At 74.1% G+C, this 55,059-nt stretch carries 55 protein-coding genes (2 of these 55 cut by a window edge); 41 read left to right on the forward strand and 14 right to left on the reverse strand.

The genetic code is table 11. From position 1 onward, the window contains the following. Window positions 1–2,686: the 3' portion of a DNA polymerase III subunit alpha gene (gene dnaE, locus ACIQBJ_RS17585; protein WP_400710381.1), read on the forward strand. 848 nt of this gene lie to the left of the window's left edge; only the last 2,686 of its 3,534 coding nucleotides appear in the window; its start codon lies beyond the left edge, outside the window; the stop codon is at window positions 2,684–2,686. A 79-nt stretch (window positions 2,687–2,765) separates the two neighbouring features. Here dnaE and ACIQBJ_RS17590 read toward each other — a convergent pair whose 3' ends face one another. The 3 genes from ACIQBJ_RS17590 to ACIQBJ_RS17600 form a co-directional block, all read right to left on the reverse strand. After that, window positions 2,766–3,494, reverse strand: coding sequence for an RDD family protein (locus ACIQBJ_RS17590; RefSeq protein WP_400710384.1), 729 nt, complete (start codon window positions 3,492–3,494; stop codon window positions 2,766–2,768). Window positions 3,495–3,583: 89 nt separating this feature from the next. Next, complete coding sequence (locus ACIQBJ_RS17595; RefSeq protein WP_400710387.1) at window positions 3,584–4,033, reverse strand: type II toxin-antitoxin system PemK/MazF family toxin; 450 nt, start codon at window positions 4,031–4,033, stop codon at window positions 3,584–3,586. 55 nt (window positions 4,034–4,088) lie between these two features. After that, window positions 4,089–4,973: a LysR substrate-binding domain-containing protein gene (locus tag ACIQBJ_RS17600; protein ID WP_400710390.1), complete on the reverse strand. Its 885-nt coding sequence runs from the start codon at window positions 4,971–4,973 to the stop codon at window positions 4,089–4,091. A 29-nt stretch (window positions 4,974–5,002) separates the two neighbouring features. On the opposite strand from ACIQBJ_RS17600, the gene ACIQBJ_RS17605 reads away from it, so the two are divergent. The 7 genes from ACIQBJ_RS17605 (at window position 5,003) to ACIQBJ_RS17635 (ending at window position 11,565) form a co-directional block, all read left to right on the forward strand. Continuing rightward, the gene (locus tag ACIQBJ_RS17605) at window positions 5,003–5,872 is read left to right on the forward strand and encodes a dihydrodipicolinate synthase family protein (RefSeq protein WP_400710393.1); all 870 of its coding nucleotides are present in this window, start codon (window positions 5,003–5,005) and stop codon (window positions 5,870–5,872) included. Between the two features lie 148 nt (window positions 5,873–6,020). Beyond that, window positions 6,021–7,049, forward strand: coding sequence for an aspartate-semialdehyde dehydrogenase (locus ACIQBJ_RS17610; RefSeq protein WP_400710396.1), 1,029 nt, complete (start codon window positions 6,021–6,023; stop codon window positions 7,047–7,049). A 208-nt stretch (window positions 7,050–7,257) separates the two neighbouring features. Continuing rightward, the gene (locus ACIQBJ_RS17615; protein ID WP_400710399.1) at window positions 7,258–7,677 is read left to right on the forward strand and encodes a hypothetical protein; all 420 of its coding nucleotides are present in this window, start codon (window positions 7,258–7,260) and stop codon (window positions 7,675–7,677) included. Between the two features lie 137 nt (window positions 7,678–7,814). Next, entirely contained in the window at window positions 7,815–9,020 is a 1,206-nt protein-coding gene (locus ACIQBJ_RS17620; RefSeq protein ID WP_400710402.1) for an NYN domain-containing protein, read from the forward strand. A 54-nt stretch (window positions 9,021–9,074) separates the two neighbouring features. Continuing rightward, window positions 9,075–10,040, forward strand: coding sequence for an ABC transporter ATP-binding protein (locus ACIQBJ_RS17625; RefSeq protein ID WP_400710405.1), 966 nt, complete (start codon window positions 9,075–9,077; stop codon window positions 10,038–10,040). Continuing rightward, window positions 10,037–10,831 (forward strand): ABC transporter permease, encoded by a 795-nt coding sequence (locus ACIQBJ_RS17630; protein WP_400710408.1) that lies wholly within the window; start codon window positions 10,037–10,039, stop codon window positions 10,829–10,831. Before ACIQBJ_RS17625 ends, ACIQBJ_RS17630 begins: the two co-directional genes overlap by 4 nt. A gap of 71 nt (window positions 10,832–10,902) precedes the next feature. Next, complete coding sequence (locus ACIQBJ_RS17635; protein ID WP_400710411.1) at window positions 10,903–11,565, forward strand: hypothetical protein; 663 nt, start codon at window positions 10,903–10,905, stop codon at window positions 11,563–11,565. 23 nt (window positions 11,566–11,588) lie between these two features. Here ACIQBJ_RS17635 and ybaK read toward each other — a convergent pair whose 3' ends face one another. From ybaK to ACIQBJ_RS17650, 3 genes are all read right to left on the reverse strand, one after another. Further along, window positions 11,589–12,080: a Cys-tRNA(Pro) deacylase gene (gene ybaK, locus ACIQBJ_RS17640; protein WP_400710414.1), complete on the reverse strand. Its 492-nt coding sequence runs from the start codon at window positions 12,078–12,080 to the stop codon at window positions 11,589–11,591. Between the two features lie 13 nt (window positions 12,081–12,093). Continuing rightward, window positions 12,094–12,822: an LON peptidase substrate-binding domain-containing protein gene (locus ACIQBJ_RS17645; RefSeq protein WP_400710417.1), complete on the reverse strand. Its 729-nt coding sequence runs from the start codon at window positions 12,820–12,822 to the stop codon at window positions 12,094–12,096. Between the two features lie 72 nt (window positions 12,823–12,894). Further along, a complete protein-coding gene (locus tag ACIQBJ_RS17650; RefSeq protein WP_400710420.1) occupies window positions 12,895–14,553 on the reverse strand; it encodes an oxidoreductase in 1,659 nt (552 codons plus the stop codon). 95 nt (window positions 14,554–14,648) lie between these two features. On the opposite strand from ACIQBJ_RS17650, the gene hisD reads away from it, so the two are divergent. The 8 genes from hisD to hisF are packed head-to-tail and all read left to right on the forward strand — an operon-like array spanning window position 14,649 to window position 20,394. Further along, a complete protein-coding gene (hisD, locus tag ACIQBJ_RS17655; protein WP_400710423.1) occupies window positions 14,649–15,956 on the forward strand; it encodes a histidinol dehydrogenase in 1,308 nt (435 codons plus the stop codon). Next, window positions 15,953–17,053, forward strand: coding sequence for a histidinol-phosphate transaminase (locus ACIQBJ_RS17660; RefSeq protein ID WP_400710426.1), 1,101 nt, complete (start codon window positions 15,953–15,955; stop codon window positions 17,051–17,053). Before hisD ends, ACIQBJ_RS17660 begins: the two co-directional genes overlap by 4 nt. Window positions 17,054–17,059: 6 nt before the next feature. After that, entirely contained in the window at window positions 17,060–17,653 is a 594-nt protein-coding gene (hisB, locus tag ACIQBJ_RS17665) for an imidazoleglycerol-phosphate dehydratase HisB (protein ID WP_400710429.1), read from the forward strand. After that, window positions 17,653–17,796 carry a hypothetical protein gene (locus tag ACIQBJ_RS17670; RefSeq protein ID WP_400688326.1) on the forward strand — a complete coding sequence of 48 codons (144 nt, stop codon included), beginning with the start codon at window positions 17,653–17,655 and terminating at the stop codon, window positions 17,794–17,796. Before hisB ends, ACIQBJ_RS17670 begins: the two co-directional genes overlap by 1 nt. A gap of 10 nt (window positions 17,797–17,806) precedes the next feature. After that, window positions 17,807–18,442 (forward strand): imidazole glycerol phosphate synthase subunit HisH, encoded by a 636-nt coding sequence (gene hisH / locus ACIQBJ_RS17675; RefSeq protein WP_400710432.1) that lies wholly within the window; start codon window positions 17,807–17,809, stop codon window positions 18,440–18,442. 22 nt (window positions 18,443–18,464) lie between these two features. Further along, window positions 18,465–19,193: a bifunctional 1-(5-phosphoribosyl)-5-((5-phosphoribosylamino)methylideneamino)imidazole-4-carboxamide isomerase/phosphoribosylanthranilate isomerase PriA gene (priA, locus tag ACIQBJ_RS17680; protein ID WP_400710435.1), complete on the forward strand. Its 729-nt coding sequence runs from the start codon at window positions 18,465–18,467 to the stop codon at window positions 19,191–19,193. After that, the gene (locus ACIQBJ_RS17685; protein ID WP_400710438.1) at window positions 19,190–19,627 is read left to right on the forward strand and encodes a Rid family hydrolase; all 438 of its coding nucleotides are present in this window, start codon (window positions 19,190–19,192) and stop codon (window positions 19,625–19,627) included. Before priA ends, ACIQBJ_RS17685 begins: the two co-directional genes overlap by 4 nt. Continuing rightward, window positions 19,624–20,394: an imidazole glycerol phosphate synthase subunit HisF gene (gene hisF, locus ACIQBJ_RS17690; protein WP_400710441.1), complete on the forward strand. Its 771-nt coding sequence runs from the start codon at window positions 19,624–19,626 to the stop codon at window positions 20,392–20,394. Before ACIQBJ_RS17685 ends, hisF begins: the two co-directional genes overlap by 4 nt. 46 nt (window positions 20,395–20,440) lie before the next feature. Here the strand turns inward: hisF and ACIQBJ_RS17695 are convergent, their stop codons facing one another. From ACIQBJ_RS17695 to ACIQBJ_RS17705, 3 genes are all read right to left on the reverse strand, one after another. Continuing rightward, window positions 20,441–21,226 carry a VOC family protein gene (locus ACIQBJ_RS17695; RefSeq protein ID WP_400710444.1) on the reverse strand — a complete coding sequence of 262 codons (786 nt, stop codon included), beginning with the start codon at window positions 21,224–21,226 and terminating at the stop codon, window positions 20,441–20,443. A gap of 86 nt (window positions 21,227–21,312) precedes the next feature. Then, window positions 21,313–21,951, reverse strand: a complete 639-nt coding sequence (locus tag ACIQBJ_RS17700; protein ID WP_400710447.1) for a TIGR03085 family metal-binding protein — start codon at window positions 21,949–21,951, stop codon at window positions 21,313–21,315. A gap of 27 nt (window positions 21,952–21,978) precedes the next feature. Next, window positions 21,979–22,488 (reverse strand): hypothetical protein, encoded by a 510-nt coding sequence (locus ACIQBJ_RS17705; protein WP_400710450.1) that lies wholly within the window; start codon window positions 22,486–22,488, stop codon window positions 21,979–21,981. Window positions 22,489–22,664: 176 nt separating this feature from the next. Between ACIQBJ_RS17705 and ACIQBJ_RS17710 the strand changes: the two genes are divergently transcribed. From ACIQBJ_RS17710 to trpA, 11 genes are all read left to right on the forward strand, one after another. After that, window positions 22,665–22,958 carry a hypothetical protein gene (locus ACIQBJ_RS17710; protein ID WP_400710452.1) on the forward strand — a complete coding sequence of 98 codons (294 nt, stop codon included), beginning with the start codon at window positions 22,665–22,667 and terminating at the stop codon, window positions 22,956–22,958. Then, window positions 22,958–24,580 carry a hypothetical protein gene (locus ACIQBJ_RS17715; RefSeq protein WP_400710455.1) on the forward strand — a complete coding sequence of 541 codons (1,623 nt, stop codon included), beginning with the start codon at window positions 22,958–22,960 and terminating at the stop codon, window positions 24,578–24,580. Before ACIQBJ_RS17710 ends, ACIQBJ_RS17715 begins: the two co-directional genes overlap by 1 nt. A gap of 146 nt (window positions 24,581–24,726) precedes the next feature. Next, the gene (gene hisI, locus ACIQBJ_RS17720; protein ID WP_400710462.1) at window positions 24,727–25,101 is read left to right on the forward strand and encodes a phosphoribosyl-AMP cyclohydrolase; all 375 of its coding nucleotides are present in this window, start codon (window positions 24,727–24,729) and stop codon (window positions 25,099–25,101) included. 53 nt (window positions 25,102–25,154) lie between these two features. Next, a complete protein-coding gene (locus ACIQBJ_RS17725; RefSeq protein ID WP_400710465.1) occupies window positions 25,155–26,660 on the forward strand; it encodes an anthranilate synthase component I in 1,506 nt (501 codons plus the stop codon). A gap of 408 nt (window positions 26,661–27,068) precedes the next feature. Then, window positions 27,069–27,659 (forward strand): TIGR02234 family membrane protein, encoded by a 591-nt coding sequence (locus tag ACIQBJ_RS17730; protein ID WP_400710468.1) that lies wholly within the window; start codon window positions 27,069–27,071, stop codon window positions 27,657–27,659. A gap of 131 nt (window positions 27,660–27,790) precedes the next feature. Then, the gene (locus tag ACIQBJ_RS17735) at window positions 27,791–28,039 is read left to right on the forward strand and encodes an HGxxPAAW family protein (RefSeq protein WP_400710471.1); all 249 of its coding nucleotides are present in this window, start codon (window positions 27,791–27,793) and stop codon (window positions 28,037–28,039) included. A 162-nt stretch (window positions 28,040–28,201) separates the two neighbouring features. Then, a complete protein-coding gene (locus ACIQBJ_RS17740) occupies window positions 28,202–28,672 on the forward strand; it encodes a DUF2752 domain-containing protein (RefSeq protein ID WP_400710474.1) in 471 nt (156 codons plus the stop codon). Window positions 28,673–28,851: 179 nt separating this feature from the next. Continuing rightward, window positions 28,852–29,664: an indole-3-glycerol phosphate synthase TrpC gene (gene trpC, locus ACIQBJ_RS17745; RefSeq protein WP_400710477.1), complete on the forward strand. Its 813-nt coding sequence runs from the start codon at window positions 28,852–28,854 to the stop codon at window positions 29,662–29,664. Window positions 29,665–29,673: 9 nt separating this feature from the next. Continuing rightward, a complete protein-coding gene (gene trpM, locus ACIQBJ_RS17750) occupies window positions 29,674–29,823 on the forward strand; it encodes a tryptophan biosynthesis modulator TrpM (RefSeq protein ID WP_400710480.1) in 150 nt (49 codons plus the stop codon). Window positions 29,824–29,878: 55 nt separating this feature from the next. Beyond that, window positions 29,879–31,108: a tryptophan synthase subunit beta gene (gene trpB / locus ACIQBJ_RS17755; RefSeq protein ID WP_400710483.1), complete on the forward strand. Its 1,230-nt coding sequence runs from the start codon at window positions 29,879–29,881 to the stop codon at window positions 31,106–31,108. A 1-nt stretch (window position 31,109) separates the two neighbouring features. Then, window positions 31,110–31,919 (forward strand): tryptophan synthase subunit alpha, encoded by an 810-nt coding sequence (gene trpA / locus ACIQBJ_RS17760; protein WP_400710486.1) that lies wholly within the window; start codon window positions 31,110–31,112, stop codon window positions 31,917–31,919. A gap of 247 nt (window positions 31,920–32,166) precedes the next feature. Here the strand turns inward: trpA and ACIQBJ_RS17765 are convergent, their stop codons facing one another. Continuing rightward, complete coding sequence (locus ACIQBJ_RS17765) at window positions 32,167–32,532, reverse strand: hypothetical protein (RefSeq protein ID WP_400710489.1); 366 nt, start codon at window positions 32,530–32,532, stop codon at window positions 32,167–32,169. A gap of 143 nt (window positions 32,533–32,675) precedes the next feature. On the opposite strand from ACIQBJ_RS17765, the gene ACIQBJ_RS17770 reads away from it, so the two are divergent. The 10 genes from ACIQBJ_RS17770 to ACIQBJ_RS17815 all read left to right on the forward strand — a co-directional run bounded on the left by ACIQBJ_RS17770 (window position 32,676) and on the right by ACIQBJ_RS17815 (window position 44,825). After that, complete coding sequence (locus tag ACIQBJ_RS17770; RefSeq protein WP_400710492.1) at window positions 32,676–33,035, forward strand: hypothetical protein; 360 nt, start codon at window positions 32,676–32,678, stop codon at window positions 33,033–33,035. Continuing rightward, window positions 33,032–33,982, forward strand: coding sequence for a hypothetical protein (locus tag ACIQBJ_RS17775; protein ID WP_400710495.1), 951 nt, complete (start codon window positions 33,032–33,034; stop codon window positions 33,980–33,982). Before ACIQBJ_RS17770 ends, ACIQBJ_RS17775 begins: the two co-directional genes overlap by 4 nt. Beyond that, complete coding sequence (locus ACIQBJ_RS17780) at window positions 33,979–34,368, forward strand: roadblock/LC7 domain-containing protein (RefSeq protein WP_400710498.1); 390 nt, start codon at window positions 33,979–33,981, stop codon at window positions 34,366–34,368. Before ACIQBJ_RS17775 ends, ACIQBJ_RS17780 begins: the two co-directional genes overlap by 4 nt. Window positions 34,369–34,578: 210 nt before the next feature. Further along, complete coding sequence (locus tag ACIQBJ_RS17785; protein ID WP_400710501.1) at window positions 34,579–34,779, forward strand: hypothetical protein; 201 nt, start codon at window positions 34,579–34,581, stop codon at window positions 34,777–34,779. Window positions 34,780–34,910: 131 nt separating this feature from the next. Continuing rightward, window positions 34,911–35,423, forward strand: a complete 513-nt coding sequence (locus ACIQBJ_RS17790; protein WP_400710504.1) for a MauE/DoxX family redox-associated membrane protein — start codon at window positions 34,911–34,913, stop codon at window positions 35,421–35,423. Between the two features lie 82 nt (window positions 35,424–35,505). After that, window positions 35,506–36,363, forward strand: a complete 858-nt coding sequence (locus ACIQBJ_RS17795) for a DsbA family protein (protein ID WP_400710507.1) — start codon at window positions 35,506–35,508, stop codon at window positions 36,361–36,363. A gap of 80 nt (window positions 36,364–36,443) precedes the next feature. Then, entirely contained in the window at window positions 36,444–37,424 is a 981-nt protein-coding gene (gene lgt / locus ACIQBJ_RS17800; RefSeq protein ID WP_400710510.1) for a prolipoprotein diacylglyceryl transferase, read from the forward strand. 188 nt (window positions 37,425–37,612) lie between these two features. Then, the gene (locus ACIQBJ_RS17805) at window positions 37,613–38,353 is read left to right on the forward strand and encodes a VIT1/CCC1 transporter family protein (RefSeq protein ID WP_400710513.1); all 741 of its coding nucleotides are present in this window, start codon (window positions 37,613–37,615) and stop codon (window positions 38,351–38,353) included. 423 nt (window positions 38,354–38,776) lie between these two features. Further along, on the forward strand, window positions 38,777–43,372 hold the full coding sequence (gene gltB / locus ACIQBJ_RS17810) for a glutamate synthase large subunit (protein ID WP_400710516.1): 4,596 nt from the start codon (window positions 38,777–38,779) through the stop codon (window positions 43,370–43,372). Beyond that, window positions 43,365–44,825, forward strand: coding sequence for a glutamate synthase subunit beta (locus ACIQBJ_RS17815; RefSeq protein WP_400710519.1), 1,461 nt, complete (start codon window positions 43,365–43,367; stop codon window positions 44,823–44,825). The genes gltB and ACIQBJ_RS17815 overlap by 8 nt, the downstream gene beginning before the upstream one ends. A 155-nt stretch (window positions 44,826–44,980) precedes the next feature. On the opposite strand, the gene ACIQBJ_RS17820 is transcribed toward ACIQBJ_RS17815, so the two are convergent. Beyond that, window positions 44,981–45,343, reverse strand: a complete 363-nt coding sequence (locus ACIQBJ_RS17820; protein WP_400710522.1) for a nuclear transport factor 2 family protein — start codon at window positions 45,341–45,343, stop codon at window positions 44,981–44,983. A gap of 96 nt (window positions 45,344–45,439) precedes the next feature. Between ACIQBJ_RS17820 and ACIQBJ_RS17825 the strand changes: the two genes are divergently transcribed. From ACIQBJ_RS17825 to ACIQBJ_RS17835, 3 genes are all read left to right on the forward strand, one after another. After that, window positions 45,440–48,151, forward strand: coding sequence for an AAA family ATPase (locus tag ACIQBJ_RS17825; protein ID WP_400710525.1), 2,712 nt, complete (start codon window positions 45,440–45,442; stop codon window positions 48,149–48,151). 127 nt (window positions 48,152–48,278) lie between these two features. Further along, on the forward strand, window positions 48,279–49,148 hold the full coding sequence (locus ACIQBJ_RS17830; protein WP_400710528.1) for a helix-turn-helix domain-containing protein: 870 nt from the start codon (window positions 48,279–48,281) through the stop codon (window positions 49,146–49,148). A gap of 59 nt (window positions 49,149–49,207) precedes the next feature. Further along, window positions 49,208–50,665, forward strand: a complete 1,458-nt coding sequence (locus ACIQBJ_RS17835; protein WP_400710531.1) for an aldehyde dehydrogenase family protein — start codon at window positions 49,208–49,210, stop codon at window positions 50,663–50,665. Window positions 50,666–50,717: 52 nt separating this feature from the next. Here the strand turns inward: ACIQBJ_RS17835 and ACIQBJ_RS17840 are convergent, their stop codons facing one another. From ACIQBJ_RS17840 to ACIQBJ_RS17850, 3 genes are all read right to left on the reverse strand, one after another. After that, entirely contained in the window at window positions 50,718–51,227 is a 510-nt protein-coding gene (locus ACIQBJ_RS17840) for a GNAT family N-acetyltransferase (RefSeq protein ID WP_400710534.1), read from the reverse strand. Between the two features lie 9 nt (window positions 51,228–51,236). Next, on the reverse strand, window positions 51,237–52,190 hold the full coding sequence (locus ACIQBJ_RS17845) for a hypothetical protein (protein WP_400710537.1): 954 nt from the start codon (window positions 52,188–52,190) through the stop codon (window positions 51,237–51,239). A 116-nt stretch (window positions 52,191–52,306) separates the two neighbouring features. Continuing rightward, window positions 52,307–54,142 carry a bifunctional metallophosphatase/5'-nucleotidase gene (locus tag ACIQBJ_RS17850; RefSeq protein WP_400710540.1) on the reverse strand — a complete coding sequence of 612 codons (1,836 nt, stop codon included), beginning with the start codon at window positions 54,140–54,142 and terminating at the stop codon, window positions 52,307–52,309. A gap of 358 nt (window positions 54,143–54,500) precedes the next feature. Here ACIQBJ_RS17850 and pyk point away from each other — a divergent pair, with 358 nt between their 5' ends. Further along, a protein-coding gene (pyk, locus tag ACIQBJ_RS17855) for a pyruvate kinase (RefSeq protein WP_400710543.1) crosses the window boundary here: on the forward strand, window positions 54,501–55,059 show its 5' portion. The gene runs 869 nt beyond the window's last position; 559 of the gene's 1,428 nt are visible here — the first part of the coding sequence; its start codon is at window positions 54,501–54,503; its stop codon lies beyond the right edge, outside the window.

Below are 55,059 nucleotides of genomic sequence, written 5' to 3' on the forward strand. Positions count from 1 at the left end.
CCAGCTGCTGGTTGCCGAGCGGGTCGACACCACCGGCATGTTCGAGTTCAAGAACCTGATGCCGCGCTTCCCGATCCCCGAGGGGTACGCCTCCGAGGCGGAGTTCTTCCGGGCCAAGGTCTGGGAGGGCATGGACCGGCGCTTCCCCGGCGGCTACGACGAGGAGCACCGCAAGCTCGCCGAGTACGAGATGGACACCATCATCCAGATGGGGTTCCCGGCGTACTTCCTGGTGGTCGCCGACTTCATCATGTGGGCGAAGAGCCAGGACATCGCGGTCGGCCCCGGCCGCGGCTCGGCGGCCGGCTCGCTGGTCGCCTACGCGATGGGCATCACCGACCTCGACCCGATCCCGCACGGCCTGATCTTCGAGCGCTTCCTCAACCCCGAGCGCGTCTCGATGCCCGACGTCGACATCGACTTCGACGAGCGCCGGCGCGCCGACGTGATCCGCTACGTGACCGACAAGTGGGGCGCCGACAAGGTCGCCATGATCGTCACGTACGGCACCATCAAGGCGAAGGCCGCGATCAAGGACTCCTCCCGGGTCCTCGGCTACCCGTACGCGATGGGCGACCGGATCACCAAGGCGATGCCGCCGGACGTGATGGGCAAGGGCATCCCGCTGTCCGGCATCACCGACTCCGCGCACCCCCGCTACGGCGAGGCGGGCGAGATCCGCGGCCTGTACGAGAACGACCCGGACGTCCGCAAGGTGATCGACACCGCGCGCGGCATCGAGGGCCTGATCCGGCAGCCCGGCGTGCACGCGGCCGGCGTCATCATGTCCGCCGAGCCGCTCACCGACCACATCCCGGTCTGGACCCGGCACTCCGACGGCGTCACCATCACCCAGTTCGACTACCCCACCTGCGAGGGCCTCGGCCTTCTCAAGATGGACTTCCTCGGCCTGCGGAACCTGACGATCATGGACGACGCGGTCAAGGCGATCGAGAAGAACAAGGGCGTCAGGATCGAGCTGCTCCAGCTGCCGCTGGACGACAAGCCCGCCTACGAACTCCTCGCCCGCGGCGACACGCTGGGCGTCTTCCAGCTCGACGGCGGCCCGATGCGCTCGCTGCTGCGCCTGATGAAGCCCGACAACTTCGAGGACATCTCCGCCGTCCTGGCGCTGTACCGACCCGGCCCGATGGGCGTCAACTCGCACACCAACTACGCGCTGCGGAAGAACGGCCAGCAGGAGATCACCCCGATCCACCCGGAGCTGGCCGAGCCGCTCAAGGAGATCCTCGAACCCACCTACGGCCTGATCGTCTACCAGGAGCAGGTGCAGAAGGCCGCGCAGATCCTGGCCGGCTACTCGCTCGGCCAGGCCGACCTGCTGCGCCGGGCGATGGGCAAGAAGAAGAAGGAGATCCTGGAGGCCGAGTTCGTCCCGTTCCGGCGCGGCTGCCGGGAGCGCGGCTACTCCGACGCGGCGATCCAGGCGGTCTGGGACGTGCTGGTCCCGTTCTCCGGCTACGCCTTCAACAAGGCGCACACCGCCGGCTACGGGCTGGTCTCCTACTGGACGGCCTACCTGAAGGCCAACTACCCGGCCGAGTACATGTCGGCGCTGCTCACCTCGGTCAAGGACGACAAGGACAAGTCCGCGGTCTACCTCAACGAGTGCCGCAAGATGGGCATCCAGGTGCTGCCGCCGGACGTCAACGAGTCGGACGCCGACTTCACCCCGCACGGCAGCGAGACCGTCCGGTTCGGGCTGACCGCGATCCGCAACGTCGGCGGGCCGGTGGTGGAGTCGATGATCCGGACCAGGAAGGCCAAGGGGAAGTACACCTCGTTCCCGGACTTCCTGGAGAAGGTCGAGTCGGTGGTCTGCAACAAGCGCACCGTCGAGTCGCTGATCAAGGCCGGCTCCTTCGACTCGCTCGGGCACACCCGGCGCGGCCTGAGCGCCCAGTTCGAGCCGATGATCGACAACGTGGTCGGGATCAAGCGCAAGGAGGCCGAGGGGCAGTTCGACCTGTTCGGCGGCGACTCCGTCTCGGACGAGCCGTCCTTCGGGCTGGACGTGGTGTTCTCCGACGAGGAGTGGGAGAAGTCCTTCCTGCTCACCCAGGAGCGCGAGATGCTCGGCCTGTACGTCTCCTCGCACCCGCTGCACGGCATCGAGCACCTCCTCGCCGACCGGGCGGACTGCGCGGTCGCCGACCTGGCCGAGCGGCCGGACGGCGCGATGGTGACCATCGGCGGCATCATCTCGGGCCTGCAGCGCAAGATGACCAAGCAGGGCAACGCCTGGGCGATCGCCACCGTCGAGGACCTGGCCGGCTCGATCGACTGCATGTTCTTCCCCGCCAGCTACCAGCTGGTCGCCTCGCAACTCGTCGAGGACTCCGTGGTGTTCGTCCGCGGCAAGCTCGACCGGCGGGAGGACGTGCCCCGGCTGATGGGCATGGAGCTCGCGGTGCCGGACCTGAGCAACATCGGGGCGCAGCTGCCGATCGTGATCACCGTGCCGGAGGACAAGCTGACCCCGCCGATCGTCGGCCGGCTCCGCGAGGTGCTCGTCCACCACAAGGGCAGCACCGAGGTGCACGTCCACCTGCGCGGCGAGAGCAAGACCGTGGTGCTGCGGCTGGACCGGCACCGGGTGAAGACCGACCCGGCGCTGTTCGGCGACCTCAAGCAGCTGCTCGGCCCGAGCTGCCTGGCGGGCTGACGGCCCGTCACCCCGGCGCACGGCGAGGGGCCCCGGCGGAGCGTGGTGACTCCGCCGGGGCCCCTCGGTGTGCGCCGGCTCAGTTCTCCTTGACCACGACGGTCTTGGCGGCCTTGTCGTGGAAGGTCTGCTGGAGCGGCTTGTCCCACAGCTGGGAGAGGCCGTTGACCAGCACGATCAGACCGCCGACGACCGGGATGATGTACGGGCCGCCCCAGACGCCGGCCCGGGTCCACAGCTCGTTGTCGGTCGGGCGGGCGCCGGTGGCGACGCTGACCACCCGCAGCTTCATGGCCTTCTTGCCCACGGTCTGGCAGTGCTGGGTGCTCATCATGACGCCGTCGTACACGACGTAGGCGGCGGCGAACAGCACCCAGTACATGATGCTGAACGGGGTGAACAGCAGGTTGGCCAGGATGGTGATGACCACGCCGATGATCAGGCCGTCGATCAGGCGGGCCACGAAGCGGTCGACCGGGGTGGCCAGGGTCCGGGTGCCCGGGGTCGGCGGCACGCCGGGCGGCGGGGGCGGGGCGATCCAGCCCGGCAGCTGGCCCTGCGGGGCCGCGTAGCCCGGCTGGCCGTAGGGCTGCTGGCCGTAGCCCGGCTGCTGCTGGTCGTACCCGGGCTGGCCGTAGCCCGGCTGCTGACCAGGGCCCTGCTGACCGTAACCGGGCTGCTCACCGTATCCGGGCTGCGGCTGGCCGTAGCCCGAGGCCGGCGGCTGCTGGCCGTACGGGTTGGGGTCCTGCGGCTTCTGGTACGGATCCTGCGACGGCCCGTAGCCAGGAGGGGTGTTGCTGCTCATGCTGCCGACTCCAGGTCAACTGTTGGGAATGCTGCTGCCGTTGTACCCGGAATCGGGTGAACTACGGAAGATGATCCGACAATCGTTACTCAGTGCCATTGGTAACGGCGCTTCAACGAGTCGATCACCAGCTGGAAACGGGCCCGGTCCAGGGCGCACGCCTCGCGCCGCATCCCGCCGTCGTGCACCCGGAACACCCGGTCCAGGGCGACCCAGGAGTCCCGTCCGCTGCGGTCCCACGGGCCCGCGCCCAGCGGCACCCAGTCCGCGTCGTGGTCGTGGCCCTTGCTGGACAGCATCACCGTCAGCAGCGAACCGCCCGACTCCCGGGCCACCACCAGCACCGGCCGGTCCTTGCCGCGCCCGTCGTTCTCCTCGTACGGCACCCAGGTCCAGACGATCTCGCCCGGGTCCGGGTCGCCGTCGTGGTCCGGCGCGTACTCCGTGCGCACCCCGCCCATCCGCTCGGCGCGCACCTCCACCGTGGCGTCCGTCCCGAACCGGCCGGGCTGTTCCGTCTGCTCGTTCGACTCATGCATGGCGGAAGGCTACCGACCGTCCCCGACGCCGTCCCCGGGGGTGCGGGAAAGCCGTTCAGGACGCCCGCAGCCCGGCCGGCACCACCGCGTGCAGGGCCGCCGCGAACGCCGCCACCGCCGGATGCGCCGCGCCGCCCGCCCGGAACGCCGTCCTGGTCCGGCGGTGCACCGGCAGCCTGGTCAGCACCACCCCCGGCGGGCACGGCTCGGCCCCCAACTGCGGGACCAGCGCCACCCCCTGACCCACCGCCACCAGGGCCAGCTGGGCCGCGAAGTCGTCCACCCGGTGCCGGACCCGCGGGGCGAAACCGGCCGCCTGGCAGACCCGCAGCGTCATCGCGTGGCAGAGCGTCCCGACCGGGGCGGTGATCCACGGGCCGTCCCGGTGGTCGGCCGGCGAGCCCGCGCCCCGGGCCGCCAGGTACATCGGCTCGGCGAACACCGGGCCGGTCAGCGCGACCCCCTCCTCCGGCTCGGCCGGCACCAGGTCGTACTCGTGCACCAGCGCCACGTCCAACTCGCCCGCGCGCAGCGCCCCCGCCACCGCCGCCGGGTCCACCTCGCTCACCATCGCCTCCAGCCCCGGGTGCCGGGACGCCAGCTCGGCCAGCGCCGCGGGCACCAGCGCCCGCACCGCCGACGGGTAGGCGCCGATCCGCAGCGGGCCCGCCAACCCCCGCCGGGCGTGCGCGAGTTCGGCGTCCGCCCGCTCCAGCAGCTCCAGCACCGCCTCGGTGTGCCGGACCAGGTTCCGCCCCGCCGGGGTCAGTGCCACCCGCCGCCCGGTCCGCTCCAGCAGCGGCACCCCCGCCTCCCGCTCCAGCACCGACAGCTGCTGGGACACCGCCGAAGGACTGAACGCCAGGGCCTCCGCCACCGCCGCGATCGTCCCGTGGTGGGCCAGTTCGCGCAGCAGCCGCAGTCGTCGCACATCGAGCATCGGCCCAGCTTACGAGAAGCATCGGAAACGTGAACTGGACCCGCACGGTCACCGCCCGGCAGGCTTCCCGCATGGAACTCCACGGCATCCACGTCCCGCTGGTCACGCCCTTCACCGCCGACGGCGGCCTCGCCCTCGACGCGCTGGAACAGCTCGCCCGCGACAGCCTGGAGGCCGGCGCGGCCGGCCTGGTCGCCCTCGGCACCACCGGCGAACCCGGCTCGCTGAGCACCGCCGAACAGGACGCCGTGATCGAGGTCTGCCGCCGCGTCACCACCGAGCACGGCGCCGTGCTGACGGTCGGCGCCGGCCACGGCGGCACCGCCCGCACCGCCGAGGCGCTGGCCGCCCTCGGCGGCCGCACCGACGCCGCGCTGGTCGCCGTCCCCGCCTTCGTCCGCCCCGGCGAGGCCGGCGTCCTCGCCCACTTCCGGACCCTCGCCGCGCACTCGCCCGTGCCGCTGGTGATCTACCACATCCCGTACCGCACCGGGCAGCCGCTCGGCGCCGCCACCCTGCTCGACCTGCTGGCCACCCCCGGCGTCGCGGGCGTCAAGTACGCGCCCGGCGGCATCGACGAGGAGACCGTCGCCCTGCTGGCCGCCGAGCCGCGCGGCGTCCTGGCCGGCGACGACCTGTTCCTCTCCCCGCTGCTCGCGCTGGGCGCCGACGGCGGCATCCTCGCCTCCGCCCACCTGGAGACCGCCCGCTTCGTCGCCCTGCACCGGGCCTGGCAGGACGGGGACGCCGCGCTCGCCCGCAAGCTCGGCGCCGAACTCGCCGAGGTCTCCCGGGCCGCCTTCGCCGGCCCCAACCCCACCGCGCTCAAGGCCCTGCTGCACCGCGACGGCCGGATCCCCACCCCCGCGGTCCGGCTGCCACTGCTCGCGCACGCCTGACCCGCACGCAGATTTTCCCGTTCCGGAGCGCCCCGGCAGGAGGGCTTGTCGAGCTGGACGGCGAGCGTTCACGCTTTGGGACGGCTCCGCGAAAACCCGCTCTGACAAGGCATGATGAGTGGGCAGAACCGCTAGGAGGAGGAGACTGATGAGGATCGGCATCGTAGGAGCCACCGGCCAGGTCGGCGGCGTGGTCCGCGAGATCCTGGCGCAGCGCCAGTTCCCGGTCGAGCAGCTGCGGCTGTTCGCCTCGGCCCGCTCGGCGGGGCGCACCCTGCCCTGGAAGGACACCGAGGTCGCCGTCGAGGACGCCGCCACGGCCGACTACAGCGGCCTCGACATCGTGATCTTCTCGGCGGGCGGCAGCACCTCCAAGGCCCTCGCCCCCGAGGTCGCCGCCGCCGGAGCCGTCGTCATCGACAACTCCTCCGCCTGGCGCCGCGACCCCGAGGTCCCGCTGGTCGTCGCCGAGGTCAACCCCGACGCGATCGCCGACCGCCCCAAGGGCATCATCGCCAACCCGAACTGCACCACCATGGCCGCGATGCCCGTGCTGCGCCCGCTGCACGAGGAGTCCGAGCTGGTCGCCCTGGTGGTCTCCACCTACCAGGCGGTCTCCGGCTCCGGCCTGGCCGGCGTCTCCGAACTGCACGAGCAGGCCCGCAAGGTCGTCGACGGGGCCGCCGCGCTCGTCCACGACGGCGCCGCCGTCGAGTACCCCGCCCCCGGCGTGTACCGGCGCCCGATCGCCTTCAACGTGATCCCGCTGGCCGGGTCGGTCGTCGACGACGGCAGCAACGAGACCGACGAGGAGCAGAAGCTCCGCCACGAGAGCCGCAAGATCCTCGGCATCCCCGAGCTCAAGGTCTCCGGCACCTGCGTCCGCGTCCCGGTCTTCACCGGCCACTCGCTCCAGGTCAACGCCCGCTTCGCCCGCCCGCTCGCCCCCGAGCGCGCCGCCGAACTGCTCGCCGACGCCCCCGGCGTCGTCCTCACCGACATTCCCACCCCGCTCCAGGCCGCCGGCCAGGACCCGAGCTACGTCGGCCGCATCCGCGCCGACGAGACGGTCGACCACGGGCTGTCGCTGTTCCTCTCCAACGACAACCTGCGCAAGGGCGCGGCCCTCAACGCCGTCCAGATCGCCGAGCTGGTCGCGGCCGAACTGCGCGGCTGACACCCGGCCGACACGCGGCCGCGCGCGGAACACAGGGGCGCGGGGAACCGCGCGAAGCGGAGGAGGGCCGTCGGCAGGACCGCGGCACGGGCAGTGACCTGCCCGTGCGGGCGACCACGCCGACGGCCGCCGCTCGCGCCGGACCCCGCGCCCCGCTGTGCTCTACGCTCCGTCACAGCACGTGGAACGAAGCCGAGTTGGGGGCAGCATGAGCACCGAAATCGTCCAGCTGGTCGAACAGGCCGGCCCGTACCTCACCGCCGCCGTCGGCAGCTACGGCGCGGCCGTCCTCACCCGGGCGGAGGACGCCGCCGCCGACGCCACCGCCAACCTGGGCCGCCGCCTGCTGCAGACCGTGCTGGGCCGCCGCCCCGACCGGGCCGCCGCCCTGGAGACCGCCGTCGGCCACGCCGTCCAGCTCCCCGGCGACCAGGACGCGGCCGCCGCGCTCCGCCTCCAGTTCAAGCTGGCCCTGCTGGAGGACCCCGAACTGCGGCGCGCCATCACCGAGTTGCTGCCCGCCCAGGCTCCCGGGTCGATCACCGTCACCGCCTCCGGCGAGCGCTCCGTCGCCGCCTACCACATCGGCACCGCGATCACCGGCGACGGACACCCCACCGCCCGCTGAGCCACCGGGGCCCCGCCGCGGCGGGGCCCCGGGCGCGGTTCGCCGGGCGAACGAGGGGGAAAGGTGTGCCCAACGGTCGCCGGACCGCCGCGCGGCGCCCCCACCGCCGGGGCCGGGCCGAGGAGGAGGTTCCGGAGATGGACCGCTGCGTCGTCCTGGTCGACGCGGGCTACCTGCTGGGAGCGGCCGCCAGCCTGCTCGCGGGCGAACCCGGCCGGTCCCGGATCGCCGTGGACCACCCGGTGCTGATCAACGCGCTGCGCGACCGCGCCGAGGAGGAGACCGGCCTGCCGCTGCTGCGGATCTACTGGTTCGACGCCGCCGTCGACCGCCGCCCCGCCCCCGAGCACCGCCGCCTGCGGGTCCTGCCCCGGGTCACCGTCCGGCTCGGCGCGCTCACCCGGGCCGAGGGCCGCTGGGTGCAGAAGGGCGTCGACGCCGCCATGCACGCCGAACTCAGCGAACTCGCCCGCAACCACGCCTGCGCCGACGTCGTGCTGGTCACCGGCGACGGCGACCTGCTGCCCGGCGTCGCCTCCGCCAAGGAGCACGGGGTGGCCCTGCACCTGTGGGCGCTGGAGGCCGCCGACGGGGACTTCAACCAGTCCGAGGAACTGGTCGGCGAGGCCGACGAGCGCCGGGTGCTGGACCGCGCCTGGATCGAGCGCTGGGCCCGCCCGCGCGAACCCGCCGCCGCGCCCGCCGCCCTGCCGGTCGCCCCCGTCGCCGTGCTGGCCCCGACCCCCGCCGCGGTCGCCGTCGCCGTGCTCCCGGTCGCCGCGCCGCGCCCCCGCCCGGCGCCCGCCCCGCCCGCGCCCGCCGCCCGCCCCGCCCCGCTCCGGGTCATCCCCACCCCCAAGGACCTGGCCGGCCGGGCCGCCACCGCGCCCCCCGGCCCCGCCGGCGCCACCGGCGGCCCGGTGCTGCGCTGGTCCTCCGACCGCGGCTGGGTCGACCACCGGGCCGACACCGCCACCGCCGCCGACGCGCTGCCCACCCTGGACCGGCTCACCACCTCCGCCCAGCGCTGGGCCGACCGCGAGGAGGACATCACCAGCGTCGGCGGCGACCCGCAGGAGGTCGGCCAGGTGTTCGCCCGCCGCTGGCTCGACCGCCTCCCCGCCGACGGCCACCCCGCCCTGCTGTGGACCGACCACCCGCGCATCCCGCACCGCCTGGACGGCGAACTGCTGCGCTACGCCGCCCGGTTCGGCCTGCTCGCGCACAAGGAGGACCAGATCGACGAGCAGGACAGGTACGCCATCCGGGAGGGCTTCTGGAAGGAGCTGGCCGCCCGGGTCCCCGACACCCGGCAGCCCGCCGCCGTCCCGGAGGACAGCTGACCGCCGCACCCCGCGTGCCCGGAACGCCCGTTGCGGCGCGTAGAGTCTTCCGTCGTGAGCAAGGCACCTCAGGGCTGCTGCACGGTCAGCGGCCTGGTCAAGACCTACCGGACGGGCGCCGCGGTGGTCCGGGCCAACGACGGCATCGACCTCGCCGTCCGGCGCGGCGAGGTGTTCGGGCTGCTCGGGCCCAACGGCGCCGGCAAGTCCACCCTGGTCCGCCAGCTCACCGGGCTGCTCCGGCCCGACGCCGGGCGGATCGAGCTGCTCGGCCACGACATCGTCCGGCACCCCGAACGGGCCGCCCGGCTGCTCGGCTACCTCGGCCAGGAGTCCACCGCCCTCGACGAGCTCACCGTCGCCCTCGCCGCCGAGACCACCGGACGGCTGCGCGGCCTCACCCGGGCCGCCGCCCGCGCCGAGACCGCCGAGGTGATCACCGAACTCGGCCTGGAGCCGCTCGCCCACCGCCCGCTCGCCAAGCTCTCCGGCGGCCAGCGCCGCCTCGCCTGCTTCGCCGCCGTCCTGGTCGGCGAACGCCCGCTGCTGGTCCTGGACGAGCCCACCACCGGCATGGACCCGGTCGCCCGGCGCGCCGTCTGGGACGCCGTCGACCGTCGCCGGGCCGAACGCGGCACCACCGTGCTGCTGGTCACCCACAACGTCATCGAGGCCGAGACCGTCCTCGACCGGGTCGCCGTCGTCGACAACGGCAAGGTGATCGCCTGCGACACGCCCGGCGGGCTGAAGGCCCTGGTCGACGGCCACGTCCGGCTCGACCTGGTGTGGCGCGCCGACGCCCCGCTCGGCGTCCCCGCCGTCGCCGCGCTCGCCGAACGCGCCGAGCGCACCGGCCGCCGCTGGACCCTGCGCACCACCCCCGACGAGGCCCGCGACCTGGTCGCCGCCGTCACCACCGGACCGGCCTTCGCCGCGCTCGACGACTTCACCCTCGCCACCCCCACCCTGGAGGACGCCTACCTCCGGCTCGGCGGCCGGCACGGAGGACTCGCCCGATGACCCTGCTCGACACCCCGGCGCTCACCACCGGCCCCGCCCCGCTGGCGCCCGCCGCCCGGCTGCTGCCCGCACTGGCCGCCGTCTACCGGGCCCAGCTGGCCCGGGCCAAGGTCTCCCGGATCCCGCTGCTGTTCGTCGCGACCTTCCAGTCCGTCGGCATCCTGGTGATGATGCGCGGCGTCGTCGACCCCGGCGACAACCCGTCCGCGCACGCCGTGGTGGCGGGCTCCGCCGTCCTGGTGGTCGCCTTCGTCGCGCTCAACCTGCTCGCCCAGTACTTCGGCCGGCTCCGCGCCACCGGCGGCCTCGACCACTACGCCACGCTGCCGGTGCCGCCCGCCTCGGTGGTGCTCGGCACCGCCGCCGCGTACGCCTCCTTCACCGTGCCCGGCGCCCTGGTCACGGCCGGCCTCGGCGGCTGGATGTTCGACCTGCCGCTCGGCCGGCTCTGGGTGCTGCTCCTCGTCGTCCCGCCGGCCGGCGCCGCGCTGGCCGGGCTCGGCGCCGCCCTCGGGCTGCTCGCCCCCCGGCAGGAACTCGCCACCCTCGCCGGACAGCTCGGCATGTCCGCGGCCCTGCTGCTCGGCGTCCTGCCCGCCTCCCGGCTCCCCGAGCCCGTCCAGTGGCTGCGCGACCTGCTGCCCTCCAGCTACGGCGTCGACGCCTTCGCCCGCACCTTCGCCCCCCGCCCCGACTGGGGCCTGGTCGCCCTCGACCTCGGCGTCTGCGCGGCCGTCGGCCTGGTCTCCCTCACCCTCGCCACCTGGGCCTACCGGCGGGCCGCCCGCTGAGGCGCTCCTGCTCCGGGGCACTTCGGTGACGGCATCGACAGGTGCGGGTTCGGTCGTGAAACGATGGGGACGTGACCGTACCGAACACACCTGCGGGTAGCACGCCCGGGCCGGACCCGTTCGCGGCCCCGCCGCACCCGTCGCAGCAGCCTCCCCACGCCGAGCGGCCGCAGCTCGGGCCCGAGTTGCGGATCGGCGCGGTCATCACCGTGGTCGGGGCGGTCCTCGGCGGTGTGCTCGGCCTGCTGTGGCTCTGGCTCGCCCCCCGGATCGGCTACCAGGTCTCGGGCAACCGGATCCTCTACCGCGACCCCGAGGGCGAGGAGCTGATCGGCGCCGTCGGCGTCTTCTCCACCCTGGGCCTGGCCTTCGGTCTCGCCACCGCCCTCGCCGCCTTCCTCTGGACCCGGTCCCGCGGCGGCGGCATCGCCGTCGCCGTCGGCCTCGCCCTGGGCGGCCTGCTCGGCTCGCTGGGGGCCTGGCAGCTCGGCGTCCGGCTCGGCCCGACCTCCGACCTGCGGGCGCACGCCCTCGCGGTCGGCGACGGCGGCCGCTTCGACGGGCCGCTGGAGCTCTCCGCGCACGGCGCGCTGCTGGTCTGGCCGATGACGGCGATGATCGCGCTGCTCGCCCTCTCCGCGACCTTCGGCAAGCGCGAGCCCGACCGCCCGCCGTACTGGGCGATGCCCCCGCAGGCGCCGCAGGTGCCGCAGCCCCCGGCGGACCACGCCTGAGTGCAGGCCCTGCTCAGTCCCGGTCAGTCCCGGGAGATCGGGGCGGTGACGGCCGCCGTGAGCCGGACCAGGTCGGCGGGGGAGAGCTCCACCTCCAGGCCGCGGCGGCCGGCCGAGACGTAGACGGTGGGCCAGTCGTGCAGGGTGCGGTCGACGACCGTGCGCAGCCGCTTGCGCTGGCCGAGCGGCGAGATGCCGCCCAGCACGTAGCCGGTGGAACGCTCGGCGGCGGCCGGGTCGGCCATCGCGGCGCGCTTCGCGCCGAGCGCGCCGGCCAGCGCCTTGAGGTCGAGCCGGCCGGAGACCGGGACGACGGCGACGGCGAGCACGCCGTCGGCCTCGGCGAGCAGGGTCTTGAACACCCGGCCCGGGTCGACGCCCAGCACCTCGGCGGCCTCGGCGCCGTAGGAGGCGGCGGCCGGGTCGTGGGTGTACTCGTGGACGGTGAACGGGACGCCGGCGGTGTCGAGGGCGACGGTGGCGGGCGTGCCGCCGGCGGTCTTCTTCCTGGCCATGGGCAGTGGGTCCTCAGTTCGGGCTGAATGCCTGGCGGGTGAGGTCGGCGGCGGGCAGCGAGGGCAGCCGGGCGATGACGGCGCTCTCGTGCCGCAGCAGTTCGAGTTCGCGGGCCAGCCGGTGCGCGGTGTCGGGGCTGGCGAGCAGCTCCTGCTTGACGTGGGTGGGCAGCGCGGTGGCGGCCGCGACCAGGTAGGAGAGCACCTGCGGGTCGTCGGGCAGGTCCGGCTCGGCGGCGAGGGTGGCCTCGCGGGCGCCGACCAGCCGCTTCTGGTAGGTGCGGAAGGCCCGTTCGACCCCGGCCGAGAGCGCGCCGGAGCCCTCGCCGGGCTGCTCGGCGAGGGCGGAGACCTCGCCCACCAGGTAGGCGCCGGTGGCGTCCAGCGAGCGCAGCCGGAACCGGGTGGTGCCGGTGACCAGCAGCTCGTAGTGGCCCTCGGGCTGCTCCTGGACGGAGGCGATGTCGGCGACGCAGCCGACCGGGTGCAGGGCGTCGAGCGGGTCGCCGCCGGGCGCGCCGAGGCCGTCCAGCGGGCCGGCCGGCTCCTCGCTCTCGCGGACCGGCGCGATCTCGCGCCCGTCCCGGATCGCGACCACGCCGAAGCGGCGCGGCGCGTCCTCGGGAAGTTTCTGCAGGTCCGCGACCAGGCGGCGGTAGCGCTCCTCGAAGACGTGCAGGGGCATCACCAGGCCCGGGAAGAGGACCGTGTTCAGCGGGAAGAGCGGGAGCCGATCAGTCACGGCGGACAGCGTAGTTGGCGACGGGCCGCCGCCGCGCCGCAGTTCCCGGCACGGGTCGGCCCGGCGGGGCGGTCAGCCGCGCTGGAGCAGGCGGGTGGCGCCGGCCACGGCGGTGGTGGCGAGCACCCAGCCGGTGAGCACCAGGGCGGCGGCGACCCACTGGCCGTGGCCGTCCGGGTTCCAGCCGGACTGGCCGAGGTCGACCAGCGGCAGCACCTTGCTCGCGGCGTACAGCGCGGCGTTCCAGGTGGGGACCTCGTCGGCCTTGAGCGGGCCCGGCGGGTGCGCGGCGAAGTAGGCGGTGCCGAGCGCCCAGGCGAGGACCAGCCAGGCGGCGGCCCGGCCGGGCCGGTAGCCGTAGCCGATCGCGACGTCCTGCAGGTGGCCCCAGATCCGGCCGGGCAGCGGGAGGGTGCGCCGGCGGCGGCGCTGCTTGGCGTGCAGCACGGTGCGGGCGTCCTCGTCGGCGCCGTCGCGGCGCAGGGCGGCGGCGAGCTGCTCGTACGCCTCGGGCCGGAACTCCCGGCCGGAGTCGACCCAGGCGATCCGGCGCCCCAGCGGGAAGGGCTCGGCGGGGCGGAGCGCCTCGTAGGTGAAGCCGGTGAGCGAGACGTGGTGGTCGGTGGGCCAGCTGCCCGGGGTGTCGATCAGGTTGCCGATCCGGGCCCGGCTGAGCGAGACCGCGCCGGTCGGCGGGACCTCGCAGGTGAAGCGGAGCTCGGGGGACTGGATGCGGCTGAGCGAGAGCTCCTCGCCGGGGCCGAGGTGGAACTCGGCGAGCGAGATCAGGCAGGCGTTCTCGAAGCGGGCGTCGGAGAGCCGGACCCGGCCCCAGGAGCGGAACGGGGTGTAGACGACGGTCCGGCGGTCGACGACGGTGGCCGCGGGCGCGCCGTAGCCGGAGCCGTACACCGAGCGCGAGGCGGTCCAGTCGGCGTCCTCGGAGCTGGCCAGGTACAGGGTGTGGCCGATGCTGATCCGGGCGGCGTCCAGCGCGTTGGGGTTGCCGGGGGCGGCGTGCAGCTGGGCCCCGCGGAGCGCCAGGCGGCCGCCGATCCGGGCCGAGCGGAGGCTCAACTCGCCCTTGAGCTCCAGGCGTTCGGCCTCGACGTCCTGGTTGACGGTCAGCCCGTCGGCGGAGATCGCCCGGCCGTACAGGTCGGGGCCGACAGCGCTCTGGTTGAGCAGCAGGTCGGTGCCGATCCGGGCGTCGGTGAGCCGGATGCCGTCGCGTACGCCGCAGCGGGCGAGGTGCACGTCGCCCTCGCTGGCCAGCCGGGACGCCTCGATCCGGGGGAGGCGGCAGGAGACCAGCCGCAGGGTGCCGATCGCGGCCTCGGAGATCAGCAGTTTCCGGTCGAAGCGGCAGAGCTGGAACTCGACGTAGCTGTCGATCCGGCCGCCGGCCAGCCGGAGCGGTCCGGTGATCTCGGCGCCGGTGAGCTTCAGCGAGGCGACCTTGCCGGGGTGGGGCGGCGGACCGGCCAGCAGCAGCCGGGAGATCACCTCGGCCCGGACGGTGCGCCCGGCGCCCCAGGGCTCGTCGGCGAACGGGTCGTCCGGGCCCTCCGCCGCGCCGTCGGCCCGCACGGTCTTCCCGGCGGGCGCGGGCAGGTAGAGCCGGGCCTGGCGGCGCGGCCGCTCGGCCCGCAGGTCGTACACCTCGCCGTTGCGGAACGCCTCCCAGAGGCCGCGTTCGGTCTCGGTCCAGTCGTCCGGAGCCTGCTCCACCGTTCCCCCATGATGATCTTGAAGCCGTCTCACCTTTCGTATCACGGACTGAAATGCCCGGCTGCCGCTTTTCACCACTCCTTACACTTGGCGCTGTGATCTCTCGAATCGACCTCCGCGGCTCCTCCACGGACCCGCGAGACGTGCTGCCCCGTGCCGAGTTCGACGTCGAGGCCGCCCTGGAGAAGGTGCGGCCGATCGCGGAGGACGTCCGCCATCGCGGCGTCGCGGCGCTGATCGAGATCACCGAGCGCTTCGACGGCGTCCGGCTGGAGTCGACCCGCGTCCCGGCCGGGCAGATCGCCGAAGCCCTGGAGCAGCTCGACCCGAAGGTCCGCGCCGCGCTGGAGGAGTCGATCCGCCGCGCCCGCGCCGTCCACGCCGACCAGCGCCGGGTCGGCCACAGCACCCGGGTGGTCCCCGGCGGCACCGTCACCCAGCGCTGGGTGCCGGTCGACCGGGTCGGCCTGTACGTGCCCGGCGGCCTCGCCGTCTACCCGTCCTCCGTGGTGATGAACGTGGTGCCCGCCCAGGAGGCCGGGGTGGCCGGCATCGCCGTCACCTCGCCGCCGCAGAAGGCGTTCGGCGGCCGGGTCCACCCGACCATCCTGGCGGCCTGCGCGCTGCTCGGCGTCGACGAGGTGTACGCGGTCGGCGGCGCCCAGGCGGTCGCGATGTTCGCGCTCGGCACCGAGGAGTGCGCGCCCGTCAACCTGGTCACCGGCCCCGGCAACATCTACGTCGCCGCCGCCAAGCGCCTGTTCGCGGGCCGGATCGGCATCGACTCGGAGGCCGGCCCGACCGAGATCATGGTCCTCGCCGACGACACCGCGGACGCCGCCGAGGTCGCCGCCGACCTGATCAGCCAGGCCGAGCACGGCCCGACCTCCGGCTCGGTGCTGGTCACCGCCTCCCCGCTGCTGGCGGACGCGGTCGAGGCCGAGCTGAAGACCCAGGTCGCCCGGACCAAGCACAGCGAGCGGGTGGCCGAGGCGCTGGGCGGCCCGCAGTCCGGCATCATCCTGGTCGACGGCCTGGAGCAGGGCCTCGCCGTGGTCAACGCCTACGCCGCCGAGCACCTGGAGATCCAGACCGCCGAGCCGCACGCCGTCTCCGAGCGGGTCCGCAACGCGGGCGCGATCTTCCTCGGCCGCTACACCCCGGTCTCGCTGGGCGACTACGCGGCCGGCTCCAACCACGTGCTGCCCACCGGCGGCTGCGCCTGCCACTCCGCCGGCCTGTCCGTGCAGACCTTCCTGCGCGGCGTCCAGGTCGTCGAGTACGACCGCGAGGCGCTGGCCGGCATCGCCGCGCACGTGGTCACCCTGTCCGAGGCCGAGGACCTGCCCGGTCACGGCGACGCTGTGAAGGCCCGATTCGACTGGACGGTTCCCGGCACGTGACCAAGATCGACGACCTCCCCGTCCGCGACGAACTGCGCGGCCAGTCCCCGTACGGCGCACCGCAGTTGGACGTGCCCGTGCAGCTCAATACCAACGAGAACCCGTACCCGCTGCCCGAGCCGCTGGTCGCCCGGATCGCCGAGCGGGTCGCCGAGGCCGCCCGCACCCTCAACCGCTACCCCGACCGGGACGCGGTCGAGCTGCGCACCGGCCTGGCGAAGTACCTGAGCGACACCACCGGCTTCGAGGTGTCGAAGGACCAGGTCTGGGCCGCCAACGGCTCCAACGAGGTCCTCCAGCAGCTGCTGCAGACCTTCGGCGGCCCCGGCCGCACCGCGATCGGCTTCGAGCCCTCGTACTCGATGCACGCCCTGATCGCCCGCGGCACCGGCACCGGCTGGGTCTCCGGCCCGCGCAACGCCGACTTCACCATCGACGTGGACGCCGCCCGGGCCGCGATCGCCGAGCTCCGCCCCGACGTGGTGTTCGTCTGCTCGCCGAACAACCCGACCGGCACCGCCGTCGCGGCCGACACCGTGCTCGCCCTGTACGAGGCCGCGCAGGCCGCCGGGCCCAGCATGGTGGTGGTCGACGAGGCGTACGTCGAGTTCTCGCACCGCGCCTCGCTGCTGCCGCTGCTGGAGGGCCGCCCGAACCTGGTGATCAGCCGCACCATGTCGAAGGCGTTCGGCGCGGCCGGGCTGCGGCTCGGCTACCTCGCCGCCGACCCGGCCGTGGTGGACGCCGTCCAGCTGGTCCGGCTGCCCTACCACCTGTCGGCCGTCACCCAGGCCACCGCGCTGGCCTGCCTGGAGCACACCGACACCCTGCTCGGCTACGTCGACCGGCTCAAGTCCGAGCGCGACCGGGTGGTCACCGCGCTGCGCGGGCTCGGGCTCGACGTCACCGAGTCCGACGCCAACTTCATCCAGTTCGGCCGCTTCGAGGACACCCACGCGGTGTGGCGGGCGATCCTCGACCAGGGCGTGCTGATCCGCGACAACGGCGTCCCCGGACGGCTGCGCGTCACCGCCGGCACCCCCGCCGAGAACGACGCGTTCCTCAGCGCCGTCTCGCTCGCAACCAAGGAGCTGTAACCCCGCATGTCCCGCATCGGCCGCGTCGAACGCACCACCAAGGAGACCTCCGTCCTGGTCGAGATCGACCTCGACGGAACCGGAAAGACGGACGTCTCCACGGGCGTCGGGTTCTACGACCACATGCTCGACCAGCTCGGCCGCCACGGCCTCTTCGACCTCACCGTCAAGACCGAGGGCGACCTGCACATCGACACCCACCACACCATCGAGGACACCGCCCTCGCGCTCGGCGCCGCCTTCAAGCAGGCGCTCGGCGACAAGGTCGGCATCTACCGGTTCGGCAACTGCACCGTCCCGCTGGACGAGTCGCTCGCCCAGGTCACCGTCGACCTCTCCGGCCGCCCGTACCTGGTGCACACCGAGCCCGAGAACATGGCCCCGATGATCGGCGCCTACGACACCACGATGACCCGGCACATCCTGGAGTCCTTCGTCGCGCAGGCGCAGATCGCGCTGCACGTGCACGTGCCCTACGGCCGCAACGCCCACCACATCGTCGAGTGCCAGTTCAAGGCGCTCGCCCGGGCGCTGCGCTACGCCTCCGAGCACGACCCGCGCGCCGCCGGCATCCTGCCCTCCACCAAGGGCGCGCTCTGATGGCGACGCTGCTGATCGTCCTCGGCCTGTTCTTCGCGGGCGGCGTCTGGTCGTTCTGGAAGCAGAAGCTGCCCAAGGGCGTCGTCCTCGTCCTCGCCTTCGCCTCGGCCATGTGCCTGGCCGCCGGCATCATGCGCCTCTAGGAGACTCCCCATGGCCAAGAACGTCGTGGTGCTGGACTACGGCTCCGGCAACCTGCGCTCCGCCCAGCGCGCGGTCGAACGCACCGGCGCCACCGTCACCGTCACCTCGAACTTCCAGGAGGCCCTGGACGCCGACGGCCTGCTGGTCCCCGGCGTCGGCGCCTTCGAAGCCTGCATGCGCGGCCTGAAGGCCGTCCGCGGCGAGCAGGTGATCGGCCGCCGGCTGGCCGGCGGCCGCCCCGTGCTCGGCATCTGCGTCGGCATGCAGATCCTGTTCGAGAAGGGCGTCGAGCACGGCGTCGAGACCGCCGGCTGCGACGAGTGGCCCGGCGTCGTCGAGCCGCTGGACGCGCCGATCGTCCCGCACATGGGCTGGAACACCGTCGACGCCCCCGAGGGCACCCGGATGTTCGCCGGGATGGACGCCGACACCCGGTTCTACTTCGTGCACTCCTACGGCGTCCGGCACTGGGTGCTGGAGACCCACTCGGAGAAGATCCGCGCCCCCAAGGTGATCTGGGCGACCCACGGGCAGCCGTTCGTCGCCGCCGTGGAGAACGGCCCGCTCTGGGCCACCCAGTTCCACCCCGAGAAGTCCGGCGACGCCGGCGCCGCCCTGCTGACCAACTGGGTCGACACCCTCTGACGACGGAAGAGTCCTCCACACCATGACCAACCGCCTCGAACTGCTGCCCGCCGTCGACGTCCGCGACGGCCGGGCGGTCCGCCTGGTCAAGGGCGCCTCCGGCACCGAGACCTCCTTCGGCGAGCCGCTCGCCGCCGCCCTGGCCTGGCAGAACGCCGGCGCCGAGTGGCTGCACCTGGTCGACCTGGACGCCGCCTTCGGCACCGGCAGCAACCGCGAGCTGCTCCGCGAGGTCACCGGCCGCCTCGACATCAAGGTCGAGCTGTCCGGCGGCATCCGCGACGACGAGTCGCTGGCCGCGGCCCTCGCCACCGGCTGCACCCGGGTCAACCTCGGCACCGCCGCCCTGGAGGCCCCCGAGTGGGTCGCCAAGGTCATCGCCGAGCACGGCGACAAGATCGCCGTCGGCCTCGACGTGGTCGGCACCACCCTGCGCGGCCGCGGCTGGACCCGCGACGGCGGCCAGCTCTACGACGTGCTGGCCCGCCTCGACGCCGAGGGCTGCGCCCGCTACGTGGTCACCGACGTCAACCGCGACGGCACCCTGACCGGCCCCAACCTGCAGCTGCTGCGCGACGTCTGCGCCGCCACCGACAAGCCCGTGGTCGCCTCCGGCGGCGTGTCCTCGCTCGACGACCTGCGCGCCATCGCCACCCTGGTGCCGGAGGGCGTCGAGGGCTCGATCGTGGGGAAGGCGCTCTACGAGCAGAAGTTCACCCTCGAAGAGGCCCTGGAGGCTGTGTCCCGATGACCGACGAAACCCCGGCCGCCCCCGCCCGCACCGCCGCGCCGTCCCCCGCCGAGGACCGCTACGGCTCCTCCCGGGCGGTGGCGGCCGGGGACTTCGTCCTGGTCGCGGGCTGCACCGCCCGCCGCCCCGACGGCGTCGTCGACCACGAGGGCGACCCGTACGGGCAGACCCTCGCCGCCTTCGCCGCGGCCCTCGACGCCCTCGCCGCACACGGTCTCGGCGCCGCCGACGTGGTCCGCACCCGGATGTACCTCACCCACCTCCGGGACCGCGACGAGGCCGCCCGCGCCCACAAGGAACTCTTCGACGCGGTCCGGCCGGTCACCACCATGGTGGTGGTCCAGGCCCTGACCGACTCCCGGACGATGGTCGAGGTCGAGGTCGACGCCCACCGACCCGGCCCGGTCCGCACTTTGGAAGGCACCCAGCCGTGACACTCGCAGTACGCGTCATCCCCTGCCTCGACGTGGACGCCGGACGCGTCGTCAAGGGCGTCAACTTCCAGAACCTGCGCGACGCCGGCGACCCCGTCGAACTCGCCAAGCTCTACGACGCCCAGGGCGCCGACGAGTTGACCTTCCTCGACATCACCGCCTCCTCCGGCTCCCGGGAGACCACCTACGACGTGGTCCGCCGCACCGCCGAACAGGTCTTCATCCCGCTCACCGTCGGCGGCGGCGTCCGCGCCGTCGAGGACGTCGACAGGCTGCTCCGGGCCGGCGCCGACAAGGTCGGCGTCAACACCGCCGCGATCGCCCGCCCCGAACTTGTCCGCGAGATCGCCCGGCGCTTCGGCCGCCAGGTGCTCGTCCTCTCGGTCGACGCCCGGCGCTGCCCCGAGGGCACCGAGACCGCCTCCGGCTTCGAGGTCACCACCCACGGCGGCCGCCGCGGCACCGGCCTCGACGCGATCGAGTGGGCGGTGCGCGCCGCCGAACTCGGCGCCGGTGAGATCCTGCTCAACTCGATGGACGCCGACGGCACCAAGGACGGCTACGACCTGGAGATGATCCGGGCCGCCCGCAAGGCCGTCTCCATCCCCGTCATCGCCTCCGGCGGCGCCGGCAAGCTCGCCGACTTCGCCCCCGCCGTCGACGCCGGCGCCGACGCCGTCCTCGCCGCCAGCGTCTTCCACTTCGGCGACCTGACGATCGGCCAGGTCAAGGACGAACTCCGGGCCACCGGGCACCCCGTCCGCTGACCCGACCCGACCCGACCCGATCCGCCCGGTCCCGCGCCCCGCCGTCTCAGCCGCGGCGGGGCTCCGGCTCCAGGAGCGCGAACTGGGCGCCGAAGGGGTCGGCCAGGACCGCGATCCGGCCCACCGTGGGGACCGGCTCCGGCGGGACCAGCACGCTGCCGCCGGACCGGCGGACCAGATCGGTCGTCAGCAGCGCGTCCGCGACCGCGAAGTGCGGCAGCCAGCCCACGTCCACCCGCGGGTGCACGCCCGCCACCCCGCCGAACGAGGCCGCGAACCCGTCCGCGCCCTCCGCCGTCCGCAGCACCGTGTACGCCGCGTCCGGCACCCCGCTGTCCCGGGTCCGCCAGTCGAACAGCCCCTGGTAGAACCGCAGCGCGCCCGCCGCGTCCGGGGTGTGCAGCTCGGCCCAGCACAGCGCGCCGACCCCGCCCACCACGTCCAGGCCGACCGTCCCGCCCGGCTCCCACACCGCGAACCGGCCGCCCGCCGGGTCGGTCAGCTGCGCGAACCGCCCCTGCCCCGGCACCGCCGAGGCCGGCACCCGCACCGTGCCGCCCGCCCGCTCCGCGGCCGCCGCGGCGTCCGCCGCGTCCGCCGTCCGGAAGTACACCGTCCACGCGGGCAGCGCCGCCACCTCGGTCAGCGGCCCCGCCGCCGCCACCGTCCGGCCCGCCAGCCGGAAGTACCCGTAGCCGCCCGCCTCCGGCCCGCCGACCGGGTCGAACGACCAGCCGAACACCGCCCCGTAGAACAGCGCCGACTCGGCGACGTCCGGACTGCCGAGATCGATCCAGTTCGGCGAACCGGGCCAGTATTCGGTGCTCACCATGCGCGCACGCTCCTGAAGCAGGACGGGAAACCGGGGTGCCGCCAGGCTGGCACACCACCGGCCCCGCCCCACCGCCCGACGCGCCGTCAGGCCACCGGCAGCGGCAGCACGTGCGCCAGCGCCTCCACCGCGCCCGGCTCGCCCTCCGCCACCACCGCGGTCCGCTCGCCCCGCCCGTACAGGAACAGCACCAGCTCGCCCGGCCCGCCCGTCACCGTCACCACCGGCGCCCCCTTCCGGCGCACCGTCACCTCCCGGCCGTCCGGGTGCACCAGCCGCAACGAGACCGGCGACCGCGCGTCACCGAACCGGGCCACCATCGGCACCCGCTTCCACAACGCCTCCGCCAACTCCTCCTCCAGCGGCTCCGGCCCGAACTCCACCGCCCGCCGCACGTCCTCCGCGTGCACGAAGAACTCCACCAGGTTCGCCGCCCCGTCCACCCCCGGCAGATTGAACGGCGACCAGGCTGGCGGCCCCGACCGGAACGACTTCACCAACTCCCCGAACGGCCGTTCCGCCGCCCTCCCCTGCACCCGCCCCGTCCACCCCGCCAGCCCCCGCACCCGAATCCCCACCGCCGCATCCGGCCGCCCCTCCCGCACCACCAGATGCGCCGCCAGATCCCGCACCGCCCACCCCGCACACAACGTGGCCCCCTCCGGCCCCGCCCCCACCATCAACCCGCTCAACCGGGCCCGCTCACGCTCCACAAGGCTCACCATGCGAGCCACCTTACGGGCGGCGGGCGGTCAGCGGAGCGGTGCGGCGGGGTGCGGCCCCTTGGGCCACTGGGAGAACGTCACGGTGCAGTTCACGTCCCGGTAGCCCTCGTTGTAGAAACCCATGAGCGGACCGATCGGGTTGTTGAAGTACGGGCCACCGCCGTTCTGCCGTTTCTCCACCTCTTCCACGACGGGCTTGCAGAGCTGCACCAGGGTCCGGCCGAGCGTGGTGTTGTCCGTCAGCCCTTCCGGAAGCCTGATGGCCGCGACGGTCTGGGCATCGTGCGGCTGGTCGCACGGGACGACCGTGTAGTCCTTGACGTCGCTGTACGACGGGATCAGGAAACAGGTGTTCACCGGATAGAACGGATACGGGTACGTCTTGGTCGGGGACGGTGAAGGTGTCGGGGAGGCGCTGGGGGGAGGAGGTGGAGGGGCGGCGGCCTGGTGGTGGGGGGCGGGCCAGAGCAGGACGGTGGCGGCGGCGGTGACGGCCGCGGCGGCGGATGCGAGGAGCGCCTTCTGGCGACGAGTCATGTCAACCCCCTGGATTCGTGGCCATTCTGCTGGGGCGGCGGGGGGTGCGTCAGCCCTTCCGGGAGATCTGTTTGCGAAGCCTTTGCGTGATGATCAGTACGATGACCGGCCTGTTGCGCGGTCATCTGCGTGGTCATCGAGGAAGGGCAACTGGCATGGGGGACAGCGGGTTTCGGGTGGAGCCAGGAGCGCTCGACCGGTATTCGGCGCTGCTGGCGGAACAGGCCGAGCTGTTGGACCGGATAGCCTCCGCGACGGCGGCGATCAGCATCTCGTCGGACGCGTTCGGCCACCTGCCGAACGCCCAGCACCTGGCGTCGGCGTACCAGGAGCACGCGAGCGCGAGCCGGGAGAACCTGGGCGGGCTGGGGCGGGCGGTGCACGGGACGTCGCAGGGGCTGACCGGGGTGGCGCAGAACTACACGGAGAACGAGCAGTACCTGGGCAGCACGATGGGCGGTGGCCGCTGATGGCCCGGCACAGTTCGCACGGCGGCAACTCCGGCGGCTCGCACGGCTCGTCCGGTTCGTCCGGCGGCTCGCACGCCCCGGCGCAGCACACGCCGTCCACCCACACGCCGCCGCCGTCGCAGCCCGCCCCGGCCCCGTCGCACCCGCAGTCGCCGGCGCCGCACCCGCAGCAGCCGGGCCACCCGGCGAACCCCGAGAACCCGACCCACCCGACCCGTCCGGCGGACCCGGCGACCCCGGCGGACCCGGCGGCCGGCGACGCGGGCGGCGACGCCCCCGCGGACCCGCGGACCGGCTGGTTCGGCGGGAAGCTGCAGGAGGCCGGGTCGGCGGCGGCCGGGAAGCTGGGGGAGCGGGCCGGCGACTGGGCCGGCGACCAGATCTTCGGCCCGGCCGACCCGGAGGGCGGCGAGGCCGCGGGTGGACCCGAGGGTGAGGGCGGACCCGAGGGCGAGGGCGCGGGGGAGGCCGCCGGCGAGGTCGGGACGGGCGCCGTGCTGGGCCGGGTGGCCGGCGGGTTCGTCGGGACGGCGCCGATGCCGTACCCGGCCGGGCCCGGCGGTCTCGGGCCGGTGGCCGACCCGTTGGGCGGCAGTGACGCCTACGCCTGGGCGCACGCCCAGGTGCAGCGGGAGATGGAGGCGCTGGCACCGGCCGCGCACCCGGACCGGGACGGCCTCGGCGGGATGCTCGACGAGGCCGTCGAGTACGCGCTGGAGCAGTCCGGCCTGATCGAGATGCTGGAGAAGGTCACCGGCAACCTCGCGGAGCTGAACGCGGCGGCCGAGGAGTGGCAGGTCCAGGCGTCCGCGGTGCGCTCGGTCGCGGCGGAGGTCCGCTCCGGCGCGGTGCCGCTGGCGGAGGACTGGGCGGGCGGCGCGAGCGACGCGTTCGGCGGCCACATGGGCGAGGTCGCGGACGCGCTCGACCAGACCGCGGACGGGATGCTGGAGACCGCGCGGATCATCAACTCGGCGGCGCAGGAGTGCGCGATGGCCGAGGGCATGGTGGTGCAGATCATCAGCGAGGCGATCGAGGCGCTGATCGTGTCGCTGGCGGCGGAGGCGGTGATCGCGGTGGTGACGGCGGGCATCGGCCTGATCGCGGACGCCCTGCTGACCGAGGCGGAGATCGCCGTCTTCGTCGCCCGGGTGGGCCGGGTGTCGACCCAACTGGCCGAGAAGCTGGAGGAGTTGCTGAAGGCGCTGAAGGAGCTCGGCAGCGCGGTCAAGGCGGTCCGGAACATCGACACGGCGCGCAAGGCGATCACCGAGCTGAAGAACGTCAAGACCGCCGTCCAGGGCCTGCGCGAACTGGAGGAGGGCGAGGGGTTCGCCGCGAAGGCGGCCAAGTTCGCCGACGACCAGGTCACCGACCACGTCCGGTCGGCCTTCGACGACGCGATCGGCGCGGGCGACGACGGCGTCGAGCACGGCGACGGCACCGTGAAGGGCACCCTCAAGGCGGCCGGCCAATCCGCCTGGGGAGCCGCCAAGGAGGGCCTGACCGGCGACACCAACAAGGAGGCCGTGCAACAGGAGTTGCTGCACGACCTCGGCCTGGCCGACGACCCGGCGCCGTACCGGGTGGACCAGTCGCGGATCGCCACCGCCTTCGGCTGATCCCGCCGGGCCCGCCTGCCCACCAGCCCGCAGGCCCCGCGCCCCGACGGGCCGGCCGTCCGACCACCGGACGGCCGGCCCGTCCCGCTGTCCCGCCGTCCGGACACCGCCCCGGCGGACCCCGGCGGCCTGCGAGAATGGGCCGCATGTCGACCACCCCCGCCGCCCCCGGCAGCACCGCCCTGGACCCGGCGATCGCCGCCCGCCTCAAGCGCACCCCGGACGGCCTGCTGCCGGCCGTCGCCCAGCAGCACGACACCGGCGAGGTGCTGATGCTCGGTTGGATGGACGACGAGGCGCTGCACCGCACCCTGACCACCGGCCGCTGCACGTACTGGAGCCGCAGCCGCAGCGAGTACTGGGTGAAGGGCGACACCTCGGGGCACGTCCAGCACGTCAAGCAGGTCGCGCTGGACTGCGACGGCGACACCCTGCTGGTGAAGGTCGACCAGGTCGGCGCGGCCTGCCACACCGGCGACCGGACCTGCTTCGACGCCGACGTGCTGCCGCTCGCCCAGTAGCCTTTCCCCAGCCCCTCCCCGACCAGCCCGCCCTCTCATCCGATCGGTGCCCCATGGAACTCGAGGCCTTCCGCACGCTCGCCGCCGACACCCGGGTCATCCCCGTCACCCGCAGGCTCCTCGCGGACGGCCTCACCCCGATCGGCGTGTACCGCAGCCTGGCCGCCGAGCGGCCCGGCACCTTCCTGCTGGAGTCCGCCGAGCAGGGCCGCAGCTGGGCCCGCTACTCCTTCGTCGGGGTCCGCTCCGGCGCGGTCCTGACGGCCGGTCAGGACGGCGCCGCCCGCTGGCTGGGCGAGCCGCCGGTCGGCATCCCCACCACCGGCGACCCGCTGGAGGTGCTGCGCGCCACGCTGACCGCGCTGCACACCCCGCGCCACCCCGACGACGGCCTGCCGCCGCTCACCGGCGGCCTGGTCGGCTACCTCGGCTACGACATGGTGCGCCGCCTGGAGAAGCTGCCGAACCTCACCCCGGACGACCTGAAGCTCCCCGAGCTGACCCTGCTGCTCGCCACCGACCTGGCCGTCCTCGACCACGTCGACGGCACCGTGCTGCTGATCGCCAACGCCGTCAACCACAACGACCTGGCCACCGGCGTCGACGAGGCCCACGCGGACGCCGTCGCCCGGCTCGACGCGATGGAGGCCGACCTGCGCCGCCCCGTCGACCCCGGCCTCGCGACGTACACCCCGACCGCCGTCGAGGCGCACTCGCCGTTCGGCGGCGAGCCGTACCGCAAGGCCGTCGAAGTGGTGAAGGAGCGCATCCGGGCCGGCGAGGCGTTCCAGGTCGTCCCCTCGCAGCGCTTCGAGGCCCCCTGCCCGGCCTCCGCGCTCGACGTCTACCGGGTGCTGCGCACCACCAACCCCAGCCCCTACATGTACCTGTTCCGCTTCCCCGGGCCGGACGGCGGCGCCGAGGGCGGCTTCGACGTGGTCGGCTCCAGCCCGGAAGCACTGGTCAAGGTGACCGGCGGCGAGGCGATGCTGCACCCGATCGCCGGCACCCGGCACCGCGGGGCGACCGCGCACGAGGACGCCGAACTCGCCGCCGAACTGCTCGCCGACCCCAAGGAGCGGGCCGAGCACCTGATGCTGGTCGACCTGGGCCGCAACGACCTCGGACGGGTCTGCGCACCCGGCTCGGTCGAGGTGGTCGAGTTCATGACGGTCGAGCGCTACAGCCACGTCATGCACATCGTCTCCACCGTCACCGGCAAGGTCGCCGAGGGCCGCAGCGCCTTCGACGTCCTCACCGCCTGCTTCCCGGCCGGAACGCTCTCCGGCGCGCCCAAGCCCCGCGCCATGCAGATCATCGAGGAACTCGAACCCACCCGCCGCGGCCTCTACGGCGGCTGCGTCGGCTACCTCGACTTCGCCGGCGACTCCGACACCGCGATCGCCATCCGCACCGCCGTCATCCGCGACAACACCGCCTACGTCCAGGCCGGCGCAGGCGTCGTCGCCGACTCCGACCCCCACTCCGAAGACACCGAGTGCCACAACAAGGCCGCCGCCGTCCTCCGCGCCGTAGCCACCGCCAACACCCTCCACTGACCCCCCGCCGACCACGCCTCCGGCGGGAAGCGCCTTCCCGCTGCGCGGGCACGGGGCGGTCGTTCTCCCGCCTGGCTCGGCCGTCCCCTGCCGGGGGCGTTTGCCTGCCCGGTTTCGCTGACCCCGCCGGAGCCGCCTGCCCGCTGCGCGGGGCGCGAAGCGGTCGTTCTCCTGGCTGGCCCGGCCGTCCCTCACCGGAGGCGTTTGCCTGCCCGGTTTCGCCGACCCCGCCGGAGGCACCCGCCCGCTGCGCGGTGCGGCCGTTGTCCTACCTGGCTCCGCCCTCCCTCGCCGGAGGCGTCGTCCTGCCCGGTTCTGCCGACTCCGCCGGGGCGGGTTTCGGGGCTGTGTGCGTGGGGGCGGTGGGGTGGTGCCTCGGCAGGGTGTTCGGTCGGGGACACTGGACGGGTGAGTGAGACCTCCGCTGTTCCTAATTCCCGGCGCACGCTCGGGATGATGCTGCTGCTGACCGCGCTGGGTGCTGTGCTGGTGCTGACCTCGGTGGGTCGGACCTGGGTGGAGGGGGTGGCGCCCGGGATGGGTGGGGGGCGGATCGCGGTGAGTGCCAGCGGGAGCCGGTTGACGGCGCTGCCGACGGGGATGGCGCTGGTGGCGATGGCGGCGGCGGTCGCCGTGTTCGCGGTGCGCGGCCGGGCCCGGGTGCTGGTGGGCGCGTTGACGGTGCTGGCGGGTGCGGGGGTCGTCGTCGGGGCCCTGATCGGGTGGACCGACACGGCGGGCCTGCACGCCGTCGCGGCGGGTCAGCTCGCCCTGAGCAGTGGCCGGGCCGAGGAGATCACCCGGACGGCGTGGCCGTGGGTCGCGTTCGTCGGCGGCCTGCTGCTGGCGGCGGCCGGCGCGCTGACGGCGCGGTTCGGGGCGGGCTGGCCGGCGATGGGGTCGCGGTACGAGGCGCCGACCCGGAAGGCGGCGCCGGGCGCCGGTGGCCCGGCCGACCTGTGGAAGGCCCTGGACCGGGGCGAGGACCCGACGGGCTGAGTGTGCGCGGGACCACGGCCGCCCCGGCTTGGGGGTGCCGTGTTCGGCCCGGCACAATGGAGGGGTCAACCCGTCGAGCGCCGCCCAGGACCGCCCGACCGGGCCCCGGAGAAACAAGGAGCACCAAAAAGATGGCTGCAGCAGCGCACGGCCACACCCCCGCCGCGTGGACCGGAGTGGTCATTGCCTTCGTCGGCTTCTGCGTGTCCGGCGTCGCCATGATCATCCCGAACGTGGTGCTGGTCATCGCGGGCCTCGTCGTGGTCGTGATCGGCGGTGTGGTCGGCAAGGCGATGGCGATGGCGGGCATGGGCAAGCAGCCCAGCAAGAACTTCGCCCCGCTGCCCTCCGAGGAGCGCAGCGCGGTCACCGCGGGCTGACCGGGCGGACCGATCGACGAGGACGGCGGGCCGGCGGCCCGCCGTTCGGCGTTCCCGGGACAGGGACAGGGACAGGGACAGGGCCACGGACAGGCCCCGGCCCGGACCCGCCGGGCGAGGGGGTGTCCCGCCGGGAGGGGGTCCGGGGGCACAATCGTGCCCGTGAACGCTCCCGCCGCCTCCCAGCCGGTCCCGCCCCGTCCCGTCGGCCCGGCCGGCCCCGCCGCCGCGCTGCGCCGCCTGGCCCGCCCGCTGGCCGCGCTGGCGGCGGTGGCACTGCCCACGGCGTTCGTCGCGGCGGTGGACCCGAACACGCCCGGCCACTACCCGGTCTGCCCGCTGCTGCGGGTGACGGGCTGGTGGTGTCCGGGCTGCGGGGGGCTGCGCTGCGTGCACGCGCTGACGCACGGCGAGCTGCTGACGGCCGCGCACGACAACCTGTTGGTGACGCTGGCGGCGTTCGCCGCGCTGGCGCTGTGGGCCCGCTGGGCGGTCCGGGCGGCGCGCGGGCGGCCCGCGCCGGGGTGGCGGATCACCGGCCGGCAGGCGGCGGCGCTGGTCGCGGTGCTGGTGGTGTTCGCGGTGGTGCGCAACCTTCCGGCGGGCGCGCTGCTGGCGCCGCCGGTGGTCTGAGCGCGCGCCGGGCGGTCCGCTGGTCGAGACGCGCGCCGGACGAATGCGGAACGCGCCCCCCGCGCCCGATACCATCGAGGTGCCGGGCCGGTTCCGTCCGCCCGGCGCACCGGCACAGCAGGCCGTACCCGCGGAACGACCGGCGGGACGACCTGCGGAACTTGATGAGGGGCGCACGCGTGACTGTGCTCGACGAGATCATCGACGGGGTCCGGGAGGACCTCGCCGAGCGACAGGCCCGGGTCTCGCTGGACGAGCTCAAGGAGCTCGCCGCGAAGGCGCCCGAGGCGAAGGACGGCGTGGCCGCGCTGCGCGGCGACGGCGTCCGGGTGATCTGCGAGGTCAAGCGCTCCAGCCCGTCCAAGGGCGCGCTGGCGGCGATCGCCGACCCGGCCGCGCTGGCGGTCGACTACGCGGCGGGCGGTGCCGCCGCGATCAGCGTCCTCACCGAGCAGCGCCGCTTCGGCGGTTCGCTGGCGGACCTGGACGCGGTCCGCGCGGCGGTCGACACCCCGGTCCTGCGCAAGGACTTCATCGTCACCGCGTACCAGCTCTGGGAGGCCCGCGCGCACGGCGCGGACCTGGCGCTGCTGATCGTGGCCGCGCTGGAGCAGCCGGCCCTGGTCTCGCTGATCGAGCGGGCCGAGTCGATCGGGCTGACCCCGCTGGTCGAGGTGCACGACGAGGAGGAGATCGCCCGCGCGGTGGACGCCGGCGCGCGGATCATCGGCGTGAACGCCCGCAACCTGAAGACCCTCGAGGTCGACCGGAACACCTTCGGCAACGTGGTGGACGCCATCCCGGCGCACGTCGTGAAGGTCGCCGAGTCGGGGGTCCGCGGGCCGCACGACCTGATCACCTACGCCAACCAGGGCGCCGACGCGGTGCTGGTCGGCGAGTCGCTGGTGACCGGCCGCGACCCGCGGGCCGCGGTCGCCGACCTGGTCGCCGCCGGGGCCCACCCGGCGCTGCGCAACAACGGGCGGGGCTGACCCGCCGCCATGTCGATCGCCGCCCGCCTCGCCCCCGGCTGCCGCCCGCGCGGCTGCCGCGCGCCCGCACGCCGGGTGCTGGGGCGGCGGGTGCGTTACGTGATCGGCTGCGAGCCCGGACAGGTCCCCGGACGTCGATGGCACGGAACCCGCGGCTGAAGCACGCCGCCCGTTCCGCTTTTTCCGCCGTCAACTTCCAGACAGAGGACGAGTCATGTCCGAGTTCCACCTTCCGGGTACCCAAGTCCCGGACGCACGCGGTTACTTCGGCGCCTACGGCGGCCGCTTCATCCCGGAGGCGCTGGTCGCCGCGGTCGAGCAGGTCGCCGAGGAGTACGAGAAGGCGAAGACCGACCCGGCGTTCGCCGCCGAGCTGGACGGTCTGCTCAAGGACTACACCGGCCGGCCCAGCGCGCTCACCGACGTCCACCGGTTCTCCGCGGAGGCCGGCGGGGCGCGGGTCCTGCTCAAGCGCGAGGACCTGAACCACACCGGCTCGCACAAGATCAACAACGTGCTGGGCCAGGCGCTGCTGACCCGCCGGATGGGCAAGACCCGGATCATCGCCGAGACCGGCGCCGGCCAGCACGGCGTGGCCACCGCCACCGCCTGCGCGCTGTTCGGCTTCGACTGCACCATCTACATGGGCGAGGTCGACACGGAGCGGCAGGCGCTGAACGTCGCCCGGATGCGGATGCTGGGCGCCGAGGTCGTCCCGGTGACCTCCGGCAGCCGCACCCTGAAGGACGCCATCAACGAGGCGTTCCGGGACTGGGTCGCCAACGTCGACTCCACCCACTACCTGTTCGGCACCGTCGCGGGCCCGCACCCGTTCCCGATGATGGTCCGCGACTTCCACCGGGTGATCGGCGTCGAGGCCCGCCAACAGGTGCTGGACCGCACCGGGCGGCTCCCGGACGCGGTGGTCGCCTGCGTCGGCGGCGGCTCCAACGCGATGGGCATCTTCCACGAGTTCATCCCGGACGCGGGCGTCCGCCTGATCGGCTGCGAGGCGGCCGGCGAGGGCGCCGAGACCCCGAAGCACGCTGCCACCCTGACCAAGGGCGACCCGGGCGTGCTGCACGGCTCGCGCACCTACGTGCTGCAGGACGAGGACGGCCAGACCATCGAGTCGCACTCGATCTCGGCCGGCCTGGACTACCCGGGCGTCGGCCCGGAGCACGCCTGGCTGAAGGACACCGGACGGGCCGAGTACCGCCCGGTCACCGACGCGCAGGCGATGGAGGCGCTGCGGCTGCTGTCCCGCACCGAGGGCATCATCCCGGCCATCGAGTCGGCGCACGCGCTGGCCGGCGCGCTCGAACTGGGCCGCGAGCTGGGCCCGGAGGCGACCATCCTGGTGTCGCTGTCGGGCCGCGGCGACAAGGACATGCACACCGCCGCCGAGTACTTCGGCCTCTACGACGCCGAGGGGACCAACTGACATGGCCGACACCAAGCTCACCACCGCCCTGGCCGCCGCGAAGGCGGAGGGCCGGGCGGCCCTGATCGGCTACCTCCCGGCGGGCTTCCCGACCGTGGACGGCGGCATCGCCGCGATCGACGCCCTGATCGAGGGCGGCTGCGACGTCGTGGAGATCGGCCTGCCGCACTCCGACCCGGTGCTCGACGGCCCGGTCATCCAGACCGCCGACGACATCGCGCTGCGCGGCGGCGTGAAGACCAAGGACGTGCTGCGCACCGTCGCCGAGGTCGCGGCCGCCCACCCGGCCGTCCCGGTCCTGGTGATGACGTACTGGAACCCGGTCGACCGCTACGGCACCGCCCGGTTCGCCGCCGACCTGGCGGCGGCCGGGGGAGCGGGCTGCATCCTGCCCGACCTGCCGGTCGAGGAGTCCGCGGAGTGGCGCAAGGCCGCCGCCGAACTCGGCCTGGACACCGTGTTCGTGGTCGCCCCGTCCTCCAAGGACCCGCGGCTGGCCGAGGTCACCGCGGCCGGCTCCGGCTTCGTGTACGCGGCCGCCGTCATGGGCGTCACCGGCACCCGGGCCGCCGTCGGCGACCTCGCCGAGGACCTGGTCGCCCGCACCCGGGCCACCACCGACCTGCCGGTCTGCGTCGGCCTCGGCGTCTCGAACGCCGACCAGGCCGCCCAGGTGGCGTCCTTCGCGGACGGCGTGATCGTCGGCTCCGCGTTCGTCCAGCGCCTGCTGGACGCCGAGAGTCCGGAGGCCGGCACCGCCGCCGTCCGGGCGCTCGCCGCCGACCTGGCCGAGGGCGTCCGCCGGAAGTAGCGCGCCGGACGCCGCGACGACGGTGCCCCGCCGCCCGCCCCGCAGGGGGAGGGCGGCGGGGCACCGCCGTTCCGGGAGACCGGCCGCCGCCCTTCCATGACGCGCCGTCACCGGAATGTCACGCGATTCCGCCGCGCCGCCCGGAATCACCGGCCGAATTCCGCGCCGAATTCCCGGGCGGCGCCCGGCCGCCGAATGCGGGCGGTCATCGAATCCTCACGCGCCGCTTTCGCCCGCCGGGCGCGGATCAGACCGCCAGCTCGGCCTCGATGCGCTTCAGGCCGTGCCGGGCCAGCGCCAGGTTGCCGCGCGAGCGGTCCAGCGCGAGGTACAGGAAGAACGGGCCCCGGCCGGAAGCCAGCGGGCGGATCAGGTGGTACTGGCCGCCCAGCGTGATCAGGATGTCCTCGATCGTCTCGTCCAGCGACAGCGCGGCCAGCGCCCGCAGCTTGGCCCGGACCACCTCGGTGTTGGCGGCGCCCGCCACCTCCAGGTCGAGCGCCTGGCCGCCGCCCGCGAAGCCGAGCGACATGCCGCTCTCGTAATCCACCAGGGCCACCCCGAGGGCACCGTCGATGGCCATCGCCTCCGCGAGCGCGCTGTCAATGTTCATGCGTTGTTCGTCCTTTGCGTGACTTTCGGGCGGAACTCCCGCGTGCTGGGGACAAAGTAGCAAGAAGGCACCTCCGCGGGCACCGCGCGGAATTCGTGCAATAAAGTACGCTGCACGGGAGTTCGAGAACGAAGGGGGGCGCGGTGCGCGCGGTCGAGGCGTTCCTGGCCGAACTGCTCGGGTCCCCGGGCACGGTCGGCGCGGTCCTCGCCGACGCCGTCACCGGCCTGGAGCACGGGGCCCTCGGCGAGCACCGGCCGCTCGGCGCCGGGGCCGAACTCGCCGAACTGGCCGCCCTGGTGGGCGAGGGCCTCGGCGCGGCCGGGGCCGCGGGCGAGCTGGAGAGCGTGGTGATCACCACCGCCCGGCACCACCAGGTGGTCCGGCTGATCCCCCGTCAGGGCGACCCGCTGCTGCTCGCCGTCCTGCTCGACCGGACGCGGACCAACCTGGCGCTGGCGATCCGGCGGAGCACCGACGAGGCGGAGGACCTGCTGGCATGACGGGCGACCACCACCACGACCACGACCACGACCACGACCGCGACCACGACCGCGCCGGGGCTGGCGCACCGGGCTCCGCCGCCCGCAACGTCCCGGCCCTGCTGCTGGCGCTGAGCGCCGAGGGCTTCACCGGCTCGGTCGCCCTCGCCAGCACGCCCGGCGGCACGATCCACCTGGAGCACGGGCTGGTCACCGCCGTCGATACCCCCGCCGCCCCGGGCCCGCAGACCCTGCTGCTGAAGTCCGGCCGGATCACCGAGGCCGACTGGCGGGCCGCCGCGGCCGCGCTCCCGGCCGGGCCCGCCGCCGACCTGGGCGCGCTGCTGGTGGCCCGCGGGGCGATCGGCGCCGCCGAACTGGAGGCCGTCTGCGCCTCCGCCGTCTTCGACGGGGCGTTCGCCCTGGTGCTGGCCCGCCCCGGCGAGTGGCGCATCGCGGCGGCGGACGCGCCCGCCCCGCTGGCGCTGCGCCCGGGCGTCGAGCCCCGGCGGATGTTCGAGGAGACCGCCCGGCGGACGGCCCTGCTGACCGCGCTCGGCGGCCCGCCCGCCGCGCGGGCCCGGCTCCGGCCGCGCCCCGCCTCCCCGGCCCCGGCCGCCGCCGGGCGGCTCCCGGCCCGCCAGCGGGAGCTGCTGGCCGCCGCCACCGGCCGGCGCACCGCCCGCGACCTCGGATTCGCCCTCGGGCGCGGCCTGTTCGCGGTGCTGCTGGACCTGGCCCGGCTGGACGCCCGGCGGCTGCTGCACCGGGAGGCCGAGCCGCCCCCGGGCGTGCCGGGCGTCGCGCCGCGCACCCCGCCGGACGGGCCGCCGCCGGCCGCCACCGGCCCGCTGCCGCGCCGCGTCCCGGGCGGCCGGGCCCCGGCCGCCCGCGCACCGCAGTCCCCGCCCGTCCCGCCCGCCGGGCCGACCCGACCGACCGAGAGAAGCGAGAAGACCGCACCATGAGCAGTCAGACGTCGCCCACCGCCCTCGTGGACGAGCTGAAGTCCCTCCGCGACCGGGTCCTGGGCATCACCGAGAGCGTGGTCGCGACCGCGGACGGCCTGCTGGTCGCCGCGGACACGGCCGCCGTGCACCCCGAGTCGGCCGCCGCGCTGTCCGCCGCGATGCTCGGCCTCGGGCAGCGCACCGCCGCCGAGGTCGGCCTCGGTGGCCTGCGCGACGTGGTGACCCGCTGCCACGGCGGCTACGTGGTGGTGCTGGCGATCGGCGACCGGGCCCTGCTGATGGTGCTCGGCGACGAGGGCCTGGACATCGCGGCCCTGCACCGGGAGTCCCCGGCGGCGATCCGCCGGCTGGGCGAACTGCTGGGCCTGGCCCCCGCGTTCTAGCCCGCCGCACCGCCGCTGTACCAAGGCCGCACCGCCGCCGCACCGCCCCCGGACGGGGCCCCGACCCCACCGGTCGGGGCCCCGTCCGGCGTTCTGCCGCACCGCCGGACGGCCGGTCACCGGTACGGGTGAAATCCCGGGCTCCGGGCCACCCGGGGCGGTCCGCCCCCGTTGACCGGGAAGACGGTTCGTCGACGGAAGGAGATCCGGATGGTGCGGGTGCAGCGGCCGGTGCTGGCGCGGGCCGCCGCGGCCGGGCTGGCGCTCGGCCTGGCGTTCGCCGGAAGCTCCGGGGTGGAGCGGGAGTTGGCCAGGCGCGGTGCGGAGCGGGCCCAGCGGGAGGCGGTGGTGTGCGCCCAACCGCCGTCCTGGGAACAGCCGGTGCCGCGCTGCGGGCCGCCCGGACGATGATCCGAAGAGTCGGACATCTGACCGCACACCATCCCCCATAAGGCTTAACTCCCCAAAGCGGAGGAACCACCCGCCGTCCCCTACGGTTCATCAGGCAGCGAACGTCCGGAACACGCCCGATGGGGGAACCGATGGCCAGTCAGCACGCCGACCGCGGCCGGGTGAACGGCCTGCGCCGGGTGCTGGACGGCCCGGCCGCCGAGTGGATCGGGCTGGTGGTGCGGCTGGGCCTGGCCGTGGTGTGGGGCTGGGCGGGCCTGGCGAAGGTCGCCGACCCGGCCGAGGCGGCGCAGGCCGTGCGGGCCTACGAGATCCTGCCCGAGTCGCTGGTGAAGCCGGTCGGCTGGGGCCTGCCGTTCCTCGAACTGGCGCTGGCCGTCCTGCTGGTGCTGGGCCTGGGCGTGCGGATCGTGGCGGTGGTCTCCGCCGTGCTGCTGCTGGTCTTCATCGCCGGCATCTCCTCCGCCTGGGCGCGCGGCATCTCGATCGACTGCGGCTGCTTCGGCGGCGGCGGCGCCGTGGACGAGTCGCAGACCGAGTACCTGCAGGAGATCCTGCGCGACTCCGGCTTCCTGCTGCTGTCGGCGTGGCTGATCCTGCGCCCCCGCACCAAGCTCTCGCTGGACGCCTGGCTGGCGGCCTGACCGGCCCCGCCCCGACCCGCGAGCGCCACCCCGACCAGAGCCGCCCCCCGGACCGGCCCGAGCACCGATGAGCGACGAGAACATGAGCGACAAGAACCGAGAAGGCAAGCGCAACGCCCGCGAGCGGATGCAGGAGGCCCGGGCCGCCGACGAGGCCAAGGCCCGGCGGAACAAGAAGCTGGTGGTCGGCGGCGTGGTGGTCGCCGTGATCGCGGCGGCCGTCGGGATCGGCGTGGCGGTGCAGAACCAGCGTTCCAAGCCGGAGACCCCGCAGGCCGCCCCGGCGGGCACCATCGGCGACAAGAACCTGGTGATCCCGGTCGGCGGCTCCGACGCCCCGTCCACGCTGACGGTCTACGAGGACCCGCGCTGCCCGGCCTGCGGCAGCTTCGAGCGGAGCTTCTCGCCGACGATCGACCAGCTGGAGGACGCCGGCAAGATCTACGTCAACTACCACATCGTCTCGTTCATCGACCGCTCGCTCGGCGGCAACGGCTCCAAGTACGGGGCGAACGCGCTGGGCTGTGCGCAGGACGCCGGGCACTTCCGCGACTACCACGACGTGCTGTACCGCAACCAGCCGGACGAGACCGAGGACACCTTCGGCAGCAAGCAGACCCTGATCGACCTGGCCAAGCAGGTCCCGGGCCTGGACACGCCGGCCTTCCAGTCCTGCGTGAAGGACGGCAAGTTCTCCGGCTGGGTCTCCGCCGTCCAGCAGGACTTCGACAAGTCCAGCTACAAGTCGACCCCGACGGTGCTGCTCAACGGCCAGCCGGTGTACCCGAAGAAGGGCGAGGAGCAGATCAGCCCGGAGAGCCTGGTGAAGTGGGTCGACGAGGCCAACCAGGGCAAGAAGCTCGGCACCCCCGGCTCGCACGGCCAGAGCCCGGCGCCGTCCTCGACCGCCGGCGAGTCGAACACCCCGCCCTCCCCCTGACCTCGCGGGGAGGAGTGACGCGACCGTGACCCGCTCCGGTGCCGGTGCGGCGGGCGGGACACGGTAGCGTCGGGCTTGCCATGGAACTCGCATACATTCCGAGCCCGTCGCGGGGCGTCCTCGACCTGGGGCCGATCCCGCTGCGCGCCTACGCCTTCTGCATCATCATCGGTGTCGTCGTGGCCGTGTGGCTCGGCAGCAAGCGCTGGGTCGCCCGCGGCGGCGGCAAGCACACCGTCGGCGACATCGCGGTCTGGGCGGTGCCGTTCGGCCTGGTCGGCGGCCGGCTCTACCACGTCATCACCGACAACCAGCTCTACTTCGGCGAGGGCAAGCACCCGATCGACGCCCTGAAGATCTGGCAGGGCGGCCTCGGCATCTGGGGCGCCATCGCCTTCGGCGCGGTCGGCGCCTGGATCGGCGCCCGCCGCCGCGGCGTCCCGCTGCCCGCCTACGCCGACGCGATCGCCCCCGGCATCGCGCTGGCCCAGGCCTGCGGCCGCTGGGGCAACTGGTTCAACCAGGAGCTGTACGGCCGCCCCACCACGCTGCCGTGGGGCCTGGAGATCGACAAGACCCTGCCGAACGGCGAGGTGATCAAGGGGGTCTTCCAGCCGACGTTCCTGTACGAGTCGATCTGGTGCGTGCTGGTCGCCGTCCTGGTGATCTGGGCCGACAAGCGCTTCACCCTCGGCCACGGCCGGGCGTTCTGGCTGTACGTCGCCGCCTACACGGTGGGCCGGTTCTGGACCGAGTGGCTGCGGATCGACGAGGCGCACCGCTTCTTCGGCCTCCGGCTGAACGACTGGACCGCGATCCTGGTCTTCGTCGGCGCGATCGTCGCCTTCGTCGTCACCGGCAGGCTCCGCCCCGGCCGCGAGGACCCGGACGCGATCGACCCGCAGGCCACCAAGGAGCGCGCCGAGGCCGCCGAGGCCGCCGCCGCGGCCACCCTCGGGACCGAGGCCGCCGCGCCGCCCGCGGACGGCGCCGAGGAGTCCGCGGCCACCCCCGTCGACATCGGGAAGAGCACTCCGAAGGACGTCGAGAAGCCTTCCTGAGCAAGCGCGCCGCCCACCCCGGGGCCGTTCCCGCCGATCGCGCGGGGGCGGCCCCAACTGCCTTTGGGCAGGCTTACTTTGCTGGAACGTCGCAGGTGGAACGGCTAGGTTCGAGGGGCACTAGCAGACCCGAGCCCGGCCGACGCGCGGCCAGGGGGATTCGCCGTGCCCGGAAGGGGAGCCGCCGCATGAGCACCATCACCACCGACCAGCCCACCGACAGTCCGCAGGCCCGGATACCCGACGCCGACCACCACCGGGACGTCAACGGCGGCTGGCTGCGCCCGGCCGTGTTCGGCGCGATGGACGGCCTGGTGTCGAACTTCGCGCTGATGACGGGCGTGGTCGGCGGCGCCGCCGCCCCGAGCACCGTGGTGCTGACCGGCCTGGCCGGCCTGGCGGCGGGCGCGTTCTCGATGGCGGCCGGCGAGTACACCTCGGTGGCCTCCCAGCGCGAGCTGGTCGAGGCCGAGCTGGAGGCCGAGCGGATCGAGCTGCGGCGCAACCCGCAGGGCGAGCTGGCCGAGCTGGCCCAGCTGTACGTGGCCAAGGGCGTCGACCCGGAGCTGGCCCGCGAGGTGGCCCGCCAGCTGTCCGCCGACCCGGAGACCACACTGGCCGTGCACGCCCGCGAGGAGCTCGGCGTCGACCCGGACGACCTGCCCTCGCCGCTGGTCGCCGCGGTCTCCTCGTTCGGCTGCTTCGCGCTCGGCGCGCTGCTGCCGGTGCTGCCCTACCTGCTGGGCGCCACCACGCTCTGGCCGGCCGCGCTGCTGGCCGTGCTCGGCCTGTTCGCCTGCGGCGCCGTGGTGGCCCGGGTGACCGCCCGCAGCTGGTGGTTCAGCGGGCTGCGGCAGCTGGTGCTGGGCGCCTCGGCGGCCGGCGTGACGTACCTGCTGGGTCGGCTGATCGGCGGCGCGATCGGCTGACCGGCCACCCGGACGGGCCTGTACGAACACCCATAACACTGCATGGTTATGCTGCGCGCCGCGTGATGTTCCGCACAGCGTCGAGCCGGGTCGCCTTGCCCTGGTCTCGTCATCCGGTCACCGACCCGCACATTCCCACCCGGGGCCGGTGGTCCGCCGAGGAATCGCAGGTCGGCGGGGCCGAGCGGGTGCAACGGGAGCGTTTCGCCCCTGTTTCGCCCGCTCGGGCGAAGGGCACACTGGTGGGGACGCGCGACGCTGCGCCTCCCCCCATCCGGCCCGTGACCTGCGGATTATGTCCGGGATGTGGACGACGAATCCCACTTCCCGGCCGGTTGGGCATCATGTAACCTGCACGAAATCGCATCAGGGCCAACGTCGTCCCTTTGCATAGAGCAACTGTTTACGACGACGGGAGAGCCGATGCTGTCCGCATCCACGCCCTCCGGCCACGAGAACGCGAAGGCCGCCGGCCCGTACGCCCTCGTTCCGGACGCGCGCCCCCAGGCCCAGGGTCTGTACGACCCGCGCAACGAGCACGACGCCTGCGGCGTCGGCTTCGTGGCCACGCTGACCGGCATCGCCGACCACAAGATCGTCGAGCAGGCGCTGACCGTGCTGCGCAACCTGGAGCACCGCGGCGCCACCGGCGCCGAGCCGGACTCCGGCGACGGCGCGGGCATCCTGACCCAGGTCCCGGACGCCTTCCTGCGCGCCAAGGTCGACTTCGAGCTGCCCGCCGCCGGCTCCTACGCCGTCGGCATCGCCTTCCTCCCCGAGGACGACGAGGCCGCCGCGGCCGCCGCCGCCCGGATCGAGGTCATCGCCGCCGAGGAGGACCTGACTGTCCTCGGCTGGCGCGACGTCCCCGTCACCCCCGACCTGCTGGGCGCCACCGCCCGCTCCGTCATGCCGCGCTTCCGCCAGCTCTTCGTGGGGCACGGCGAGCGCACCGGCGTCGAGCTGGACCGGGTCGCCTTCGTGCTGCGCAAGCGCGCCGAGCGGGAGGCCGGGGTGTACTTCCCCTCGCTCTCCGCCCGCACCCTGGTCTACAAGGGCATGCTGACCACCGGCCAGCTGGAGCCCTTCTTCCCCGACCTGTCGGACCGGCTCTACGCCTCCGCGATCGGCCTGGTGCACTCGCGCTTCTCCACCAACACCTTCCCGTCCTGGCCGCTCGCCCACCCGTACCGCTTCGTCGCGCACAACGGCGAGATCAACACGGTCAAGGGCAACCGGAACTGGATGACCGCCCGGGAGTCCCAGCTCGCCACCGACCTGATCCCCGGCGACCTGGACCGGATCTTCCCGATCTGCACCCCCGACCACTCCGACTCGGCGTCCTTCGACGAGGTCCTGGAGCTGCTCCACCTCGGCGGCCGCTCGCTGCCGCACGCGGTGCTGATGATGATCCCGGAGGCGTGGGAGAACCACGCCACCATGGACCCGGCCCGCCGCGCGTTCTACCAGTACCACTCCAACCTGATGGAGCCCTGGGACGGCCCGGCCTGCGTCACCTTCACCGACGGCACCCGGATCGGCGCGGTCCTGGACCGCAACGGCCTGCGCCCGGCCCGGTACTGGATCACCGAGGACGGCCTGGTCGTGCTCTCCTCCGAGGTCGGCGTGCTCGACATCGACCAGGAGAAGGTCGCCAAGAAGGGCCGCCTGCAGCCCGGCCGGATGTTCCTGATCGACACCGCCGAGCACCGGATCGTCGAGGACGAGGAGATCAAGTCCGCCCTCGCCGCCGAGCACCCCTACGAGGAGTGGGTCGCCGCCGGGCAGATCCAGCTCGCCAAGCTCCCCGAGCGCGAGCACATCGCGCACACCCACGCCTCGGTGACGCGCCGTCAGCAGACCTTCGGCTACACCGAGGAGGAGCTGCGGGTCATCCTCGCGCCGATGGCCAAGACCGGCGGCGAGGCGCTCGGCTCGATGGGCACCGACTCGCCGATCGCCGCGCTCAGCGAGAAGCCGCGCCTGCTGTTCGACTACTTCACCCAGCTGTTCGCCCAGGTCACCAACCCGCCGCTGGACGCGATCCGCGAAGAGCTGGTCACCTCGCTGCACAGCAACCTCGGCCCCGAGGGCAACCTGCTGGACGCCTCCCCGGCGCACTGCCGCTCGGTCGGCATCACCTTCCCGGTGATCGACAACGACGAGCTGGCCAAGCTCGTCCACGTCAACGCGGACGGTGACCAGCCCGGCCTGAAGGCCGTCACGCTCTCCGGCCTGTACAAGGTCTCCGCGGGCGGCCAGGGCCTGGCGGCCCGGCTCGCCGAGATCGCCGCCGAGGCCGACGCCGCGATCGCCGACGGCGCCCGCATCGTCGTGCTCTCCGACCGGCACTCGGACGCCGAGCACGCGCCGATCCCGTCGCTGCTGCTCACCTCGGCGATCCACCACCACCTGATCCGCACCAAGCAGCGCACCCAGGTGTCGCTGCTGGTCGAGGCCGGCGACGTCCGCGAGGTGCACCACGTCGCGCTGCTGGTCGGCTACGGCGCCGGCGCGGTCAACCCGTACCTGGCCATGGAGTCCGTCGAGGACCTCGTCCAGCAGGGCGTGTTCGTCCAGGGCATCGAGCCCGAGAAGGCGATCCGGAACCTGATCTACGCGCTCGGCAAGGGCGTCCTGAAGGTGATGTCCAAGATGGGCATCTCCACCGTCGCCTCCTACCGCGGCGCGCAGGTCTTCGAGGCCATCGGCCTCGCCCAGGACCTGGTGGACGCCTACTTCGCGGGCACCACCACCAAGCTCGGCGGCATCGGCCTGGACGAGATCGCCAAGGAGACCGCCGCCCGGCACGCCAAGGCGTACCCGGCCTCCGGCATCGCCGCCGCGCACCGCGCGCTGGAGATCGGCGGCGAGTACCAGTGGCGCCGCGAGGGCGAGCCGCACCTGTTCGACCCGGAGACGGTCTTCCGCCTCCAGCACTCGACCCGCACCAAGCGCTACGACATCTTCAAGCAGTACACGGACCGGGTGAACGCCCAGTCCGAGCGCCTGATGACGCTGCGCGGCCTGTTCCAGCTGGACGGCCTCGGCCGGACCCCGGTCCCGATCGACGAGGTCGAGCCGGTCTCCGAGATCGTCAAGCGGTTCTCCACCGGCGCGATGTCCTACGGCTCCATCTCGATGGAGGCGCACGAGACCCTCGCGATCGCGATGAACCGGCTCGGCGCCAAGTCGAACACCGGCGAGGGCGGCGAGGACCCGGAGCGCCTGTACGACCCCGAGCGCCGCTCGGCGATCAAGCAGGTCGCCTCCGGCCGGTTCGGCGTCACCTCCGAGTACCTGGTCAACGCCGACGACATCCAGATCAAGATGGCCCAGGGCGCCAAGCCCGGCGAGGGCGGCCAGCTGCCCGGCCACAAGGTCTACCCGTGGGTGGCGAAGACCCGGCACTCGACCCCGGGCGTCGGCCTGATCTCCCCGCCGCCGCACCACGACATCTACTCCATCGAGGACCTGGCTCAGCTGATCCACGACCTCAAGAACGCCAACCCGAAGGCCCGCGTCCACGTGAAGCTGGTCTCCGAGGTCGGCGTCGGCACCGTCGCCGCGGGCGTCTCCAAGGCGCACGCCGACGTGGTGCTGATCTCCGGCCACGACGGCGGCACCGGCGCCTCGCCGCTCACCTCGCTCAAGCACGCGGGCGGCCCCTGGGAGCTCGGCCTCGCCGAGACCCAGCAGACCCTGCTGCTCAACGGCCTGCGCGACCGCATCGTGGTGCAGACCGACGGCCAGCTGAAGACCGGCCGCGACGTCGTCATCGCCGCCCTGCTGGGCGCCGAGGAGTTCGGCTTCGCGACCGCCCCGCTGGTGGTCTCCGGCTGCATCATGATGCGGGTCTGCCACCTCGACACCTGCCCGGTCGGCGTCGCCACCCAGAACCCGGTGCTGCGCGAGCGCTTCACCGGCAAGCCCGAGTTCGTGGTCAACTTCTTCGAGTTCATCGCCGAGGAGGTCCGCGAGATCCTCGCCGAGCTGGGCTTCCGCTCGATCGAGGAGGCCGTCGGCCACGCCGAGCACATCGACGCGCAGGCCGCCGTCGAGCACTGGAAGGCCGCCGGGCTCGACCTGGCCCCGCTGTTCCACGTCCCGGCGCTGCCCGAGGGCGCGGCCCTGCACAACACCACCGGCCAGGACCACGCGCTCGACAAGGCCCTCGACAACCAGCTCATCGAGCTGGCCGAGGACGCCCTGGAGCGCGGCGAGGCCGTCCGCATCCAGCTGCCGATCCGCAACGTCAACCGCACCGTCGGCACCATGCTCGGCCACGAGGTGACCAAGCGGTACCGCGGCGCAGGCCTGCCCGAGGGCACCGTCGACGTCACCTTCACCGGCTCGGCCGGCCAGTCCTTCGGCGCCTTCGTGCCCAGCGGCGTCACGCTGCGCCTGGAGGGCGACGCCAACGACTACGTCGGCAAGGGCCTGTCCGGCGGCGTCATCGTGGTCCGTCCCGCCCGGGACGCCGCCGCGATCGGCGCCGACGCGCAGAACCACGTCATCGCCGGCAACACCATCGGCTACGGCGCCACCTCCGGCCGGATCCACCTGCGCGGCAAGGCCGGCGAGCGGTTCGCGGTCCGCAACTCCGGCGCCACCCTGGTGGTCGAGGGCGTGGGCGACCACGGCCTGGAGTACATGACCGGCGGCCGGGTGCTGATCCTCGGCGAGACCGGCCGCAACCTGGCGGCGGGCATGTCCGGCGGCATCGCCTACGTGCTCGACCTCCGCCCGGCCAACGTCAACAGCGGCATGGTGGGCATCGAGGCCCCGAGCGCCGACGACCGCGAGTGGCTGCGCGAGACCGTCCAGCAGCACTACGAGGAGACCGGCTCCACCGTCGCCGCCGAGCTCCTGGCGGACTGGGGCAGCGGCGTCTCCCGCTTCTCCAAGATCATGCCGACTGACTACAAGGCCGTGCTCGCCGCCAAGGACGCTGCCGAGCGCGACGGCCTCTCCGAGGCCGACACCACTCGCAAGATGATGGAGGCGGCACATGGCTGACCCCAAGGGCTTCCTGACCACGCCCAAGCAGCTCGCGGAGCGCCGTCCGGTGGACGTCCGGCTCCGGGACTGGAACGAGGTCTACGTCGAGCGCAGCCTCCTTCCGATCATCACCAAGCAGGCCGGCCGCTGCATGGACTGCGGCATCCCGTTCTGCCACAACGGCTGCCCGCTCGGGAACCTCATCCCCGAGTGGAACGACCTCGCCTTCCGGGACGACTGGGCCGGCGCGATCGAGCGGCTGCACGCCACCAACAACTTCCCGGAGTTCACCGGCCGCCTGTGCCCGGCTCCGTGCGAGTCGGCGTGCGTCCTGGGCATCAACCAGGACGCGGTGACCATCAAGAACGTCGAGGTCACCATCATCGACAAGGCCTGGGACCGCGGCGGCGTCGCCGCCCAGGTCCCGGAGCGGCTGTCCGGCAAGACCGTCGCCGTGGTGGGCTCCGGCCCGGCCGGCCTGGCCGCCGCCCAGCAGCTCACCCGGGCCGGCCACACCGTGGTGGTGTACGAGCGCGCCGACCGGATCGGCGGCCTGCTGCGCTACGGCATCCCCGAGTTCAAGATGGAGAAGCGCCACATCAACCGCCGCATCGAGCAGATGCGTGCGGAGGGCACCCGGTTCCGCACCGGCGTCGAGGCCGGCGTCGACATCAGCGGCCAGGACCTGCGCTCGCGCTTCGACGCGGTCGTGATCGCGGCCGGCGCCACCACCGCCCGCGACCTGCCGGTCCCCGGCCGGGAGCTGAACGGCGTCCACCAGGCGATGGAGTACCTGCCGCTGGCCAACAAGGTCCAGGAGGGCGACTACGTCGACTCCCCGATCTCGGCCAAGGGCAAGCACGTGGTCGTCATCGGCGGCGGCGACACCGGCGCGGACTGCGTCGGCACCGCGCACCGCCAGGGCGCCCTGTCGGTCACCCAGCTGGAGATCATGCCGCGGCCCTCCGAGGAGCGCCCGGCCGGCCAGCCCTGGCCGACCATGCCGATGACCTACAAGGTCACCTCCGCGCACGAGGAGGGCGGCGAGCGGGTCTACTCCGTCTCCACCACCCACTTCGCGGGCGACGAGGACGGCAACGTCCAGGAACTGCACCTGGTCGAGGTCGAGTTCAAGGACGGCAAGTTCGAGCCGGTCCCCGGCAGCGAGCGGTCGATCCCGGCCCAGCTGGTCACCCTGGCGATGGGCTTCACCGGCACCGACGTCAAGAACGGCCTGGTGGAGCAGCTCGGCGTCGACCTCGACGCCCGCGGCAACGTCGGCCGGGACGGCAAGTTCGGCACCAACGTCGACGGGGTGTACGTTTGCGGTGACGCCGGTCGCGGTCAGTCGCTGATCGTCTGGGCGATCGCGGAAGGCCGTTCGGCCGCCGCGGCGGTCGACAAGTACCTGGGTGGCAAGACCCCGCTCCCCGCCCCGATCAAGCCGACCGACCGTCCCCTGGTGGTCTGACCGACCACCGCCCCCCGAACGCCCGGGCCCCCCGCACGGGGGCCACGGCCGACAAACACCGACCCGCCAGAGCCGCCGGGACCGGTTATTACGACGCCTGCCCATTCCCCGACCAGGTAAGGGCAGGCGTCGCTGTCGTTCCCGGGCCCGTGCGTTCAGGCCGCTGGGACCTTGTCCAGGAAGCCGACCACGGTGGCGATCCGGCCGTCCGGCGCCGCCGTCAGGACGTCGAAGCCGACCACCAGCGGCTCGGCGGCACCCGCCGGGGCGAGCTCCCAGGTGAAGCGGGCCACGTCGTGGTGGGCGTCGACCGGGCCGAGGGTGAAGACCAGGCCGGCGAACTGCGCCTGGACGGCGGCCAGGGTGGCGTCGAACTGCTCGTGGCCGCGCACCGCGACCAGCGGGTCGGTGTAGGCGCCGTCCGCCGCCCAGGTCTCCTCGACCAGCTTGCGGCGGGCGGCCGGGTCGGTCTCGTTCCAGGCGGCGAGGTAGCGCTCGGCGAGGTGCTGCAGGTCCATGGTGTTCTCCTTCTGAGCTGCGGTTTCCCTGGCAGGACACGAAGGTACGCAGATCGCCGCCCCGGGGAATCGGTCACGTATCGGTAGGGTCGACCCATGCTGTACGGACGGGGGACGGAACGCGCGGCGCTCGACCGGCTGCTGGCCGGGGCGGCGGACGGGCGGGCCGGGGCGCTGGTGCTGCGCGGCGAGCCGGGCATCGGGAAGACCGCGCTGCTGGCCGCGGCGGCGGAGGCGGCCCGGGGGTGGCAGGTGCTGCGGGCCGCCGGGGTGGAGTCGGAGGCCCGGCTCCCGTACGCCGTGCTGAGCCAGCTGCTCGGGCCGGCGCTCGACCGGGCCGCCGGGCTGCCGGGACCGCAACGGGCCGCACTGCAAAGGACGTTGGGGCTGGCCGACGGACCGGTGGGGGACCGGCTGCTGGTCGGCCTGGCCGTTCTCACCCTGCTCGGCGACCTCGCCGAGGACGCGCCCGTGCTGGTCCTGCTGGACGACCTCCAGTGGGCCGACCAGGAGTCCGCGGAGGCCCTGCACCTGGCCGCCCGGCGGCTCGGCGCGGAGCGCGTCGCGCTGCTGCTGGCCACCAGGGCGGACGGGCCGGAGCCGGCCGGCCTGCCCGAGCTGCGGGTCGGGCCGCTGGACGAGGCCGCGGCGGCCGAACTGCTGCGCCGGGCCGCGCCCCGACTCGCCGACCCCGCCGGGGTGCTGGCCGCCGCGCGGGGCAACCCGCTGGCGCTGGTCGAGCTCCCGGACGGCGGCGCACCGGGCGGGCTGCCACCCGCCGGACGGCTCCGGCTGGCCTACCACGGGCAGGTCAGCCGACTGCCCCGGGCCGCCCAGCGGTGGCTGCTGCTGGCCGCGCTGGAGGAGACCGGCGCGCCGGAGGTGCTGCTGCGGGCCGCCGCCGAGTGCGGGCTGACCACCGAGGACCTCCGGCCGGCCGAGGAACAGGGCCTGCTCCGGATCGACCTGACGGCGGGTCGGGCCGCCTTCCGCCACCCGCTGCTGCGCTCCGCCCTGGTGGACCGCGCCCCGCTCGCCGACCGGCTGGCCGCGCACGCCGCGCTGGCCCGGGCGCACGGGCCGGGGGAGCCGCTGCGGCGGGCCTGGCACCTGGCGCTGGCCGCCACCGGCCGGGACGACGCGGTGGCCGAGGAACTGGCCGCCGCCGCGGCCGGCGCCGCCCTGCGGGGCGGCCACACCGGCGCCTCGGCGGCCTACGAGCGGGCCGCCCGGCTCAGCCAGGACCCCTCCCGGGCAAGGGAGTTGACGGTGCAGGCGGTGGAGGCCGCACTGGAGGCGGGGGAGACCGACCGGGCCGAGCGGCTGGCGCTGGCCGCCGACGGCCCCGGCGCCGACCCCGTCACCCGGGCCCACCTGCTGCACGCCCGCGGTGTCGCCGAGTTCTGGCGCGGCGAGCACCGCACCGCCCACCGGCGGCTGCGCGAGGCCGCCGCGCTGGTCGCCGCCACGGCCCCCGGCCCGGCCGCCCGGGTCCTGGTGCAGGCCGTGCACGCCGCCTGGTACGACGACGCGGCCGCCGTCCGGGACACCCTCGGCGCGCTCACCGCCCTCGAACTCCCGGCCGACGACCCGCTGGTGCCGCTGGTCGCCCAGCTCGCGGCCGCCCTCGGCGAGCACACCGGCGAGCCCGCCGGGCGGAACCCGGCGGCGCGCCCCGCCGAGCCGGGACTGCCGGAGGCCGAGCGCGCCGCCCGGGCGGCGGGCGCCGCCGTCCCGGTCGACCTGGTGCTGCCCTGCGGCGCCGCGCTGGTGCCCGGCCACGACGAGGAGGTGCTCGACCTGTCCCGCCGACTGGTCCGGGAGGCCCGCGCCACCGGGGCCTTCGGCACCCTGCCCACCCTGCTGTTCTTCCTCGCCGAGGCCGAACTCTTCGACGGGCGCCCCGGCCCCGCCGCCGAGCACGCCGCCGAGGCGCTGGCCCTGGCCGAGGACAGCGGACAGCCGCTGTGGGCCGGACAGTTGCACGGCTTCCTCGCCCACCTGGCGGCGCTCCGCGGCGCGGAGGACGCCTGCCGGGCGCACGCCGCCGAGGCCCGGGCCCGCGGTGGCGCCGGTACCCCGTGGGCCCAATGGGCGCTCGGCCTGCTGGAGTTGGGCGCCGGCCGGGCCGAGGACGGGTACGCCCGACTGGCCGCGCTCAGTGGCGGCGCGCAGCACTTCCAGGTGGCGGCGATCCGCTCGGTGCCCGACCTGGTCGAGGCCGCGGTCCGGCTGCGGGCCGTCGACCCCTCGGCCGTCGAGGCGCTCGCCGGGCCGGTGGCGCGCTTCGAGCGCTGGGCCGCGCACAGCGGCCGGCCCTGGGCCCGCGCCCTGGTGCACCGCTGCCGGGCACTGCTCGCCCCCGACGAACTCGCCGAGCGCTGCTACCGGGACGCGCTGGCCGCGCACGCCGAACAGCCCCGCCCCTGGGAGCAGGCCCGCACCGAACTGCTGCACGGCGAGTGGCTGCGGCGGGCCCGCCGCAAGACCGAGGCCCGGGCGCCGCTGCGCTCCGCCGAGCGGACCTTCCGCCGGCTCGGCGCGCCGTCCTGGGCCGAGCGGGCCCGGCTGGAGCTGGACGCCACCGGCGCGTCCCCGGCCGGCGCCCCGGCGGGCGCGGTGGCCGGGCTGACCCCGCAGGAGTCGCAGATCGTCCGGCTGGCCGCGCAGGGCCTGTCCAACCGGGACATCGCCGCCCAGCTGTTCCTCAGCGCCCGCACCGTCGGACACCACCTGTACAAGGCCTACCCCAAGCTCGGGGTGGCGTCCCGGGCCGAACTGCCGGGCGTGCTCCCGGCGCTGTCCTGACCGGCGGCGAAACCCGCGGTCCACAACGGACTCGGCCAAATACCGGAAGGCCCTCGCGGAGTGTCGCCGCGCAGTGGCAGACTGCATCCCACGGGATTCCGACGGTCGCTCCTGGGCGGAGGTTTGCATGACTGGCCTGCAGACGGGCAGCGGTGCGACCGCGCGTCGCATCCAGCTCGGCGCCCAACTGCGCCGCCTGCGCGAGTCCCGGGGCGTGACGAGGGAGGACGCGGGCTACTCGATCCGGGCCTCGGAGTCGAAGATCAGCCGGATGGAGCTCGGCCGGGTCGGCTTCAAGCAGCGCGACGTCGCGGACCTGCTGACGCTGTACGGGGTGGAGGACGAGGAGTCCCGGGCCGCCCTGCTCGGCCTGGTCGGCGAGACCAACACCCCGGCCTGGTGGCACGGTTACGGGGACGTCATCCCGGGCTGGTTCCAGACGTACCTCAACCTGGAGGACGCCGCGAACCTGGTCCGCAGCTACGAGGTGCAGTTCGTGCCGGGCCTGCTGCAGACCCCCGAGTACGTGCACGCCGTGATGCGGGCCGGCAGCCCCGCCGCGCCCGAGGAGGAGATCGAGCGCCGCGCCGCCGTCCGGCTGCGCCGCCAGCAGCGCTACCTGGCGGCCGGGACGGCGGCCCGGCTGGAGCTGATCGTGGACGAGACGGCGCTGCGCCGCCCGTGCGGCGGCGAGGAGGTGATGCGGGCCCAGCTGGAGCGGCTGGCCGAGCTCTCGCTGCGGGAGACGATCAGCCTGCGGGTGCTGCCGCTCGGGATGGGCGCGCTGGCGGCCGACAGCGGGGCGTTCACGCTGCTCTGCTTCCCCGAGCCGGACCTCGCGGACGTGGTCTACGTCGAGCAGTTCACCACCGCGCTGTACCTGGACAAGCCGGCCGAGGTGGAGGAGTACGCCGAGGCGCTGGACCGGGTCGCGGCGGCCGCGCTGTCCGAGGACGGAACCCGGGAGCTTCTCGCGGAGATCCTCCAAGAGGGCTAGTGCGCAATTAAGATGATGATCCGTCAGTAGGTGATCATCAGCGCCGAAAGGGTCCTCCGATGTCCTTGATCGCGGAACTCGCCCAGCAGTACATCGACGGCCGCTGGCAGCCGGGCAGCGGCTCCTGGGACATCGTCGACCTCGACCCCTACACCGGCGAGAAGCTGGCCTCCTTCACGGTGGCCACCGCCGAGGAGATCGACCGGGCCTACCGCGCCGCCGAGCGCGCCCAGCCCGCCTGGGCCGCCACCAGCCCCTACGAGCGGCGGCTGGTCTTCGAGCGGGCGCTGCGGGTGGTCGAGGAGCGCGAGGAGGAGATCCTCGGGGCGATGACCGCCGAACTCGGCGGCACCCTGCTCAAGTCCGCCTTCGAACTCTCGCTGGTCCGGGAGATGCTGCGGGAGGCCGGCTCGCTCGCGCTGCGCGCCGAGGGGAAGATCCTGCCCTCGCCGGTGCCCGGCAAGGAGAACCGGCTCTACCGGCTCCCGGTCGGCGTGGTCGGCGTGATCAGCCCGTTCAACGCGCCGGTGTTCCTCTCGCTGAAGGCCGTCGCCCCCGCGCTCGCCCTCGGCAACGCCGTCGTCCTCAAGCCGCACCAGGACGCCCCTGTCACCGGCGGCACCCTGATCGCCAAGGTCTTCGAGGAGGCCGGCCTGCCCGCGGGCCTGCTCAACGTCGTCCTCACCGACATCGCCGAGATCGGCGACGCCTTCATCGAGCACCCCGTGCCCAAGGTGATCTCCTTCACCGGCTCCGACTCGGTCGGTCGGCACGTCGCCACCGTCGCCGCGGGCCACCTCAAGCGCACCGTGCTCGAACTCGGCGGCAACAGCGCCCTGGTGGTGCTCGACGACGCCGACCTCGACTACGCCGTCGACGCCGCGGTGACCAGCCGCTACCTGCACCAGGGCCAGATCTGCATGGCCGCCAACCGCATCCTGGTCGACCGCGCCGTCTTCGCCGAGTTCAGCGAGAAGTTCACCGCCAAGGCCGCCTCGCTGGTGGTCGGCGACCCGGGCGACCCCGCCACCCAGCTCGGCCCGCTGATCAACTCCGCCCAGGCCGAGGCGATCACCGGCGAGGTCGAGCGGGCGATCGCCGACGGCGCCCGCCCGCTGCTGCACGGCAGCACCGTCGGCACCCTGGTCCGCCCCACCGTGCTGACCGACATCCCGGCCGACGCGCCGATCCTGCGCCGCGAGGTCTTCGGCCCCGTCGCGCTGCTGATCCCGTTCGACGGCGAGGACGAGGCCGTCCGGATCGCCAACGACACGCCGTTCGGGCTCTCCGGCGCCGTGCACACCGCGGACGTCGAGCGCGGCGTCCGGTTCGCCCAGCGGATCGACACCGGCATGATGCACGTCAACGACGGCACCATCGCCGACGAGGCGGTGGTCCCGTTCGGCGGCGAGAAGAGCTCCGGCACCGGGCGGCTCAACGGCGACAGCAGCATCGAGGCGTTCACCACCGTCAAGTGGATCTCGATCCAGCACGGGCGCTCGCAGTTCCCGTTCTGACGCTCCGTCACCGCGGGGCCGCGCCGTCGAGGGCACGGTCCCGCAAGCGGGTTCAGTGCTCCGCGCGGAGCACGAAAGCCTCCAGCTCGGTGCCGTACCAGCGGTCGGTGCGGCCCAGCGGCGTCATGCCCAGGCGGCGGCAGACCGCGATCGAGGGGTCGTTGCCGGGGCGGACCACGGCGTGCACCTCGGGCAGGCCCGCCCGCTCCAGGACGGCGCGGGCCGCCTCCGTCGCGTAGCCGCGGCCCCAGCTGTCGGGGTGGAAGTGCCAGCCCACCTCGACCTCGCCGTCGCCGCCGGGGATCGGCACCAGCAGCACCGAGCCCGCCACCACGCCGGTCTCCCGGACCTCGACGGCCCAGACGCCGAACCGGCCGTCCGGCGTGCAGCGGTCGGCGAAGCGCCCGACCAGGGCGTCGGCCTCCTCGGGCGAGGCGAGCGCGCGGGGTTCGGCGCCGAGCCAGCGGGCCACCTCCCAGCGCGAGTAGATGTCGTACGCGCGGTCGCGGTCGGCCGGGCCCCAGGGGCGCAGCAGCAGGCGGTCGGTGGTGGTCGTCGGCATGGCGGCAGGCTACTGGGGCCGGACGAGGGCTGTCAGCGGGATTTGCGGCCGCCCGTCGGCGAGTCCGAGGACCACCCGGGTGCCGAGCGGGCGGGCGAGCCGGAACTCGACCGGGACCGAGTACAGGGCGGTGGCGCACGCCTCGTGCGGGCCGAGCCTGCGCGGGGTGGCGTGCCCGATCAGCACCACCGCGAGGTCGGTCTCGTAGACCGTGCCGGGGTCGGGCGTCGCGCAGCCGAACGGGACGCCGGCGGTGAGCACCAGCCCGTCGGCGGAGACCGAGCGCAGGCCGGTGGCGATGCCGTCGCCGGACCAGGTCGGGACGGTGGCGGGCGGCGGCTGCTGGGGGCGCACGGCCGGGTAGCGGAACGGCGCGGCGTAGCCCTCGATGGTGAACTCCCAGGTGGCGATGGTGGCCCGGCCGCGGCTGGTGGTCACCTCGGCGGTGCCGGGCCGGACGGCGGTGACGGTCAGCCGGGCGCCGCAGTCCCCGGAGCAGGCGCCGTGGTGGGTGAGGTCGTCCAGCACGTCCTGGGCGGAGCGCTGCGGCAGGGCGAGGGTCGAGCCGTCGGCGAACCGGACCTCGGAGAGGCCGGAGACCGAGACCGGCAGCGCGGTGCGCAGCTCCAGGTGCCCGTTGAGGTAGGCGGCCTTGTCGGTGCCGCTGTGGAAGGCGTCGGCGGGCAGCCACTCCGCGGAGGCGTCGACCGGGTAGTAGCCGTGCTCCCAGGCCTGCTGGGCGGCCGAGCCGGGCCAGGCCGCGGCCACCCGGGCGGCCTGCTCGGCGGCCGAGCCGGTGGCGGGTCGCACCTCGGGCCCGGCGGTGAGCAGCGTCGGCAGTGGCGCTCCGTCAGGTCGGTCCGGCCCCGCCGGTCCGGCCGACCCGCAGCCGCTCAGCAGCAGCGCCCCCAGCGCCGCCGCCAGGATGGTGCTCCGTCCGCGCATCGCGCGTCCCCCGTTCAATGGCCGTCTCCTTGACGGGAGTTGGACGGGGCACCCGGTCGGCCGGTTCCCGGGGCGCCGGGGAAACGCCGCGGGGGCCGCCCCGGCGGTCCGGAACGGCCCCCGCGCGCCGGGGACTAGAAGACCGGCACGCCGGCCCGGACCAGGCGCCAGGCGCTCTTGCCGAAGAAGTCGGCCGGGTCGATGACGCCCTTGGCCTTCACCCAGGCGATCATGGTGTTGCGGATCTCGTCGGAGTTCGCCCACACCTGCTGCGCCTTGGCGACGTGCGGGAAGTTGCCGCCGCCGTTGGCCCGGTAGTTGTTGACCGCGAGGACGAACTGCGCGGCCGGGTCGACCGGGGCGCCCTGGTACGACAGGTTGACGATCCGGCTGCCGACCGGCTGCGCGATGTCGATGTCGTAGCTGACGCCGTAGATCGCGTCGTAGTTGTAGTCGGGCGTGTTGTTGGCCTGGTTGGTCAGGGTGTCCGGGTCGATCGGCGCGCCCGGGGCGACCTGGGCGTAGTACTTGGCGGAGTACTCCAGGTAGTCCTTGATCTGGGCACCCGTCAGGAGGCGGGCCTCCAGGGTGTTCTCGTAGATGTACAGGCCGGCCGCGTCGCGCAGCTTGACCTGGCCGGACGGGATGGCGGCGGTCCGGTTGAACGGCGCGGCCTGGGCCAGCACCGGCAGGCCGGCGTACTGGCCGCCGGCCAGCGCGGTGCGCACCGCGTCGGCCTGGACCCGGCCGATCAGGTCGATGATCGGGGTGTCCTTGAACCGGGCCTCGGCGATCGAGAGGGTCTCCTTGCAGGTGCCGATGACCTGGTTGACGTAGGCCACGACCTTCTTGTGCTGGGCCTCGACCAGCTTGGTGATCTTCGGGTCCTCGGCGACCGTGTTGGAGTTCAGCAGGCTCGCGGTGACGCCGGTGACGGTCCAGTGGCCGCGGGAGAACTCGACCTCGAAGTCGAAGCAGGTCAGCCGCTCGCCCCAGAGCGCGGGCTCGGACAGCACCACGTTCTTGCCGGTCTGCTGGTTGACCACGACCCGCTGCGGGATCTCCTTGTGGGCGTGGCCGACCAGGATCGCGTCGATGCCCGGCACGGTGGCGGCCAGCGCGGCGCCCGCGTTCTCCGCGTAGGGGAGCTGGTCGCCCCAGGAGGACGGGTCGTCGATGCCGGTGTGGGCGGTGACCACGACCACGTCGGCGCCGGCGGCGCGGACCTTCGGCACCCACTTGGCGGCGACCTCGGGGATGCCCGGGAAGGTCAGCTTGCCCTGCACGTTGGCCTTGTCCCAGATCGCGATGCCCGGGTTGGTCAGGCCGAGGATGCCGACCCGGATCGGGCGGCCGTGGCCGAGGTGCAGCTCGCGGATCACGTACGGCGGGAAGGCCGGCTTCTCGTTCTTGGCGTCCAGCGCGTTGGCGCCCAGCAGCGGGAAGCACAGCTGGTCCTGGTAGGCGCGCAGCAGCGGGATGCCGTAGTTGAACTCGTGGTTGCCGAGGGCGGCGGCGTCGTAGCCGATCGCGTTCATCGCGGCGGCCATCGGGTGGCGCGGGGCCTTCTTGCCGGTGATCGGCTCGACCCGGGCGAAGTAGTAGGCGAGCTGGGTGCCCTGGATGGTGTCGCCGGCGTCGATCAGCAGGGTGCGGCCGCGGCCCTTCGCCGCGCGGACCTGCTCGACCAGGGTGGAGATCTTGGCCAGGCCGACGTCGTTGTGCGCCTTGTCGTCGTACTCGGAGTCGGTGAAGTACTCCCAGTTGAGGACGTGGCCGTGCAGGTCGGTGGTGCCCATCACGGTGAAGTTCGCCTTGAACGGGGCGTGGCCCCGGCCGTGGGACTCGTCCCGGTCGAGGTCCGCGGCTGCGGCGGGGGTGGCCGCGGCGGCGGACAGGCCGCCGGCCAGGGCGGCCCCGGCCGCGGTGGCGGCGGAGCGGGTGACGAAGTCACGGCGGTTCAGGGTCATCGAGGACTCCAAGTCGGGGCGTGCGGGGCGTGCGGGCCGCGTCGACCGGGACCGGTGGGAGGGCAGGTGACACCCCGCCACCCGTGGTGACGCGCGTAGAAAACGCGTCTGGCAGTCTGCCCGGTTCTCGCCGCCGGGACCAGCCCCGCGGGCTTTCCAACAGGTGAGATCCGGGTGACCCGCCCGTGACGAGGTCCGACCGGGCCGCACGCGCGTGCGTCAACGGCGCGGGTCGCGGACCACCCTGCCGCGACCCGCCCCGGCAGCGGGGTCCGTTCACCGGATATTTCGCCAACTGCCATGGCAGGACTGGCCGGAACCGCGCTGTTACGGCCCGGTAATGCCTAGGCTCTGCGGTATGCGCCGAGCAAAAATCGTTTGTACTCTCGGGCCCGCCGCGGACTCGTACGACCAGATCAAGGCCCTGGTCGACGCCGGCATGGACATCGCCCGACTGAACCTCAGCCACGGCTCCCACGCGGAGCACGAAGACCGCTACCACCGGGTCCGCAAGGCCTCGGACGAGACGGGCCGCAGCGTCGGCGTGCTCGCCGACCTCCAGGGCCCGAAGATCCGGCTGGACACCTTCGCCGACGGGCCGGTCCTGCTCGAACGCGGGGACGAGTTCACCATCACCGTCGAGGACGTCCCGGGCGACCGGGAGATCTGCGGCACCACCTACAAGGGCCTCGCCGCGGACGTCTCGCGCGGCGAGCGCATCCTGATCGACGACGGCCGGGTCTGCCTGGAGGTCACCCACGTCGAGGGCCCCCGGGTGCACTGCATCGTCATCGAGGGGGGCCTGGTCTCCGACCACAAGGGCCTCAACCTCCCCGGGGTCGCCGTCTCGGTGCCCGCGCTCTCCGACAAGGACGTCGAAGACCTGCGCTGGGCCCTGCGGACCGGGGCCGACATCA

Origin of the sequence: Kitasatospora sp. NPDC088391 (genome assembly GCF_044753345.1) — a bacterium.
GTDB lineage: Bacteria > Actinomycetota > Actinomycetes > Streptomycetales > Streptomycetaceae > Kitasatospora.

What these genes read in the sequence shown, in the direction of transcription:
- ACIQBJ_RS17590 (WP_400710384.1), bottom strand. Translation starts at nt 3,494, where the DNA reads ATGAGCAGCAACACCCCTCCTGGCTACGGGCCGTCGCAGGATCCGTAC.
- ACIQBJ_RS17595 (WP_400710387.1), bottom strand. Translation starts at nt 4,033, where the DNA reads ATGCATGAGTCGAACGAGCAGACGGAACAGCCCGGCCGGTTCGGGACG.
- ACIQBJ_RS17600 (WP_400710390.1), bottom strand. Translation starts at nt 4,973, where the DNA reads ATGCTCGATGTGCGACGACTGCGGCTGCTGCGCGAACTGGCCCACCAC.
- ACIQBJ_RS17610 (WP_400710396.1), top strand. Translation starts at nt 6,021, where the DNA reads ATGAGGATCGGCATCGTAGGAGCCACCGGCCAGGTCGGCGGCGTGGTC.
- ACIQBJ_RS17615 (WP_400710399.1), top strand. Translation starts at nt 7,258, where the DNA reads ATGAGCACCGAAATCGTCCAGCTGGTCGAACAGGCCGGCCCGTACCTC.
- ACIQBJ_RS17620 (WP_400710402.1), top strand. Translation starts at nt 7,815, where the DNA reads ATGGACCGCTGCGTCGTCCTGGTCGACGCGGGCTACCTGCTGGGAGCG.
- ACIQBJ_RS17630 (WP_400710408.1), top strand. Translation starts at nt 10,037, where the DNA reads ATGACCCTGCTCGACACCCCGGCGCTCACCACCGGCCCCGCCCCGCTG.
- ybaK (WP_400710414.1), bottom strand. Translation starts at nt 12,080, where the DNA reads ATGGCCAGGAAGAAGACCGCCGGCGGCACGCCCGCCACCGTCGCCCTC.
- hisB (WP_400710429.1), top strand. Translation starts at nt 17,060, where the DNA reads ATGTCCCGCATCGGCCGCGTCGAACGCACCACCAAGGAGACCTCCGTC.
- ACIQBJ_RS17670 (WP_400688326.1), top strand. Translation starts at nt 17,653, where the DNA reads ATGGCGACGCTGCTGATCGTCCTCGGCCTGTTCTTCGCGGGCGGCGTC.
- hisH (WP_400710432.1), top strand. Translation starts at nt 17,807, where the DNA reads ATGGCCAAGAACGTCGTGGTGCTGGACTACGGCTCCGGCAACCTGCGC.
- priA (WP_400710435.1), top strand. Translation starts at nt 18,465, where the DNA reads ATGACCAACCGCCTCGAACTGCTGCCCGCCGTCGACGTCCGCGACGGC.
- ACIQBJ_RS17685 (WP_400710438.1), top strand. Translation starts at nt 19,190, where the DNA reads ATGACCGACGAAACCCCGGCCGCCCCCGCCCGCACCGCCGCGCCGTCC.
- ACIQBJ_RS17695 (WP_400710444.1), bottom strand. Translation starts at nt 21,226, where the DNA reads ATGGTGAGCACCGAATACTGGCCCGGTTCGCCGAACTGGATCGATCTC.
- ACIQBJ_RS17700 (WP_400710447.1), bottom strand. Translation starts at nt 21,951, where the DNA reads ATGGTGAGCCTTGTGGAGCGTGAGCGGGCCCGGTTGAGCGGGTTGATG.
- ACIQBJ_RS17705 (WP_400710450.1), bottom strand. Translation starts at nt 22,488, where the DNA reads ATGACTCGTCGCCAGAAGGCGCTCCTCGCATCCGCCGCCGCGGCCGTC.
- ACIQBJ_RS17715 (WP_400710455.1), top strand. Translation starts at nt 22,958, where the DNA reads ATGGCCCGGCACAGTTCGCACGGCGGCAACTCCGGCGGCTCGCACGGC.
- hisI (WP_400710462.1), top strand. Translation starts at nt 24,727, where the DNA reads ATGTCGACCACCCCCGCCGCCCCCGGCAGCACCGCCCTGGACCCGGCG.
- ACIQBJ_RS17725 (WP_400710465.1), top strand. Translation starts at nt 25,155, where the DNA reads ATGGAACTCGAGGCCTTCCGCACGCTCGCCGCCGACACCCGGGTCATC.
- ACIQBJ_RS17735 (WP_400710471.1), top strand. Translation starts at nt 27,791, where the DNA reads ATGGCTGCAGCAGCGCACGGCCACACCCCCGCCGCGTGGACCGGAGTG.
- trpM (WP_400710480.1), top strand. Translation starts at nt 29,674, where the DNA reads ATGTCGATCGCCGCCCGCCTCGCCCCCGGCTGCCGCCCGCGCGGCTGC.
- trpB (WP_400710483.1), top strand. Translation starts at nt 29,879, where the DNA reads ATGTCCGAGTTCCACCTTCCGGGTACCCAAGTCCCGGACGCACGCGGT.
- trpA (WP_400710486.1), top strand. Translation starts at nt 31,110, where the DNA reads ATGGCCGACACCAAGCTCACCACCGCCCTGGCCGCCGCGAAGGCGGAG.
- ACIQBJ_RS17765 (WP_400710489.1), bottom strand. Translation starts at nt 32,532, where the DNA reads ATGAACATTGACAGCGCGCTCGCGGAGGCGATGGCCATCGACGGTGCC.
- ACIQBJ_RS17775 (WP_400710495.1), top strand. Translation starts at nt 33,032, where the DNA reads ATGACGGGCGACCACCACCACGACCACGACCACGACCACGACCGCGAC.
- ACIQBJ_RS17780 (WP_400710498.1), top strand. Translation starts at nt 33,979, where the DNA reads ATGAGCAGTCAGACGTCGCCCACCGCCCTCGTGGACGAGCTGAAGTCC.
- ACIQBJ_RS17785 (WP_400710501.1), top strand. Translation starts at nt 34,579, where the DNA reads ATGGTGCGGGTGCAGCGGCCGGTGCTGGCGCGGGCCGCCGCGGCCGGG.
- ACIQBJ_RS17790 (WP_400710504.1), top strand. Translation starts at nt 34,911, where the DNA reads ATGGCCAGTCAGCACGCCGACCGCGGCCGGGTGAACGGCCTGCGCCGG.
- ACIQBJ_RS17795 (WP_400710507.1), top strand. Translation starts at nt 35,506, where the DNA reads ATGAGCGACAAGAACCGAGAAGGCAAGCGCAACGCCCGCGAGCGGATG.
- lgt (WP_400710510.1), top strand. Translation starts at nt 36,444, where the DNA reads ATGGAACTCGCATACATTCCGAGCCCGTCGCGGGGCGTCCTCGACCTG.
- ACIQBJ_RS17805 (WP_400710513.1), top strand. Translation starts at nt 37,613, where the DNA reads ATGAGCACCATCACCACCGACCAGCCCACCGACAGTCCGCAGGCCCGG.
- gltB (WP_400710516.1), top strand. Translation starts at nt 38,777, where the DNA reads ATGCTGTCCGCATCCACGCCCTCCGGCCACGAGAACGCGAAGGCCGCC.
- ACIQBJ_RS17815 (WP_400710519.1), top strand. Translation starts at nt 43,365, where the DNA reads ATGGCTGACCCCAAGGGCTTCCTGACCACGCCCAAGCAGCTCGCGGAG.
- ACIQBJ_RS17820 (WP_400710522.1), bottom strand. Translation starts at nt 45,343, where the DNA reads ATGGACCTGCAGCACCTCGCCGAGCGCTACCTCGCCGCCTGGAACGAG.
- ACIQBJ_RS17825 (WP_400710525.1), top strand. Translation starts at nt 45,440, where the DNA reads ATGCTGTACGGACGGGGGACGGAACGCGCGGCGCTCGACCGGCTGCTG.
- ACIQBJ_RS17830 (WP_400710528.1), top strand. Translation starts at nt 48,279, where the DNA reads ATGACTGGCCTGCAGACGGGCAGCGGTGCGACCGCGCGTCGCATCCAG.
- ACIQBJ_RS17835 (WP_400710531.1), top strand. Translation starts at nt 49,208, where the DNA reads ATGTCCTTGATCGCGGAACTCGCCCAGCAGTACATCGACGGCCGCTGG.
- ACIQBJ_RS17840 (WP_400710534.1), bottom strand. Translation starts at nt 51,227, where the DNA reads ATGCCGACGACCACCACCGACCGCCTGCTGCTGCGCCCCTGGGGCCCG.
- ACIQBJ_RS17850 (WP_400710540.1), bottom strand. Translation starts at nt 54,142, where the DNA reads ATGACCCTGAACCGCCGTGACTTCGTCACCCGCTCCGCCGCCACCGCG.